Origin of the sequence: Actinotignum urematis (assembly GCF_051264595.1) — a bacterium.
Lineage (GTDB): Bacteria > Actinomycetota > Actinomycetes > Actinomycetales > Actinomycetaceae > Actinotignum > Actinotignum timonense_A.
On sequence record NZ_JBOZBG010000018.1, the window covers coordinates 1 to 44,357 of the forward strand.

Below are 44,357 nucleotides of genomic sequence, written 5' to 3' on the forward strand. Positions count from 1 at the left end.
AAAAAATATATTAGTCAGACACGCTATTAAGCATCCAAACACCATATCCACACCCCACACCAACCACCAATAACCATTGACAGGCTGGTCCGGAGAGAATCATTCACGCTCAAGAAGAGCAACCCCGTTAGCCTACCACCGTGGCCCGATTCTTTCAAACCGGGAAGCTAGTGAACTAGGCTACTCACGAGGAGTTTCCGTGCCACCTCAGACCCTTACCGGGCTCTCGGCGACGGATAACAAGCTTACAAGCCCAGCCCGCTAGACGCAAATCAAACCAGAGAGACACCCACCACACACCCGAGGGAACCGCGTCGGAGTTTTCTAGACAACTGCCACACTCTCGCGAACCGCCTGCGCCACCGCTTCGGCAGCCCGCTCGTCAAAGGCAGAAACGATGATGTAATCCGGATTCGCATCCTCCCCGACCAGATCAGCAAGCGCCTTAGCCGCGGCCAGCAGCATCGTGTCACTGACCTCGGTGGCATGAGCGTCAAGCAAACCGCGGAAGATCCCGGGGAAAGCCAGCACGTTATTGATCTGATTCGGGTAGTCCGAGCGGCCGGTTGCCACCACTGCGGCGTGCTCGCGCGCGATTTCGGGAGCGATTTCCGGGGTGGGATTAGCCAGGGCGAAAACGATGGCTTTATCAGCCATGGTGTCCAGAGCTGCGCCGTCGAGAATATTAGGGCCGGAAACGCCAATGAACACATCCGCACCGTGCAGGGCCGTACGCACGTCGCCGTCGATCTGCCGGGGATTGGTACGGCCCGCAACCCAGGCGTGACCGGGGTTGATTTCGCTGCGGAAGGGACCGAGCGTGCCGGCGCGGTCCACGGCAATAATGTCCCGTACCCCGTATTCCAGCAGTAGGCGAATAATCGCGGTGCCAGCGGCACCGATTCCGCATACCACCACGCGTGCGTCTGCGGGTTTTTTCCCAACTACGCGCAGCGCGGTGATGAGGGCGGCTAGCACCACAACTGCGGTGCCGTGCTGGTCGTCGTGGAAGACCGGGATATCAAGTTCCGCTCGCAGACGTTTTTCGATTTCGAAGCAGCGCGGGGCGGAGATGTCTTCCAGATTGATACCGGCATACGCCGGGGCGATGGCGCGCACCGCCGCGATGATTTCCTCGGTATCGGTGGTGGCCAAGGGCACCGGCCAGGCATCCACCCCGGCGAAACGCTTGAAGAGCGCGGCCTTCCCCTCCATAACGGGGAGGGAAGCCAACGGCCCGATATCCCCCAAACCGAGCACCGCGGTGCCGTCTGTCACCACGGCTACGGTATTGGATTTCACCGTGTAGCGGCGGGCCAGTTCCGGCTGGGCGTGAATCGCTTCGCAAACCCGCGCCACCCCGGGCGTATACACCCGGGCCAGGTCCTCGCGGTTCTCGATGGCGGCCGTCGCGCGGGTTTCTAATTTGCCGCCTTCGTGGGCCGCAAAAATCTCGCGTTGGGAGGGAGGTGGCACGAACTGCTGGGCCTCACCCGAAGGTGATGCCGCGTCAGATTGTCGCTCTGTCCCTGCTTGTGTTCGCGCCACCTGCGCCTCCTTCACGAGATATGCCCGGTTTCGTCCGGTTCACTACCGCGGCTTACCGGGCCCATTGACCGCCGCGCCTTTATCGGGCCGGCGCGCTACCGCGCCTTTACCAGCCCGGTTCACCACCGCCGCTTTATTCGGCCGCGGCGCGCTCCATAATGAGGGCGCGCACGGCACCAGCGTCGGCCTTACCGTGGGTAGCCTTCATGACGGCACCGATAATGGCACCGGCGGCCTGCACCTTTCCGCCGCGAATTTTTTCGACGACGTCAGGGTTGGCAGCCAGGGCTTCGTCCACGGCCTTCTCCAGGGCCCCGCTATCGGACACGATCTCCAGATTGCGCGCGGCAACAACTTCCTCCGGGCTGCCTTCCCCGGCGAGGACCCCCGCCAGCGCCTGGCGGCCCAACTTGTCATTGAGCCGCCCGCTCTGGACCAGGCCGTCCAGCTCGGCAACCGCCTCCGGGGTAATGGGGGCGTCCTCGAGCTCGACGTCGTTATCCTTGGCGTAACGGGCGATATCGCCCATCCACCATTTGCGGGCTCCGGCGGGCGTTGCCCCGGCCCGGACGGTGGCATCCACCAGATCCACCGCGCCGGCGTTGATAAGATCGCGCAATTCCTCCGGGGAAAGCTCCCATTCCTCGGTGATACGGGCGCGCTTCGCCGCCGGTAGTTCGGGCAGCCCCGCGCGCACCTCCTCCACGTACGCGGGAGTGCAGATCACCGGAACCAGATCCGGTTCGGGGAAGTAGCGGTAGTCATCCGCGTCGGACTTCACGCGCCCGGCAATGGTGCCCTGGATTTCCTCCTTGTAATGGCGCGTTTCCTGGAGAATCGTGCCACCGGCAGCCAGGATAGCGGCCTGGCGGGAAATCTCGTAGCGAATGGTGTTTTCAATACCGCGGAAAGAATTGACATTCTTCGTTTCGGTGCGGGTACCGAAAGGAGCATCCGGACTTTCCCGCAGGGATACATTGACGTCCGCGCGGATATTGCCGCGCTCCATGCGCCCCTCGGAAATGCCGAGCGCCCGCACTAGTTCGCGGATCCCGCGCACGTACGCGCCGGCGATCTCCGGAGCGTTCTTCCCCACCCCGGTAGCCGGATCGGAAACGATCTCAATGAGCGGCACCCCGGAACGGTTGTAATCCACCAGCGAGTAGCGCGCCCCCTGGAGGCGCCCATCGGCCCCACCCACGTGGGTATTCTTCCCGGCGTCTTCTTCTAGATGCGCGTGTTCAATGGGGAAACGGTAGGGAGTGCCGTCAGCCAGCTCGATATCCAGGTAGCCGCCCAGGATAATCGGCTGGGCGTTCTGGGTGATCTGGTAGGCCTTGGGCAGATCCGGGTAGAAGTAGTTCTTGCGTTCGAAACGCGAGAGCTCGTTAATGCGGGAGTTGAGGGCCAGGCCCAGCTTCACCGCGTATTCCACCGCTGCCTCATTGACCACCGGGAGCGAACCGGGAAGCCCGAGGGAGACCGGCTGCACATCGGTATTGGGTTCAGCACCGAAAGCCACAGGGGCGGCGTCGAAAATCTTGGTGTGTGTGGACAGCTCCACGTGCACTTCCAAACCGATCACCGGGTCGAAACGCGCGACGGCGTCCTCGTAATTCATAAGTTCATCCATGCTTTATTCCTCCCAATCCCGCGCGGGGCAGGCAGCGGGGACGTTGTGGCCGAGCGCGGCGTCGATGGCCGCGGCCACCCGGTACATGAGGGCGTCCGCCCGGGCCGGGCTGAGAATTTGCAAGCCCACCGGCAGCCCTTCCGAGAGCCCGGCCGGCAGCGAAATACCCGGGATTCCGGCCAGGTTGGCGGGAATGGTGGCGATGTCGTTGAGGTACATGGCCAGCGGGTCGTTCGTTTTCGAGCCGAAGGGGAAAGCCACCGTGGGCGAGGTGGGCGATACGATCACATGGCACCGGGAGAAAGCCTGCTCCAGGTCACGCTGAACCAGGGTGCGTACCCGCAGCGCCGCGCCGTAGAAGGCATCGAAGTTCCCGGCGGAGAGCACGTGGGTGCCCAGGATAATGCGGCGTTTGACTTCCTCACCGAAACCGGCCGCGCGGGTAGCCCGCATCACGGTTTCCGCGGTGACCGGCCCTTCTTCGGGTTCCACCCGCAGGCCGTAGCGCATTCCGTCGAAACGGGCCAGGTTGGAGGAAACCTCGGCGGGCATGATGAGGTAGTAGGCGGCCAGCGAATAGTGGAAACTGGGGCAGGAAAGCTCCACCGTTTCCGCGCCGAGTTCGCGCATGCGCGCCACCGCGTTTTCGAAAGCCTCGAGCACGCCGGGCGCGTAGCCCTCCCCGTGCATTTCTTCCACGAGCCCCACCTTGAGGCCCGCGAGCGGGCGCTCCGGATCGCTTCCGGCACCGTCCCAGCTCCCGGCTTCGCCGTGGCAGGCCGCCACCAGGCCGGAAGGAGTATCGGGAAGCGAGGTGGAATCGTGGGGATCGTGCCCGCTGAGCAGTTCCTGGAGCAGCGCGGCATCTTCCACGGTGCGGGTGACCGGCCCGATCTGGTCCAGCGAGGAGGCCATGGCGATCAAACCGAAGCGGGACACCGCCCCGTAGGTGGGTTTTGTTCCCACCGTTCCGGTGACCGCGGCGGGCTGGCGGATCGACCCGCCGGTATCGGAACCGAGGGCGAGCGGCACCATAAACGCACCGACGGCCGCGGCGCTACCGCCGCCCGAACCGCCCGGAATCCGGTCCAGATCCCAGGGGTTGCGCGAGGGCCCGAAAGCGGAATGCTCCGTGGAGGACCCCATCGCGAATTCGTCCATATTGGTTTTGCCCACGATAGGGAGCCGGGCTTCTTTAATTTTTACGACGACGCTCGCATCGTACGGCGGGCGCCACCCTTCCAAGATTTTCGACGCCGCGGTGGTGGGAATCCCGCGGGTGCAAATATTGTCCTTTACCGCGATAGGAATACCGGCCAGCGGGTGGAGTTCCTGGCCTTCCGCGCGGGCGGCATCCACCCCGCGGGCCACCTCCAGGGCGCCCTCCCGATCCACGTACAGGAAAGCGTTCACCTTGGGGTTGAGTGCCTCGATGCGATCCAGGCAGGCGGTGGTGAGTTCCACGGAGGTGATCTCCCCGGCGCGCAGCAGCGCGGAAAGTTCCGCGGCGGACTTGAGCAACAAGCTATTCATTTATTCCTCCCCCATAATGCGCGGGACGAGGAATTTACCTTCTTCGGCGGCCGGGGCCGCGGCGAGGACTTCCTCACGATCAAGGGTTTCCCCCGGAATATCGGGGCGTTTGACATTGGCCAGCGGGAGCGGATTGTAGGTAAAGGGAATATCCGAGCTAACAACTTCGGATACCGCCTTCACTGCATCCTCGATGACGGAAAGCTCACCGGCCATTTTTTCGGCCTCGGCATCCGTCAGGGCGATGCGGGATAGCTCCGCTAAGCGCGCTACCTCTTCCTTAGAAAATGACGACATGGCTCAAGTCTACGCGGTTGCACCGCGCGATGGCGCACCCGTGGATTAGTGAGAACCGGGGAGCGTCTACAATTGGCGCTATGACTGAGTGGACTTCGCGCCGGGTGCTGCGCACGGCGGGTATGCTCGCGGCCGCGGCGCCTTTGGCCGCCGCGGGCGCCGTCGTCGTTGTAGATGAAATGCGCAAACGCCGCACCCCACCGGTCAGTTCTTATCCGCATCTGCCCCCGCAAGAAGTGCAGGTCGGGCGCGACCACGCGATCTTGTATACGGGTGCGGCGGATGTGTATCGCGCGATGCTCGCCGATATTAATAATGCGCGGGACCATATTTATTTCGAGTGGTTTATTGTCAAAGCGGATCACGTGGGGCACCGTTTCCGCGACGCGCTTATCGCGGCGGCGCACCGCGGGGTGCAGGTCCATGTGCTGCTGGACACCTGGGGGAATCTCAATCAGCCGCCCTCGTTCCGGCACCCGCCGCGGATCGCCAATCTGCACTGGATGAATTTCCCGCTGGTGCGCACCGGAATTTTGACCGGGCGTTCGCGCGATAAAGGGCGCGATCACCGCAAAATCTTGACGGTGGACGGCCGCGTCGGCTACGTGGGTGGCTACAATATTGGCGGCCTGTACGTGACGGAATGGCGCGATACCCACCTGCGCGTGGAGGGCCCCTCGGTGTGGGAGCTGGACGTGGCTTTTGTGGATATGTGGAATGCCTACCGCAAACGCGATCATCCCACCCTGCGCCGTGCGCTCACCCACCACTGGGATTCGCGCATGCGGGCGGTCACGAATTCTCCCGCGCATAATACTTATCCTATTTCTTCGCTGTATTTGGATGCGCTGGCGCGCTCCTCGCAGCGGGCCTGGATCACCATGGGGTATTTCATTCCGGATGCGCCCATGCTCGACGCGCTCACCGACGCGGCCGAACGCGGCGTGGACGTGCGGATTCTTATCCCCCAGTACTCCAATCATATTTATACGGATTGGGTGGGGCGGCCGCATTACGAGCGGCTGCTGCGCGCCGGGGTGCGGATTTTCCTCTACCAGGACGCCATGATTCACGCGAAAACCATGACGATGGATTCCACCTGGTCTACCGTGGGGACCGCGAATATTGACCGGCTGTCCCTGCGGGGGAATTTCGAAATTAATATGTCGATTCACGATGCCGGTTTCGCGGCCGTTATGGAAAAGATTTTCGAATTCGACCTGCGGAATACCCGCGAACTCACCCTGGGGGAATGGGATCAGCGCGGCACGCTGGCGCGGGTGACCGAAAAGGTTATGGCTCCGCTGGCGCCGCTGCTGTAGCCGCGCGCGGCCGCAACGGGTACGACGCCGCAGCGCCGTCCCGCCGCGCCGCCGCTGTGCGGCGCTCGGTTTTTGCGTTGTTTAGTTTTATGCGGGGAGCTGGCCGGTGCGCAGCAGCTCGGTGAATTCTGCTTCACTCAGGCGCGGGATACCGAGTTCTTCAGCCTTGGCGGCTTTCGACCCGGCGTTCTCCCCCACCACCACCGCGGTGGTTTTCTTGGAAACCGAGCCGGCCGCTTTCCCGCCGTGCTTGAGGATCGCTTCTTTGACCGAATCGCGGGTATAGCCCTCCAGGGAGCCGGTGGCCACAATCGTCATCCCCGCGAGGGTTTGGGGAACTTGCTCAGCGTCCGCGGCGCTATCGGCGAAAACTACCCCGGCGGCTTCCCACCGCTCAATAATTTCCAGGTGCCAGGGCACCTCGAACCATTCTTTAAAGGAGCGGGCGATAATCTCCCCCACGCCGTCCACCGCGGAGAGTTCCTCCACGGAAGCGGCGCGCAGCTGCGCCAAATCCGGGAACGCCGCCGCGAGCGCGCGGGCCGCAGTGGGCCCGACGTGCCGGATGGAGAGGGCCACGAGTTTGCGCCAGAGTTCTTTGCCGCGGGCTTTTTCGAGCTCGGTGAGCATGGTGAGGAGGGCTTTGCCAGGTTCGCTTTCTTTGGTGATGACGCGCTGGCCGGCGCTGCTTCCCCACGCGGGTTTGGTCCAGGCGGCGCGCACGTAGCGGTAGTCGCCGGTGGGTTGGCCGGCGTTGCGGATTTCTTTCCATACCCAGGTGGTGGCTACGTCCGCGGCTTGTACCGCGAAAAGTCCGGCTTCGCTGTGGAGCACCGGTTCTTGGGGTTCGGGAACACCCAGGCTGCGGGCTACCGCGGGCGGGATAATCACCTCGGAGTCGAGGATAGCGCCGTCGCCGTCCACAATGCCCAGGTCGCGTGCCGCTTCGCGCGCGAGGCGCAGGGTTTTTTTGCGCCCGTCCGCGCCTTCGATTTCCAGGCGGTGGCCGCTAGCGAGGGCGATGAGTGCTTCGCGGCGCCGGGCGTCCGGGTTGGTGAGCCAGAGGGCGGTTTCCTCGCCGAGGGCTTCCACGTCCAGCGCCCCGCGCGAGCCGATATGGACCACGCGTTCGGCCAGTTGGGCGGGGCAGGATTGCGCATTGGGGCAGCGCATATCCACATCGCCTTCCTGGGCGGGGGCGAGGGTGGCCCCGCAGGAGGGGCAGGCGCGCGGCATGACCCATTCGCGTTCGGTGCCGTCACGCTCGAGGAGGACCGGGCCGACCACTTCGGGGATAACGTCCCCGGCTTTGCGCACGATCACGACGTCACCAATGCGCACGCCTTTGCGGGCTACTTCTTCGCGGTTGTGGAGGGTGGCTTGGGTGACGACCGAGCCGTCCACGAGTACGGGTTCCATAATGGCGTAGGGGGTGGCGCGCCCGGTGCGGCCCACATTGACCTGGATATCCAGGAGGGTGGTTTCCACTTCTTCGGGCGGGTATTTATAGGCGATGGCCCAGCGCGGGACACGGGAGGTGTAGCCGAGCCCGGCCTGCACCGCGCGGTCATTGACTTTGAGGACGGCACCGTCAATCCCGTGGATGAGATCGTAGCGGTGGGTGGCCAGGTCCGCCACGAAAGCCTCGATATCCTCCCAGTTGGAGACCAGTTTGGTGTAGGGGGAAATGGGCAGGCCCCAGCGCGCGAATGCTTCGTATACGCCGGCCTGGGTGGAGAGCGCTTCGGCCAGGGAGGCCGGAACTCCCGCGAGCGCCCCGATGCCGTGGGCGATAAAGGAAAGTGGGCGGGAGGCGGTGACGGCCGGGTCTTTTTGGCGCAGCGAGCCGGCCGCGGCGTTACGCGGGTTGGCGAATTCGCGGCAGGAGCGGATGATGCGGTTGGCTTCGCGCACCGCTGCGGTATCCCCGGCCTGTTCCGCGGCCGCGCGCTCGCGTTCGGCTGCTTCGCGGCGCTGGCGCTGCTCGGCGTTGAATTGCGCGAAGTCGGCGAGGGGGAAGAAAACTTCCCCGCGTACTTCCATGACCTCCGGAATATCGCTGCCGCGCAGGCGCTGCGGAATGGCGGCGATGGTGGCGATATTGCGGGTGACATCTTCCCCGGTCACGCCGTCCCCGCGGGTGGCGGCCACGGTGAGCGCGCCGTTGTCGTAGCGCAGGTTGATCGCGAGGCCGTCAATCTTTGCTTCCGCGGTGACGGCGGCACCGGATTCCCCGGATACTCCCGGAAGTGCGGCGTACCAGGCGCGCAGATCCTCGAGGGAAAAGACATCCTGGAGGGAGTAGAGGCGTTCGCGGTGGAGCACCGGCGCGAAGGGCTGAGCATCGGGCACCGGCGCACCGCCGAGCTCCGGTTCAGTACCTTCATCCACCATCGCGCCCGCAGCCAGGGTGGCTGCGCCGTCGCTCTTCACCGGTGCCCCGACGGCGCGGCTGGGCGAATCCGGTGCCGCGAGCTCCGGGTAGCGTGCTTCCAGATCGCGCAGCTCGTGAATGAGGCGGTCGTAGTGGTCATCCGTCATGAGCGGATCGGCCCCGGAATGGTAGGCGATCTGCGCGCGGGTCAGCGTGGGGGCAATCTCATTCCAACGGCGGCGGGCCTCGTCAATGCTCATGCCCCTATTGTCCCTCACCGCCCGGTTACCTCAAACCCCCAGCGCGCGGCGGGCTACCCCATAGTCGTTTAAGCCTGGAATAACAAGTGAGTAGCCCGGAAAGGATGGGCGTTGAAATATCACACCTGCGGGCTCTTTACCGCGGCTGCGCTCTTTGCAAAGATATATGGGTCTCACATACGGCTATATCCCGCAGAGGCGGGAATGCCCCGCGCTGGCGGGGAAAAGGAGGATTCATGGATTGGCGTTCGCGTGCCGCGTGCCTGACGGAAGACCCGGAGCTTTTCTTCCCGATTGGTAGTTCGGCCTCGGCCCTGGCCCAAACGGATCGGGCCAAGCGGGTATGCCAGGAATGTACCGTCCGTGACGACTGCTTGAATTACGCCCTCGAACACAACCAGGATTCAGGTGTGTGGGGTGGCACCTCCGAAGATGAACGCCGCCGGCTGCGCCGCCGCACCGCCCGCGCCCGCCGAGTGCGCGAACTTGCCTCCTAAGGCGAACCGGCCCAAGTCCTACCAGCCCACGCGCTTTGCGCGTGGGCTGCGTCGTCGTACTTAGTGGGCTGCGTCGTCGTACTTAATTCTTACGCGCGCCGGGAACGGAAACTATTTTTCATCCGTGGGCGGCAGCCCGGCCGTCACATTAATCGTGAGCGTGACGGTGGTGCCCCCGCCTTCCCGGGCCTCCCATTTAATGGTGCCGTGCAATTCGCCTTCCACCATGGTGCGCACAATCCGGGTGCCCAGGCCCTGCTTGACGCCGGTGGTGGGCACGCCCACGCCGTCGTCGCTCACCTGCACCGTGAGGACGTCACCTTCGCGGTCCGCGCTCACCACAATATGCCCGCCGTGCGGCAGGCCGTGTTCCACCGCGTTGGAGACCAGTTCGTTGAGGACAACGGCCAGGCGGGTGGCGGTATTTGCGTCCACCATTCCGAATTCGCCGCGCACCTCGGAAGAAACACGCACATCCGTGGAGGCAATATCGGTGGCCATGGTGATAAGCGGGGTGAGGACCTCGGAAAAGTCCACGATTTCGTCCACGGTTTGGGAGAGAATCTGGTGGACGAGGGCAATGGTTTCCACGCGGCGCTGCGCCTCGGAGAGCACCTCGATCACCTTTTTATCGTCGGCGCGGCGCGCCTGCATCCGTAGCAGCGCCGAAACGGTCTGCAAATTATTTTTGACGCGGTGGTTGATTTCGCGGATCGTGGTGTCTTTGCTGACCAGCTCCAATTCGCGCCGGCGCAGCTCGCTAATATCACGCGAGAGCACCACCGCGCCCACGTGCTTGCCGTCCTTCCACAGCGGCACCGCCCGCAGGGAGAGCACCGCCCCGCGCAATTCGAGTTCCGTCATCCACGGGGCACGCCCGAGCAGCACCACCGGCAGCGCATCATCCAGGCGGGTTTCCGCGTCAATACTCGAGGTGATTTGCTCGGCGAGCAGCTGGCCTTCGAAAGTGGAACGAATCCCGAGGCGGTGCAGATTAGACACCGCATTCGGGCTATTGAAAATCACCGCGCCGTCGGCATCAATATGGGTGAAGCCATCCGTGACGCGCGGGGCGCCGTGGCGGAAACCGCTCGGGGTGCCTTCCATGGGGAACAGGCCCTGGGTGACCATATCGAGGAGCTGCTCTTCAATTTCCTCGTAGGAGGAATGCCGCAGCACCGTTTCTTTGCGCGAGCGCTGGGAATACACCAGGGCGAGAACCGCGAACGGATCCTCACCGGCCCGGCGCACCGGGTAGCCTTCGTAACGCAGGCCGTGAATATAGACGGTGCCGCGCTGCCCGGTGGCGATAATCTCCCGGAATTTCTCCGAATCGGCCGGATCGAAAGTCATATTAACCACGTCATTATCGAGTGCGGTGGCGTTGGTGGCCGGGCGGCAGGCCGCCGCGATAATGAAGCGTTCATCCTGGAGCGGGGTGACCAGCACGAGGTCCGCGAAGGAAAAATCGGAGAGTAACTGCCAGTCCCCCACCAGCTGATGCAACCATTCGCGTTGCGAAGCGGAGAGCGTTTGGGACCGTTCCAAGATATGACCGAGAGATGGCATACCCCTAAGAGTAGTCGCTCGCGCGAGTACACTAGTAGTTCCGCGTTAGTTATATTCACGGCAGTGCGAGGGCCGGGCTGCGCCGGCGGTGGAGGCCGGGTGGGGCGGCGCCGCGCTGCGCCGTCGTTCTATCCACGAAGGGAAGCCCGCATGGCCGCACGCCACCACGCTTCGCCCGGCGCCCGGGCCCGCACGCGCACCGCCGCTAGCCGCACCAACGTGCGTACCCGCGCCACTTCGCACCACACCGCGCTGGCGCGCAGCCTCACCTCCCCGCAAATCGCGATGATTGCGCTATCCGGGGCGTTGGGCACGGGGCTATTTCTCGGGGCGGGTGCCACGATTTCACTGGCCGGGCCGGCCACGATTATTTCTTACGCACTGGCCGGGCTGCTGGCGCTTTCGGTGGTGTGGGCGCTGGCGGAAATGGTCAGCGCGCATCCCGTTCCCGGCGGGCACGGCACCATCGCGGGGGCTTATCTGGGGAACCTGGGGGCTTTTGTAACGCGCTGGAATCTGGCGGTCACCTACATTGTGGCGGTGGGCGCGGAAGTGACGGCCGGCGCGAAATACCTCCAGCACTGGCTGCCCCAGCTCAATAGCGCGGTGGGAACGGTGGCCTGTTCCCTGTTTATTGTGGGCCTGAATATGGCCACGGTGCGCCTGTACGGCACCGCGGAATACTGGTTCTCCATGATTAAAGTGGCGGCCATTTCGGTCTTTATTCTGCTGGGTCTCATTATTATTTTTGTGGGGCTGCCCGCGAGCGAACCGGTGGGGCTGGTCAATCTCACCGAGCACGGCGGCTTTATGCCGCTGGGCGCCGGCTCGGTTTTCATTGCCGCGTGCATGGCGGTTTTTTCTTTCGGCGGGATTGAAACGGTCTCGGTCACGGCCGCGGAATCGGGGAATCCCCGTTACGATATTCCGCGCGCCGCGCACACCATGATTTGGCGGCTGCTGCTCTTCTACGTGGGGGCGATTGCGGTGGTGGTGGCGATGCAGCCGTGGACGGTCACCGCCGAGCCGCTCCACGATATTTCCCAATCGCCTTTCGTGCACGCGCTGGACGCCGCCGCGATTCCGGCCGCCGGTCATATTATGAACGCGGTGCTGCTGGTGGCGGCGCTGAGCGCGGCGAACGGGTGCCTGTACACCTCCTCGCGCATGATTCACGCGCTGGCAACCGACCGCATGGCCCCGGCTTTTGCCGCGCGCACCACCCCGAAGGGCACCCCGCGCGGTGCGGTGACCTTGGCGATGGTGGGAATGGTGGTCGCCTGTATTTTGGCGCTCACCTCCCCGCAGGCCGGCTTCTCGTATTTGTACGGCTGCGCTACGGTCGGGACCCTGCTCACCTGGGCTTTAGTGATGGCCACTCATATTGCTTTTCGACGACGCCGCAAGCAGCTGGGACTCGAGCTCCCTCCGGCTCGCCTCTGGGGCGCCCCGGTGACGAATCTGGCCGTCATGGCCGGCTGCCTGGCTATTTTTGTGGCGCTCTTCTGGCTCATGCCGGTAGCCTGGTATGCCGGGCTGCCCTATCTGGGTATCCTTCTTCTTATCTATGTTTTTCTGGATCGGGTGCGCGGGCTACCCGCGCCGCGCGATCTGGCCGGTGAGGAAGCTGGGCGGGGTGCCGCGGCCTCGCATGGCGGCGATGCTGCGCGGGGCACCGAGGCCACGCACGGCACCGAAGCTGCGCGTGGTACCGAAGCTGCGCGTGGTACCGAAGCTGCGCGTGGTACCGAAGCTGCGCGTAATGCCGCGGCCGGGAGCGAAGGAGCTACAAGTAATGGAATCGGCGAAAACTAAACGCTGGATGTGGGCCGGGGCGAGCTCAATTGCTGCCGGCCTCCTCCCCCTTCTTCTCACCGTCATTCTCCAGCGCGGCTGGTGGGTGCCGTGGGCGCTGCTGCTGGTGATTGGCTGTATCGAAATTGCCTACGGGTTGCTGGCTCGGAAAGAGACTATGAGGTAATAACCATGGACATCCTTCCTGAAGTTACGCAACGCTCATATGAGCAAGCCCGGAGAAATCGCCTATTTCTCAAAGCTCTCGGTTCCACGCGTGAACGCAAAGGCATCTCTCAAGACCTTGTGGCCCAACGCCTCGGCGTAACACCGGAGTGGGTCTCCGAGTTAGAGTCGGGGGTCATCAACCCTACACTGCAACGGCTGCATTCCTACGCGGTAGCTATCGGCGTCGCCATCGAATACAACGTGAGAGACCTCGACGTTAAGTAACCATTCCGCACGCCACATACCCGCACCCTCCGGCTCTGCGCTGAAAAATCCGGCCGAGCTTCCCTCGCGCCGCACCCATGCGGGAAAATATAGCCATGCAGTTTTCCCATAGCTACGAGATCAGCGCCCCCGCGAGCGCCGTCGCCACCGTCCTCATGTCCGAAGAACTCGCCAATCGCCGCCTCGCCGCGCTCCACACGCAACCGTCTTCCTTCACGCCCGGCGCCGAGCGCGCGGTCATGACGGTGCAGGTCAGCGCCGACCAGCTTCCCGCGCAGGCCCGGCGTTTCCTTTCTTCCGGTCTAGCGGCCAGTATTGTATTCACCCGCAATGGGAACGACGTCGCAGCGCAGCTGGAAGCCAAACTTCCCGTCCACGCCAGCGCTGATTTCCAGGTTTCCGGCCCTGGGCCGGCCACCGTCACGGTCACCGGTGAGGTGCGGGTCTCCATTCCTTTCGTCGGCAAGAAAATTGAAGAGAAGGTGGCCCAGTACGCCGCGAAAGTGGTGGAGCGCGACGCCGCGCTTATCCACGAGATCATCGCGCAGGGCTAGGATGCTCGCCCGGCATGCTGCCCTTCCCGGGGAAGCCTTGCCGAAGCGGCCTAGCCAGGTGCTTTTTCGCAGCAAGTTTTTCTGTCGTCGTAGCCACGTAGGATGGGTTCATGATTAATCGCCAATATGAAGATCTGCTTGCCGATATCCTCGCCAATGGGACTCGCAAGGGGGACCGCACCGGCACGGGTACCCTCTCTGTCTTCGGGCGCCAGCTGCGCTACCACCTGGCTGATGGTTTCCCGCGTATCACCACTAAGTTCGTGGCCATGAAGCCTATCAAGGGGGAACTGTTGTGGTTCTTGCGTGGCTCTACCAATATTGAGTGGTTGCAGCGCAATGGCATCACCATTTGGGATGAATGGGCTGATGAACATGGTGAGCTCGGCCCGGTCTACGGCTACCAGTGGCGTAGCTGGCCCGCGCCGGATGGCCGGCATATCGATCAAATCTCCCAGCTCCTGGAAACCCTGCGCAGCAACCCGGATTCGCGGCGCATGATTGTTTCCGCGTGGAATGTGGCGGATCTGGATAAGATGGCGCTTCAGCCTTGCCATGCTTTCTTCCAGTTCTATGTGGCTGATGGCAAGCTGTCCTGCCAGCTCTACCAGCGCAGTGCGGATATGTTCCTCGGGGTGCCTTTCAATATTGCCTCGTATTCTCTTCTTACCCATATGATTGCCCAGCAGGTCGGCCTGGATGTTGGTGATTTTGTGTGGACGGGCGGGGATTGCCATATCTACCTGAATCATCTTGATCAGGTGCGCGAACAGATTTCGCGTGAGCCCTATCCCTTCCCCACTCTGGAGCTGCGCAAAGCCGATTCCCTCTTCTCCTATGAGATGGATGATATTTCGGCCACCCAGGGCTACCAGCACCACCCCAAGCTCACCGGCGCGGTCTCGGTCTAGGAGGAAGCCATGCTTATCGCACAAATCTGGGCGGAAGCCCGTGATCACGCCCTCGCGAAAGGCTTGCGGCTGCCCTGGAATGTTCCGGAAGATTCGGCTTTTTTCCGGGCGGCGGTGCGCGGGCGGCCCGTGATTATGGGGCGGAAAACCTGGATTTCTGCGGGGCGGCGGCCTATGCCGCATTCCCCCACCATCGTGGTGAGCACCCAAGAAGATTTTGAGGTTCCCGGTGCGCAGCTGGCCGCGAATCTTGAGGAAGCTTTCGCCCTAGCCCGTGCTACCGGGGCGGATGCCGCTTGGGTATGCGGGGGCGCCGGGGTCTATGCCGAAACTCGGGCCTGCTCACAGGTGCTTATCCGCACTGTTATTGATGCCGATGTGGATGCTGATATTTTCGCGCCCGCAATCACCCCGGAATGGGAGCTGCGGCTCTGCTCACCGGGAGCCGCTCATAAAGGCTGGCATACCTCGCGTACCGGGCTGCGTTACCGGTACGAAGTTTGGGCTCGCCCCGGTGTTGTTATCCCGGAGGATCTGCTTCCCGCTACCCCGGATGCGGCCTGGCAGGTGGCCTAAATGCCGCGTGCGGGCGCCGGCCGCGGGCTAGGCAGCGCGCGCATCGCGGGCATCGCGCGTGCCGGGCGGTCTCGCTCCGGCCGGGTTCAGGCCGGCGCTTCGCTCGCGTTTCGCGCACGCACCGCGCGGGCCGCTGCCGGCCTTGCCGCTGTGGCGCTCAGCTGCGCGGCTTGCACTGCTACCGGCAACGCGGGCGGGCAGTCCTCCCCCACCCCGCGGCCCATCACCGCCATCGTGCAGCTGGGCGATTCCTTTTCCTCCGGTAACGGGGCCGGCACTTACGAAGAAGATACCTGCCGGCGCTCCCCTGATAACTACTCCGCCCCGCTCGCCCGCGAACTCGGCGCCAGCTACACCAACGCCTCGTGCTCCGGGGCACGAACATCCGATATAGCCGAACAAGTTAGTGCCGTCACCCCGGCAACCTCGGTCGTGTTCCTCACCGCGGGCGGCAACGATGCCAACTTCGCCCAGATCGTCAGCTCCTGTTTCGTGCTCCGCACCCCGATGAGCTGCGAAGAAGCCATGAACACAGCCACCGCGGCCCTCCCGGCTATCGAGACCGCCACACTTGAGATCCTGCGGTCCATTGATGCCGCCTCCCACGGCCAGGCCACCGCTATCCTGGTGGGCTATCCGCGGCTCTTCGCGGAACACTCCTACCTCATCCCACCTGTCGTGGAAAGCTATGATGCCGGGGCCGCGCTCACCCAGCTCCAAGGCGCCGCGGACGCCATGCAAGAACGCGTCATCACCCAGATGCGGAAAGAAACCGGCTCCGAGCGTTTCCTCTTCGCCTCCACCCGGGCACTATTCGCCGGGCACGAACCGCACGCCCAAGCGTTTCGCGGCAGCGGCGACAGTGACGACAGTGAAGAAGCCTGGCTGGTCTCACCCTTCACTTCCACGGATATTCGGGCCTGGATGCATCCCACCGCGCGCGGCTATCGCGAAATACACGCCTACCTGCGCGAACTCCTCGCCCAAGCAGGCTTCGCCATCCCTACAATCCCCGAAAGCACACCGCGCCCCTAATTGCACCCATCGCTGTACGCCTCGCTGCACACCTAACTACCTTCCGGTTCGGTCATTGCCGCCGGATTCACCCACGTGTCAAAATCAGCCGCACTGACCTGCCCCGAAGCAAGCGCGACCTCCCGCAGCGACGCCCCGCTGGCCTGAGCGGCGCGCGCCAACGTGGCTGCGGCGTCGTACCCAATATGAGGAGCGAGTGCGGTGACGAGCATAAGATTGCGGTTCAGGTGCGCGGAGATGACGTCCTCGCGCGGGGCGATGCCGGCGGCGCAGAAACGTTCGAAGGTGCGCAGGGCGTCGCCGAGGAGGCGCAGTGCCTCGAGCACCGAAAACACCATGACCGGTTTGTAGACGTTGAGCTGGAAATTGCCTTGTGAGCCGGCGAAAGCAACCGCGGCGTCGAAACCGAAAACCGCGACGCAGACCTGGGTGAGGGCCTCCGCCTGTGTCGGATTCACCTTGCCCGGCATAATCGAGGAACCCGGCTCGTTATCGGGGATCGCGATTTCGCCGATGCCGGTGCGCGGGCCGGAGGCATACCAGCGAATATCGTTCGCGATCTTCATGGCCGCGGCGGCCAGGGTGCGCAGGCTCGCCGAAAATGCCACGAGGTCATCGTGGGCGGCCAGCGCCGCGGGCAGATCATCCGCGGGGCGGAACGGCAAGCCGGTCGCCTCCTCGAGCAGCTCGCAGACCCGCGCCGCGAAACCCGGGTGCGAATTCAGGCCGGTGCCCACCGCGGTCCCGCCCAGCGCCACCCGGTACAGGCCCCGCGCTGCTGCCCGCACCCCCGCGAGCGCGCCCTCCAGTTGCGCCGCCCAGGAACCCACCACCTGATCCCAGCGGATCGGGGTGGCGTCCTGCAGATGGGTGCGCCCCACCATCACCACATCCGGGAACCGGCTCGCACGAGCGCGGAACGTGGCCGCCAGGGCCTCCACCGCCGGGATGAGGTGGCGGTGCGCCTGGCGAGCCACCGCCACATACATCGCGGTCGGGAAGGCATCATTCGAGGACTGGCCCTTATTGACGTGGTCATTGGGGTGCACCGGGCTTTTCCCGCCGCGCTGGCCGGTGGCGATTTCATTCGCGCGCGCGGCAATCACCTCATTGACGTTCATATTCGTTTGGGTGCCCGAACCGGTCTGGAAAACCTTGAGCGGGAATTCCGCGTCGAGCACGCCTTCAGCCACCTCGCTGGCAGCGGCGGTGATAAGGAAGGCGAGCTGCGGATCAAGCACCCCGAGCTCGGCATTCGCGCGGGCGGCCGCGCCTTTGAGCAGCCCAAAGGCGTGGATGAGGGGGCCGCCCCAGGTGTAGCGTTCCCCGCCGATGGGGAAATGCTGGAGCGAGCGGGCAGTCTGCGCGCCCCAGTAGTGCGCGGCGGGCACCTCGACCGGGCCCATCGAATCCGTTTCCGTGCGGGTGAGCTGAGCTGCGGCGGGGTGCGTTGCGGCGGCGGGCTGCGTTGCGGCGGCGGTGCCGGCCGCGCCGGTGAGCTGATCCTTTGTCATGATTCCAAGGGTAGCGCCTGCGCCGCACGCACTACCTCCGCCTGCTTGCCCGCGCCGCCGCGCACGCCACCCACGCACGCCCTGCGCACGCCCCGACCACGAAGCCAAAGTGGCATCGCTCACGCTCGTGGTATTTGGCCTGGAAAGCCGGCCGCGGGCGGGCCGCGAAGGTCTGCGCGCGCTATGTTTATTAGGTAAAGTCAGGCGCGGACGAAGGAGGGTCATGGCTACGGAGCGACGGCGCGGTTCTCGGGCACTTGATACTCCCGCGCGCGGCAAACGCGCCTCGGCGCCCGCCCCCGCTCCCACCACGGAAAAAGCTGCGCTCCGGGAAGAACGCGACCGGCTGCACGCCGAATGCGAGAACCTGCGCGAAAAGCACAACAAGCTGCGCGGTGAGAATGACAAGCTACGAGGCGAAAGCACCGCGTTCCACCGCGAAGCAGAAGCGCTGCGCGCGGAAAATTCCCAGCTGAATGCCGAATATTCCCAGCTGCGCGGCGAGCATGAGGGCGCCCGCGCGGAGGCGGCCACGCTCCAGAGTCGCATTACCGAGCTGGAGGGCCTGGTGGCGGATTTGCGTCGTCGTGAAAAAGAATTGGAGGCGGGCGTGGTCTATGCCTCGGGCGTGGAGCAAAGCGCCGTGACCGCGCAGGCCCGCAGCGAGGACGCGATGCGGCGCGCGGCCCGCCTGGTTGCGCGCGTGCGCGGTTTAGAGCAGCAGTTGGAAGAAGAACGACGGCGCTACGCGGCCCTCGAGGCGGCGGGGCGGGCTCGGGAGGCGCGCTTGACCGTGGATTCGGCGCGCACGTCGGCCGCGCATGAGGAACGTTATACCAGCCAGATCAGCACCCTTGAGGTGCAGCTGCGCGAGGCGCGAGCCCAGCTGGCCGCCACCCGCACCCAGCTGGAGACCAGCGAGGATGAGCTGGCCGAGGCGCAAGCGGAACTGAGCGAGGTGCAATCCCACGCGCAAACCCAGCGCTACCTGAGCCTCGGAATGGGCGGACTCGCGGTAGCGCTGGGTATTGCTCTACTCATTATTCTTTTATGAAAATCGCGCACTTAGCGGCGCCGTGCGAAGGGGCTACGCCTCCTCGCTCGTGACCTTTCCCCACCCATCAACAGGGAAAAGCTGACGGCGGAAAGCGAAGAAAGCCAACAGCCCCGCCAGGCACGTAGCACCCACGATAATGAAGAGCAGCGTGAGGCTGTGCGCGGAATCGGCCAGATATTGGGCCTCGGCCACGCCTTCCGGGCGGGCAGCTGCCGGCATCATCGAGCCCAAAATCGCGATACCAATCGAGGGCGAAATATTCATGGCCAGGTCGTTCATACCCACCGCACGCCCCGATTCGGAGACGTCCACGGTTCCCATCACGGTATTCACCACCGGCGCGTAGGCCAGGCCCAAGCCACCGAAGAGGAACACCGCCGAAACGATAATGCCCCACAGGCCCTTATCCACCGTGAACGCCGCGAGGAAAGCACCGATAGCGGCGGATCCGCCCGCCAGCACAATGCCCATCCCACTACCAATTTTCGCCACGATTGCGCCGCTCATCACGCCCATAACCGTCGCGACAACGTAACCGGCGAGCAGCACGAAGCCCATTTGCAGGGCCGTCTTGCCGTGGAAAATGCCCCCGGCCAGGTTGAAGAGCGGTGTCATGGCGTAATTACCGAAGTAGAAGAGCAGCACCAGGGAGACCGCCATGAGGTAGCGGCGATTCTGGAAGAACTCGGGGGTGACGAAGGGGTTCTTGGCCTTGGAAATGTAGATGATGAAGAGGGCCAGGAGCACCGCGAAGGCACCCAGGTAGAGCCAGTTCATCGAGTTGAAGTACATGACCAGGGCCGTGACCGTAACACCAGCCAGCAGGAACCCGGGAACGTCGATCCGCTGGGCCTGCCCGGAAACATCCGGGAGACCTCGCCACAACGTGGGGATGAAGAGCACCGAAATGAGCGGGATCGCGAAGAGCCACACCCAGGACATGGTGATGAGCCATCCGGCTGCCAGTACCCCGATGGCCGTGGAGAACTGGTAGGCCGCGGTGAAGACACCGAAGTACAGCACCTTTTTCACTCCGGGAACGTACTTGGTGGTGACCACCAGGTAGACCGAGCCGGATACCTGGGTGCCCGCAGTTTGAATCGCGCGGGCAATAATAACCACCCAGATGGAGGATCGGGATGCCACCAGGCCCAGCACCGAGCCGATCACGATGAGCACAATGCCCACCATCATCATTTTGCGTAGGGAAACGAAATCACCGAGTGATCCGTAAATCACGCACACGATACCCAGCACGATGCCGGGAATCGAGGTGATGAGCGGGGCGTATTCGACCGCGTTGAGCTGCGTGCCGATGTCTTGGAAAACCAGGTTGAAGCCCTGGATCGTGAGAATTGAGGTAATGAAAATAATGATGAGTTGCGGCAGCGTACGCACGGCAGCCGCGGTATCAACCTGAGATCGATCACGCGCGTTCACGGTCAGATGCCTTTCAAGAGCGAGGTGATGCGAGACATGAACTCGGAGAGGAAACGCTCCACGTCCACCGCGATGGCCACATCTGCGGTCTTGACCGGATCGTTAAGCCGTTCCTCATCGCAGATCGTGCGCCCGCGCACCGGTTCGTGCAGATCAACCTTAATATTGCAGGGGAAAAGCGTGACCAGCGAAGGATCAATCGCCACGGCCACCGCCAGCGGATCGTGCAAGCCGCAGCCGCCCAGATGCGGGGCGGTGGTCTCATACGCCTTGATATAGAAATCAGTAATATCAGCCAGGGCCGTTGCCGCCGGAGTTCCCAAATCCCGCCACTGCTGGGTGTGTTCATAGGTGAGCAGTGTTTGCAAGGTGACATCCAGGCCGATCATCGTGACGTGAGCACCCGAGCGGAAGAGCAGATCAGCGGCCTCCGGATCCTGGGAAATATTCGCTTCCATCACATCATTGCAATTTCCGGGAACCGTGAGCGCCCCACCCATAATGACGATGCGGGCATTATCTTTGAACGTGGGGTCCAGTTCAATGGCGCGCGCCAGGTTGGTCATGGGTCCGGTGGCAACAATAACGACGTCGCTACCGTATTCACGCACCGCTTCCACCATGAATTCGGGGGCCGGCGTGGTTTCCGCTACCCGATTCGAGGCTGGAATCTCAATCTCCCCGATGCCGTTCTTACCGTGAATAAATTCGGAAATCTCGAGGACCTCAAAACCATCCTTTTCACGAGCGTGCGGGATACCCGGATAGACCGGAACCTCCGGATGCCCAAAAAGATCGAGGAGGTCAAGATCGTTTTTCACCCCGGTGCCCAAGAGGACATTCCCGTAGGTGCCGGTGATGCCAATTAATTCGACTTCCGGTGAGCCGAGAGCATAAGTGATTGCCAGGCAATCATCAACACCGGTGTCCAGGTCCAGAATCATTTTCATTGTGGTTCCTCCTTAGAGTCGGTCAAGGCCTTCGTGCTGACCGTCATCACCACCCGGCACCCTTGCCGGATAGCATGAGTATACGAAACAAATACAGGCTGTGGGCTCTTTAATGAAAGGGATAATGATGGTGTTTTCTGCCGCACTCACCTTCGGCGGCGAATTCACATCCCTTCCGCCCCGCTCCGCTTCGCGCGCACTCCCGGTTCCGCCCGGCGCGGTGCTGGTGCAATCGGGGCGCCAGGCTCTCGGCCTCATCGCTCAGGCCCTCGCCGCCCGCGGCATCCGCAGCTTAATCGCGCCCGGATTCCTGTGCGCCACCGCGGTTGAGCCTTTCCAGCTCGAAGGCATCCGGGTTCACTGGGTGCAGGTCGGCCCGGACCTCCTGCCAGCCCCGGCCCACCTCGCCGAACTCCTCACCGAGCCGCGGCGCTGCGCGGTGCTCGTCTCCACCACCTTCGGGGCCCGGCCCTCGCCAGAGTTACGCGCCGTGCTCGAGGGGTGGAAGCGCCGCGGTGGCGCCGTCGTCGCCGATCTCACGCACGCGCCTTTTAGTGCCGCAACCATGCACAAGGTTCCGACGCGTTATGCGGTAGCGTCCTTGCGGAAATGGTTTCCGATTCCCGACGGCGCCTGGGCGCTCGGCGCCGCGCTTCCCGCCGCGGCTGCGGAAAATCCGTTGGCGCGCGAGGCAACGCGGTGCGGATTACTGCAATTGCGCGGGGAGGAGCACGACGGCGCAGCTGAGGCCGCCATCGATGCCGCTCTCAGCCCGAGCCCGATAAGCGGGGCGGCTCGGGATATTCTTGGCCACCTGGATGTCGGGGAAGCGCTGGAGCGGCGGCGGGCCAATGCCCGGGCTTTGCGGGCGGCTTTGGTGAGTGAGGGTGTGCCTGAAACCGCGCTCTTCGGCGATGGGGCAGGAATCGGCGGGGCTATGAACGGTGGGGCCACGAGCAGCGCAGTGAACAGTAACGAATCAACGAACCATGCGCCCTACGCCCTCGCCCTCCGTCTAGGCGCACTACCGCCAAGCCGGTCCGCCGCGCATAACCCACATAACATTGCCGAGCACCTCGCCGCCCGCGGGGTTTACACCCCCGCTTTTTGGCCGCGGCTCAGCCACAGCGTGGACTGGCCGCATATCCTCGCCCTGCCCATCGACCAGCGCTACTGCCCCGGCCAGATGCCCGAGCTCGCTCGGCGGGTGGTGCAGGTGCTGCGGGCAGAATAAGCCCGAGCCCCGCCCCTAGATTCGGCGTACTGATTCGCGCATGCGTAGCGGCATATCCACCAGGTGGATATCGCGGTCCCCCGTGCCTTCTTCCCCCAGGAGCCGGGTGGCAGTTTGCCCGATCTCCCAGTAGGGAATTGCGATGGTGGTGAGGGCCGGGTGAACGTAGAGCGCGATTTCGTCGTCGTCGAACGAAGCAATCGAGAGATCATAGGGCAGATGCATGCCGCGCCCCAAACACTGCTGAATCGCCCCCAAAGAAATACGGTCGTTGAGAGCTAGAATCGCGGTGCACTCCGGGCCGTTATCCAGCAGCTCGCCCATCGCCTCGTAACCGAGATCCGGGTCCCACAGCGTACCCGGGAAAATCTTCACCGGCTTGAGGCCCGCCTCTGCAAAAGCATCCAGGATTCCGTCAAAACGATGGCCGATGGTGGCGGAAATGCGTGGCTCACGCAATTCATCATCCATGCCAATAATCGCGATTTTGCGATGCCCCGCTTCGATAAGCACATTGGCCATGCGCCGCCCCGCTTCGTATTCGGCCGGAAGCACCGCCGGGAAACTTCCTTCCCGATCCGGCACCGCGTTGCACACCACCACCGGCAGGCCACGCACAATCTCCGGAACGGTGATCATCTTCGCGCCCATTTCCGCGAAGATAAGCCCATCAACATTGCGATTGAGCATCTCGCGTACCGAGTTCTCCGCCCGGCTCACGCTATCCCCCACCTCCGCGAGGAACACGATTTTCTCCGCTTGGTCAGCGGCGTCGAGGATGCCCCTCAGCATGGCCGAGGCGTAGCGCGTGACCGTAACATCCCGGCTGATCACCCCGTAAATCCCGGTGGTATTGGTCCGCAAAGAACGCGCGGCCGGGTTGGGGCGGTAATTGAGAGCAGCCGCCGCCTCAATCACCCGATCCCGTACTTCTTGGGAGAGACGCGCGGGGCGATCATTGAGCACCAAGCTCACCGCGGTGGGTGAAACACCCGCTCGTTGTGCCACCTGAGCGATCGTCGCTCGCTTCATTCAACCTCCTCGCGCCGTTCTTCCCACCCTTGGGCCACAGTCTGAGCTAAGAGTATCCGATCACCAAGGTGACCAAGCTCACCCACGCCCCCACATTGCGCATACTCACCGGCGGTCCTATAGTTTCTGGCAAGTGCTAAATGCATTTATCACGGTGCAAAGGTGCCGCGTGATGGTTCTTAGCACGTTCCCGCTTCCCGGGCGGGGCGCCAACCAAACCCAAGGAGGGGTGATGAGTAAAAGATTCCGGAAACTCACCGCACTAACATCCGCCGCTGCACTCGCTTTCACGCTGAGCGCCTGCAGTAAGGGCGGAACCTCGTCCCAAGGCAATGTTGCGGACGGGAAACAAGAAGTCACCATGTGGACTCATAACGCCGGCAACGAAGAAGAGCTCGCCGCTATCGAGCAGATCGTTGCTGATTACAACGCACAATCCGATAAGTACCAGGTCACCATGCAGGCTTTCCCGCAGGCTTCCTACAACCAATCCGTGGTGGCGGCCGCTTCTTCCAATAGCCTGCCGTGCATTATGGATATTGACGGCCCCAATGTTCCTAACTGGGCCTGGGCCGGCTACCTTGCCCCGCTCGAAGGCATGGATGACACCCTCAATAAATTCCTCCCCACCACGGTGGGACGCTACGAGGACAAGATCTACTCGTACGGCTACTACGACGTAGCCCTCTCCATCATTACCCGCAAGTCCATCCTCGACGAATTCGGTATCCGCACCCCCACCGTGGATCAGCCCTGGACGCGTGAGGAGTTCACCGATGCCCTCGCCAAGGTGAAGGCTTCCGGGAAGTACGCGGTACCTTTCGATATCAACACCGCTGACCAGGGCGAATGGTATCCCTACGCTTACTCCCCCTACCTGCAAAGCTTCGGCGGGGATCTTATCGACCGCTCGAAGTTCGAAAGTGCGGAAGGTGCCCTCAACGGTCCCGAAGCCCTGGAATGGGCAAAGTGGATGCGTTCCCTGGTAACCGAGGGTTACACGCCGGCCAATGCCGGTTCGGATCCCACCCAGGACTTCATTAACGGAAAATCGGCTTTCTTGTGGATGGGTTCGTGGGCAGCGCAGCCCACCGAAGAGGCTTTTGGCGACGACGTCGTCTTCCTCCCACCGCCCGATTTTGGCAAGGGTCCGAAGATTGGCGGCGGCTCCTGGCAGTGGGGCATGTCGCCCTCGTGCCCAGCCCCCGAGGGAGCGCTGGATTACATGAAGTTCGCCGCCCAGGATAAGTACGTGGCTTCGGTTTCGGTGGCTACCCGTAATATCCCGGCAACCGATGCCGCCACCGCGGAAGTTCCGGCCTTCGCCGAGGGCGGGAAGTACTCCATCTTCCGGGAATTCTCCAAGAAGTACGCGGTGCTGCGCCCCGAAACTGCCGGCTATCCCTTCATCGCTACCGAATTCACCAAGGCAACCCAGGACATTCTCAACGGCGGGGATCCCGAGAAGATTCTCGACCAAACCGTGGCGAATATTGACGCCAACCAAAAAGCCAACGGCTTCTTCAAGTAACACCTGATGCGCGAGGCGCGTGAGCTACCACCGGCAGCTCACGCGCCCTGCCGAAAGGCCAGTGATATGACTTCTGCACCCCAGGCCACCGCGGAGAGTAAGCACGCGCTCCGGCCGGCGCCAGCATCTTCTCAGCGTGCTCAGCCAGCTGCTGCGCCGTCGCGAAAATACCGGCGCGAAACGTCCGCGCAAGCACGGGCCGGGTGGGGAATGCTGGCCCCCGCGGGAATCCTCATGCTGCTTTTCCTTGTGGTTCCCATCGTCCTGACTTTTATCCTTGCGTTTACCGACGCGCGCCTCATTTCCCCGCGCCCGATGCAATTCATCGGCCTGGAGAATTTCGAGCGGTTGTTTGGAACCGAGGTCTTTTGGGCCTCCCTGCGTAATACCCTGATTTTCGCCCTCGTTATTGTGCCGGGACAGTCGGGCCTGGCGCTTATTATGGCGCTGCTCGTAAACAAGAAGTTCCCGGGCTTGAATTTCTTCCGCACCGTTTTCTTCCTGCCCATGGTCACCTCCATGGTGGTGGTATCCATGCTGTGGCTCTTCATGTATCAGCCCGATGGTCTGCTCAACGCACTGCTGGCCAAAATCGGTATTTCCGGGCCGGATTGGTTGGGCGATCCCAGTTGGGCACTCTTCGCCATTATCGTGATGTCTGCCTGGCAGGCCGCCGGGATGCATATGATTATTTGGCTTTCCGGCCTGCAAACAATCCCGGGTGAACTTTATGAAGCGGCGGCTCTGGACGGGGCGTCGCCATGGCAGCAATTCAAACACGTGACCTGGCCGGGTCTGCGCCAAACCCGCACCTTTATTCTCATTACGATCACCATCGCGGCATTCTCGCTGTTCACCCAGATCAATATTATGACGAAGGGTGGGCCCCTCGATTCCACCTCAACGGTGGTCTACCAGGCGGTACGCACCGGATACGACCAGCAGCAAACCGGCTACGCCGCGGCGATTTCCCTGGTCTTCTTCGTCCTGGTTCTCGCCGTCAATCTGGTGCAACGCTATCTCACTCGCGATAAGGAGGCCCGCGCATGAGCACCGCGACGTCATCTCGCAGCATCCCCCGCGCTATTGGAATCTGGGCGCTGCGTATTGGGCTGGCCGCCATTTTCGGCCTACCGCTCCTTTTCATGGTGGTCTCCAGTTTCAAACCGGATACCCAGATTTTCTGGGATATGGGCGGCCTGGAGGCTTTCCTCCCGGTGGGCGACCTCAGCTTCGATAATTACTCCGGAGTCTTCAACCGGGTGCCTTTCTGGCGTTTCCTCCTCAACTCCGTCATTATCTCGGTGTGCATCGTGGTTTTCGGGCTCATCGTCAATTCCATGGCGGCCTTCGCGCTCTCCCGCCTGCAATTCCGGGGCCGCAAGATTTCGCTGACGCTGGTGATCGCCACCCTCATTGTTCCCTTCGAGACTCTGGCGCTGCCGCTGCTGTGGTGGGTTAATAAGCTCCCGTGGTTGGATGCGAACGGCTTCTCGCAAAGCTGGCTGGATACCTACCAGGTCCAGATTGTGCCCTTTATTGCCAATGCGCTCTCGATTTACCTCTTCTACCAGTACTTCGATTCCATTCCGCGCGAGCTGGATGAAGCGGCGCGTGTGGACGGGGCAAGCTGGTTCAAGATCTACCGTTCTATCGTCATGCCGCTCTCCGGCCCGGCTACCGCAACGGTCGCGATTCTGACTTTCCTGCCGGCGTGGAATTCCTACCTGTGGCCACTCATGACGGTGCGCTCCGAGGAGTTGCGCCCGGCGATGATCGGAATCGACTATTTCCAGCAGCTCAACGTATCCTGGGGCCAGATCATGGCGTTCTCCACGCTGATCACCGTTCCTGTCATCATGCTGTTCCTGGCTTTCCAGAAACAATTCGTCAACTCTATTGCCGCTTCCGGTATTAAGGGATAACCATGTCGCTTTCCTTTGAGTTCACCGCCGACCACGATGCCGCGTTGGCTCGAGCCCGCGCCGCGAATGCTCAGCTCGCCGCCGCCGTGAACCCGCGCTGGTACCCGCGTTTCCATATCGCGGCACCCGCCGGCTGGATCAATGACCCGAACGGCCTGGTCCACACCGGCGAGGAACTCCACGTTTTCTTCCAGCACCACCCCTATTCCACCGAGTGGGGGCCCATGCACTGGGGCCACGTGGTTTCGCGCGACGGCGCCACCTGGGAGCGCCGCCCCCTCGCCCTGGCTCCTTCCCTGGAAGCCGACCGCGACGGCGTCTTCTCCGGCTCGGCCCTCCAGGCCCCCTGCGGGCACCTCGAAGTGTTCTACACCGGGAACCGCAATGTGGCGGAGCTGCCTGCCGCCGGTAGCGATCCCGATTCTGCCGGAGAACCACCCGCCCGCTGCGGGCAGTCGCAGTGCCGGGCGATCTCACGCGACGGAGTGACCTTTGAGAAGAAAGGCGTCGTCGTACCTACCCCGGAAGACGTGCGCGATTTCCGCGACCCGAAGGTCTGGCGCCACGGCGATACCTACCGCATGGTCGTGGGCGTGCAAAGCCGCGACCGCCGCGGCGAAGTGTGGATGTACACCTCCCCCGACCTGGCCCGTTGGACTTTCGACCGCGTGCTCTACCGCCACCCGGATCCGCGGGTGTTCATGCTCGAATGCCCCGATTTCTTCCCACTGGGCGACACCTGGGTGCTAATTTTTTCACCCATGGGCATCCGCCCGGAAGGTTTCGCGCATTGCAACGTCAATAGCGCGGGCTATCTGCTGGGCAGCTGGCGGCCCGGGGAAAGTTTCGAACCCGGCGCGCCGTACCGCACCCTCAATTGGGGTCACAGTTTTTACGCGCCACAGACCTGCCTCATTGCTGGGCAGCGCACGCTTTTTGGCTGGATGGGCAGCTTCGGGCGCGCCCCGGCCTCCGCGGCCGACGGCTGGTCCGGCCAGCTCACGGTACCGATGAGCGTCCACCTCGAGTCCGGTGAACTGTGCTTACGGCCCGCCCCTACCCTCACGCGCCTGCGCGGCCGCTGTTTATGGAACGACGACGCCGCCCTTCCGGCCAGCGCGCCTACTATCCTCGCCCGGGATATTACCGCGGCGGATATTTCCGTGACTCTGCTTGCGGGTGCATGTGAACGGCTGCGCCTGCGCATTGGTTCGGATACCAGTTCGGTGAGCATTATCGTGGATCGTAATAGCGGCACCATCGGGGTGGATCGCGGCGGGGCGGTGGGTAATCTGGGTTACCGGGCTGCGCCCTGGGCTCCGGCCTACCGGCTTTGGGGCGAGCGCGCCGCCGAGATTGCGGGCGAATCTGCCGCCACGGGTGCCGCGGGCGCAACGAGCGCAGCACCGCTGGCTCCCCTTGCTGAGCTAAGTTTCCGGGTGCTTGTGGATGCCGGCTCGGTGGAAGTGATAGCCGGGAACGGCGAGCGGGTGCTCTCCTCGCTGGCCTTTGTGGAGGGCAAACGTGATATCACCCTCCTGGCTGAGGAGGGTGATATCACGGTCGCGGCCTCGGTATGGGAGATGACGGATGCCTTCCCCCAGGCGGAGCCAGTGCTAGAAATTGACGCCTTAGCGGGAAGCTAAGCGCGAGCAGCCGCGAGCGCGGCGCTGACGGTTTCGCTCAGTTCCTTCCAGGAGACGATGAACTTCTCCACGCCTTCGCGCTCAAGCTGGGCAGCCACATCGCCCATATCCACGCCCACCGCGGCCAGCTCTTCGAAGACCCGGTGGGCCTGGCCGTAGTTCTCCCGCACCGTATCCCCGGTGATCTCCGCGTGGTCCGCGGTGGCCTCCAGGGTTTTCTCCGGCATGGTATTGACGGTAGCCGGCGCCACCAGCTCGGTGACGTAGAGAGTATCGGGATAATTCGGGTTCTTTACCCCGGTGGAAGCCCACAGCGGGCGCTGGGCATGCGCGTGATCCGCCGCGAGGGTAGTGAAACGCTCGGAGGCAAATTTCTTCTCGAAGATTTCGTAGACCAGGCGAGCATTGGCTACTCCGGCCTTGCCGCGCAGCGCCAGGGCTTCCTCGGTGCCGATCTTCTCCAGGCGGGCATCCACTTCGGTATCCACGCGGGAAACGAAAAGCGAAGCCACCGAGTGGATATCGCTGAGCGCATGCCCGGAACGCTGGGCCTTTTCCAGACCGGCGAGGTAGGCATCCACCACTTCGCCGTAGCGAGCCAGGGAGAAAATGAGAGTAACGTTCACGGAGATCCCGTGGCCGATCACTTCGGTAATAGCCGGCAGGCCCTCCTTAGTGGCCGGGATTTTAATCATGGCGTTCGGGCGATCCACCCGGTCCCACAGCTGGCGGGCCTGGGCCACGGTGGCCGAGGTGTCATGCGCGAGTTCCGGGGAAACTTCGATGGAAACGCGGCCGTCTTCCCCGCCGGATTCTTCAAAAATGGGGCGGAAAATATCGCAGGCGTCCTGGACGTCCTTAATGATGATGTCGAAGATCGCTTCGTCGCCGTCCTTGCCGGCCGCGGCGGTGGCGGCCACCTGCTCGGTGTAGCTTTCCCCGTTGCGCAGGGCCGCGGCGAAAATCGTGGGATTCGTGGTCACGCCCCGCACGGTATGCGTCTCGATAAGGGAAGCAAGGTTCCCGGAAGCGATACGCTCCCGGGATAGATCGTCCAGCCAGATACTCACTCCGGCGGCGCTCAGGCTAGCGGTACTCATATTCGTGTCCTTTCTTGGTGTGCCCGGCGGGCTTCTAGTTATCCGCGGCGCTGCGGATCTCCAGGTCATGCGGGGCGGGATGGTCGAGGGTGCGACCCACCGTGCAGGCTCGCGCAATGGCCCGGTCCACGCGCTGGAGCAAGGCACCGCGCTGTTCTTCAGGCATATCGGCGAATTCCACCTCCATCGCGGTGTGGAAAGCGGCGAAGCGGTTATTTTCCCGATCCGCATCCGCGCTCACCGTGAAGGTGGCACTATAGTCCTCCCCGAGGAGCTGCTCGAAGCGGGAATCCGCGCTGAGGGCCTGGCAGCCAGCCACCGCCAGCTGCATGAGTTCCCCGGGAGTGAATTGTTCGGGACCTTTCCCGATTTCCACACTGGCGCCGCGATCATTAACGGCGGTGAAATGAAGATGCCCGATACGCCGGGCAGAGAGCTGAGCCATAGCTACCTCCTTGTTTCTTTCACTTTACGGGAAAGCTCAGCGCTGTGGTGAGCGCGCTTTCCACCAGCGGAAAAGTCCGGCCAAGAAAAGACCGATCGCTGCCAGTACGCAAGCACCCCACAGCGCCGGGGTGAAGGATCCTCCGTGGGCGCCGGCACTTGCAGCGGCCCAACGCGGGGCGACGACGGCAGCCAGCGAGAAACCGAGGAACATGAGGCCGTAGTTGGTTCCATTGTGACGCGGCCCGAAGCTGTGCATGGTCAGCGGCGCGAAAAGACTCATGGTGCCCCCGAAGGCCAGGGCTACCAGGATGGCACCGCTGAGGAAGAGTACCGTTGCCCCGCGCTCGGATAGCGCGAGAAGCGCGAGCCCGCCTGCCGCGCAGCCGAGCACCGCCACCAGGCACAGCGGGATGCCGATACGGTCGGAAAGCCAGCCCCAGGCCAGCCGCCCGGCCGCGTTCGCGACCGCGAAAAGCGAGACGGTGAGAGCCGCGGCTGCGGCGTCGAACCCAATACTCGTGGCGAGCGGGGCCATATTGGCATTGACCATGATGCCACCGAAAGCAGCTGTGACGAAAATAGCGAGGATGAGCCAGAAAGTGGGGGTGGCGAGCATCTGGAGCGGGCTCAGGCTCGCGCGCGGTCCGGCGGCTGCGGCCGTGCCCGCCGGGCGGGGTAGGTAGGCCCCGTATTCTTCGCGGAAGGGACGCACCAGGAAGATGACCGCGGCGGCGTTAATCACTGTGAAAGCAATGCCGAGAATCACCAGGGAGCTATGCACGCCGTATCCGGCAATGAGATGCTGGCCGGCCGGAGCGATGATCATGGGGCCAATTCCCATCCCTGCGGTGATAAGACCAGCTACCATACCGCGCCGGTCCGGGAAGAAACGCATGGTATTGGTGAGCGCAGCCGAGTAGAAGAGACCCTGACCGCCGCCGGTGACCAACCCGTAGCTAAGCACGAACAGCGCGAGGGTGGGGGCTAGGCCGGCCAGGATATGCCCCAGCCCGAAGCAGATACCGCCCACCGCCATCATCTGGGCCGCGTAACCGCGCCGCAAGAGCGTGCCGGAGGCAATCATAATAAAGGGCACTACCAGGGAGGCGAGCCCGAAGGCCAGCATAATATCCGGCGCTGCCCATCCGCGGCTCGCGGCAAGCGGGCGCACAAAAATAGAGAAGGCGGTGAGCGCCCCCGTGGTCATAATGGCAAGAAGTGTTCCGATAAGAACGCGGCTGCGGCGCGGCATCGTTGCCGGCGGCTGGGCCGCGGGTTCCTGAGCGGCAGGGTGAGTGCTGGTCACGTTAGTCGTAATCTCCATTTTTCCAGAGCCGCACCGGGGCTTCGCACCCGGCTTCCATGGCGGCAAATGTTTCGGGCACGTCGATAATGCGCTGGTTCTTCGAGCCGCGGAACGTGAGGTCACGAATGAACTGGGATTGGATAAAAGGCCCGTCCACCAGCACGTCCACGTGGGAAAGAAGTTCGCGTTTATCTTCGGTTTCTTCCAGGAGCTGCTCGAAGGTGTAGCCGCTCCAGCTCCAAATTGTTTTACTATTCCCGAAGCGCTCCCGGAAACGCCGCGCTAACGGCAGCAGAACCGGAGTATTGAGGAACGGTTCCCCGCCCACGAAGGACACCCCGGCCACGTAGCTTTTCGCGCAGTCCTCAAGGATGCGTTCTTCGAGTTCTTCCGTGTAGGGGGTGCCGTAACGGAAGCTTTGGGCAGCCACGTTATAGCAGCCCGGGCATTTGAAGGGGCAGCCGGATACGTAGATCGCGCAGCGCACCCCTTCCCCGTCCACCATAACGAAGGGCTTGTAATCGGCAACATAGCTGCGCGATAAGCGCCGCCCATCCCAGGCGCCGGGGCGCTTGGGTTGGTGCACCCCCGGAGCTTCCGGAGGTGTGGAGAGCAGGCGCAATTCTCGCATTCTTCCTTACCTTTTCACAGTCCCTGAGTCGCAATACTCCCCGCGCCCGGCACATTCGCCGAGTGCGGGGAGCCTTGCGAGAGTGCGCCCGCGAAAAGCTGAGACGCACGGGGCCTTAGGTGCTGGGGTACGCCGGCACGCGGCACTCAACCGCGCGGCACCGAACACCCACAGCGCTTAAGCGCAGGGACCGTCCATGTGCTTGACGCGGGAAATGATTTCCTCGTGCCGGCCGTGCACCATGGGGCGCTTGACCGGGTTACCGAGGTACCCGCAGGTGCGCTTGACAACATCGCAACGGTCGGGATCATCATTGCCGCAATTCGGGCACTTGAAACCTTCCGCCGTGGGATCGAATTCCCCGTTGAAGCCGCACTCGTAGCACTTATCAATAGGAGTATTGGTGCCCAGGTAGGCCACCTTATCGTAAGCGTAATCCCAGACCGCTTCCAGAGCCGCGGTGTTGTGGGTCAGCTTGGGGTACTCGCAGTAGTGGATGAACCCACCCTTGGTGTACTCCGCGTAGGGAGCTTCGAAGTCGATCTTCTCAAAGGGAGTGATCTTCTTACGCACATCGTAGTGGAAGGAATTCGTGTAGTAATCCTTCGCGGTGATATCCGGAACCGCACCGAAACGCTCACGATCCATGGAGCAGAAACGGTTGGTGAGGGATTCGGCCGGGGTGGAGTACACAGAGAACCAGTAGGGGTACTCCTTCTTCCACTGGTCGGCGTACTGGCTCAGGCGGCGCACGATATCCAGGGTGAATTCCTTCGCTTCCGCGTTATGCTCCCAATTCGGGCCGTAGAACGCGGTAGCCGCTTCGTACAGGCCAATGTAGCCAATGGAAAGCGTGGAACGCTGGTTGTGGAAGAACTTCGTGACGTCCTCATCGCCTTCTTCCGCGCGGATACCCAGGGCACCGTAACGGTAGAGAATGGGGGCGTTTTCCGGGGTGGCATCCTCGCAGCGCTGGGCGCGGTAGACCAGAGCTTCCTTGACCACCTGCATGCGCTCATCGAAGATCTTCCAGAAACGCTGCTTATCCCCGCGCGCCTGCAGTGCGATACGCGGCACGTTGAGGGTGACCACACCCAGGTTATTACGCCCGGCGTTCACGGCCTCACCGGTTTCCGGATCCACCCACTTGGGCAGGAAGGAACGGCAGCCCATGGGAGCCTTGTAATCACCTTCCAGCTCGGTGAGCCGGTCATAGGAGAGGACATCCGGGTACATGCGCTTCGTGGAGCATTCCAGGGCCAGCTGCTTAACGTCGTAGTTGGGATCCTCGGGGTTGAGGTTCACGCCGCGGCGCAGCCCGAAAACGAGCTTCGGGAAGATCGCGGTGTGACCATCGGCCCCGATGCCCTTAATACGAATGGTCAGGATCGCCTTCTGGATTTCCCGCTCGAAACGGTTGGTGCCCAGGCCGAAACCGAGGGTGACGAAAGGAGTCTGCCCGTTCGAGGAGTAGAGAGTGTTGATCTCATACTCCAGGGACTGCATGGCATCGTAGATGTCCTTCTTCGTCTTTTCCCAGCAGTACTCATCGCGCTTATCTTCGGCAACCCAACGCTCGGCATCCTTGAGGTGCTTGGCGTAATTGAGTTCCGCGTAGGGGGCGAGCACTTCATCGCAGCGATCCACCGAGCAGCCACCGTACTGGCTGGAGGCCACATTCGCGATGATCTGAGCGATCTGCGCGGTAGCGGTGTTAATGGAACGCGGGGATTCCACCCGGGCGTTACCGATCTGGAAGCCATCACGGAGCATGCCTTCAATATCGATGAGGCAGCAATTGGTCATGGGCTGGAAGGGGTTGTAATCCAGATCGTGGAAGTGGATATCGCCCTTAATATGCGCATTGGCCACCGCCGGGGGCAGCAGGTACTTGAGGGCGTACGCCTTGGCCACCGCACCCGCGGTCAGATCGCGCTGGGTGTTAAAAACAGTGGAGTCCTTATTGGCGTTCTCATTGACCACCGTCTTATCGCGCTGCATGAGCTTATCCAGGGAGCGCGAAATATCCATGGCCTGTTCGCGCGCGGTATCGCGATCGTGGCGGTACTCAATATAGGCGCGTGCCACCTGCGGATAGCGGGAAGCCATAAGCACGTTCTCCACTTCCGTTTGGATGGTGGGAACGTCAAGCTTGGCAGCATCAAGATGATCGATCACCGTGCGGGTGGCTTCCTCAACGAATGCGTAATCGTCGATGCCCTGGCTGTTCATTGCCAGCGCGATTGCGCGGTAGATCTTACCGGCGTCAAAGCTAACCGACCGACCGTCACGCTTGGTGACGACTACCCCCGTGGTCGTTGAGGTATCAATCAACATCTTGTGCCTCCGTAAAAATCGAACACTACATATAGTAGTCGGCCAGAATGACACCGGTGTGCTTCGTGCGCCACACGGATGCGTTTTTCTCCCCGCGCCCGCCGCGCCCGGCCCTGTAAAGGGCGACGGCGCGCCACTCTCGCCCCGCGCCCGCCAAATTTATGATGTGCAACACATTTTTTCGGCGCCGCGTTTCGCGTCCACCGGGCGAGCTTACCACTACCTATAGGGGCACCACCCGCCCACCACCCCTACATCTTGCGATAGGTGCAAAACCGGCTCCAAACCGCCATTTCCACCCCAGGCCGGCCCGCAGCCAGCTGGCGGCGTCGTCGTACTTCATCACCGCGAGCCACCATTTTAGTGGTCTATCCCACAAATAGCGTGCTAACGCGAACGTAAGTTAACCCAATACTGTTGCACGCGTTTATTATCGGATGTGGTGGCGTACGCCACCCGGGTACTCAACCGAGGATCCGCTCGAGATGCCAGCGCTGCCGTCCACGCGGACCGCGCCGGCCCATATAAATGGAGTTTCAGCTATGAGTGCACCAGCTGACACTGCTCTTCCGAGCTATAGCGAAGAAGAGGCAAAATATATTATCCGGAACCGCCACGGTGTTCCGGTCGGAACAAAACCGCATACGAAGTGGACGCTGCCGCGCATCGCGGTGTGGGTCCTCGTAACAGCCCTCGGCGTTGCGGGCTGGTACATGCTCGCCTTCTATCGCGGTGAACAAGTCAATACCGCGTGGTTCGTGGTGACGTCGGTCTGCACCTACATGATCGCCTACCGCTTCTACGCGCTCTTTATTCAAAAAACCATTATGAAGCCCGACGATTCCAACGCGACGCCGGCCGAACGCATCAATAACGGACGCGATTTCGACCCGACAAACCGCGTGGTGCTCTACGGGCATCACTTCGCCGCTATCGCCGGCGCCGGCCCGCTGGTGGGCCCGGTGCTGGCCGCCCAGATGGGCTACCTGCCCGGCACCCTGTGGATTATCTTCGGGGTGTGCGTGGCCGGTGCCGTCCAGGACATGCTCGTCCTCTTCTTCTCCATGCGTCGCGGCGGGCGCAGCCTCGGCCAGATGGCCGTGGATGAAATCGGGAAGATCGGCGGGGCCGTGGCCGCGGTCATGATCCTCGTTATGCTCATGATCGTGCTGGCCGTGCTCGCCATGATCTGCGTGAACGCGCTGGCCGATTCGCCCTGGGGCGTTTTCGCCGTCGGTATGACCATCCCCATCGCGCTGTGCATGGGCCTGTGGCTGCGTTTCGTGCAGCCCGGCAATATCACGATGGTGTCCATTGTTGGGTTCATTGCGCTGCTCGGTGCGATTATCGGGGGCCGCTACGTGGCGGAATCCGATTTCGGCCAGGCGTTCTTGCACCTGTCCCCCACCACCCTCGTGTGGTGCATGATTGTGTACGGTTTTTTCGCGGCCGTGCTGCCAGTTTGGCTGCTCCTCACCCCGCGTGACTACCTGTCCACCTTCATGAAGGTCGGCACTATCGTGGTGCTGGCGCTGGGCATTCTCATCGTGCGCCCGCTGGTGGAAATGCCGGCCGTCACCGAATTCGCTTCGAATACGGACGGCCCGGTATTCGCCGGGGAACTCTTCCCCTTCCTCTTTATTACCATCGCCTGCGGGGCGCTTTCCGGGATGCACGCAACGGTGTCCTCGGGTACCTCCCCGAAGATGATCCAGAAGGAATCCCAGGTCCGCATGATCGGCTACGGCGGCATGCTCATGGAATCCTTCGTGGCGATTATGGCGCTGGCCGCGGCCTCTTCCCTCAATATGGGTATCTACTTCGGTATGAATACCTCCGAGCACACCACCGATAAGCTGGCGGGCACGGCCATCGTGCAGATGACCGATAACCGCTCCGAGCTTTCGGCGGCCGCGGTGCAAAACCTCGCGGTCACCGATACCCACGGCAATTCGGTGGAAGCCCGCTGGGAATCCTGGGATGAGAACGGCAATGAGAAGACCTACGTGGGCGCGGAAGCCTTCGATAAGGTCGCCGAGGACGTTGGGGAAACCTCCGTCACCTCGCGTACCGGTGGTGCGCCCACCCTCGCGGTGGCCATCGCCCATATTCTGCACCAGGTAGGCGGCGGCCAGGCCATGATGGGCTTCTGGTACCACTTCGCGATTATGTTCGAGGCGCTGTTCATCCTCTCCGCCGTGGACGCCGTGACCCGCGTGGCCCGCTTCCAGCTGGGCGACGCCCTGGGCAATGTGCTGCCCAAGTTCAAGGATCCTTCCTGGCGAGTGGGCGCGTGGATTACCACGGCCGTGGTGGTGGCGGCCTGGGGTTCGCTGCTGCTCATGGGCGTGACCGACCCGCGCGGCGGTATCCAAACGCTCTACCCGCTCTTCGGCGTAGCGAACCAGCTTATCGCCGCTTTGGCCCTGATTTTGTGCACCGTGGTGGTGGTCAATAAGGGCTGGGCGAAGTGGGCCTGGATCCCGGGCATCGCCGCGACCTTCGACCTGATCGTCACCTTCGCGGCGTCCTGGCAGAAGATCTTCTCCTCCGACGCCGCCATCGGGTACTTCACCCAGAACACCAACGCGAAGGCAGCGCTCGCCAAGGCGCAGGCCGCCGGGGATACCGGAGCCATCGGCATCCAGTCCGCGATTGTGCGTAACACCTTCATCCAGGGCTGGCTCTCGGTCATCTTCCTGGCCACGGTGGCCTTCGTGCTGGTGTGCGCGATTATCAAGATCATCCGGGTTATCGCCGCGAAGAAGTACGTGAACTCCGAGGATCCCTACCAGGAGTCCAACTTCTACGCGCCCACCCAGCTCTTCCCGACCAAGTTGGAGAAGAAGGTGGTGGCGGAATACGCCGTCGTGGGCGACCCGGCTTTGATTCCCGGTTTCGATCACCGTAAGGGTGCGGGCGCGCACGGTTCCGGTTCCGGTACGACGACGCCGCCAGCAGCCAAGGCGAGCTCTGCCAGCGACTCGGATTCTTCCGGGTCCGCTCAGAGCTAGGAGATCAGGCCAATGTTCATGACCCAGCTCCGCGCCTTCGCGGCGCACGCTCGCGGCCTGTGGCGGGATTTCACCGGTGAATCGGCTTACGAGAAATACGTAGCCCGGCACGCCCGTGAACATCCCGATCATCCGCCGCTCGCCAAACGCGAGTTCTGGCGCCAGCGCGCAGCCTTCGACGAGGAGAATGTCTCCACCGGCTGCTGCTAAGCGCCGGGCTTGGCGTTCATCACCAGGCTTGGCCTTAGGCGCCGGGCTGGAAACCGGCCAACCCGCCCCTGCGCGGCCACAGTGGTGCCCGCGCAGGGGCGGCGTCGTCGTACCTGGTCCCAAGAACTAGCAGCCCAAGCGGCATAGGATAAAAGAGAGGCAAAGGAGCCTCATCATTTTATGTCGAGGTAATTATGGGACGTTGTTTTTCTGTATCCACACACAAGAACACCTCGCGTCCACGCCGGCGGGTGGCCCTGCTCGGGGCGCTCGCGCTGGCTCCCGTTGCCCTAGGTTCGTGCGCCGCCTCCGCGAGCGCGCCCGCCGGTGCGGCAACTGTGCACGGAGGTGAAGCAAATATCGTATTGCCTGATCTGTCGGGCGTGAGCGCAGTGGGCGGGGTATCCGGCCGGTTGCTCCTCCTCATCGGGGTGGGGGTCTGCGTGCTGGGGCTGTGCTTCGGGCTCATCACGTATATGAATCTGCGTAAGCTTCCGGTGCATCGGGCCATGGCCGAGGTCGCCGACCTCATTTACGAAACCTGCAAGGCCTACCTGGTCAAACAGGGGCGGTTCCTCTTGGTGCTCTGGGCTTTTATTACCGCGGTCATCGTGGTCTATTACAAGTTCCTGGTGGGCTTCACCTGGGGGAAGCTCGCGATTGTGGTGGCGTTCTCGCTGCTGGGTATGGGCGGCTCGTACGCGGTGGCGTGGTTCGGGATTCGCGTGAATACCCTGGCCAATGCGCGCACGGCTTTCGCTTCGCTGCGCGGGCGGCCCCTCCCGCTGCACCAGGTGCCGCTGCGTTCGGGGATGTCCATCGGGATGGTGCTCATTTCCCTGGAATTGCTCATGATGCTGGTCATTTTGCTGTTCCTGCCCGCGGATGTGGCGGGGGCCTGCTTTATTGGCTTCGCGATTGGGGAATCGCTGGGCGCTTCGGCGCTGCGCATCGCCGGTGGTATTTTCACGAAGATTGCCGATATTGGCTCCGACCTCATGAAGATCGTCTTCAAAATTGATGAGGACGACCCGCGTAACCCGGGCGTCATCGCCGATTGCGTGGGCGATAATGCCGGGGATTCGGTGGGCCCCTCCGCGGACGGCTTCGAAACCTACGGGGTGACCGGGGTGGCGCTGGTGACCTTCATCGTGCTCGCGGTGCATGAGCCGGCCCTGCAAGCAACCCTGCTGGTGTGGGTCTTCACGGTGCGCGTGGCCATGATTATCGCCTCGGCGCTGGCCTACGGCCTCAACGCGCGCCTGGCCGCCACCCGCTACGCCACCGCGACTACCCTCAATTTCGAAAAACCGCTGAGTTCACTCGTGTGGCTCACCTCGATTTTCTGCATTGCTTGCGTATACGGGATCTCCTGGCTCGTTTTGGGTGGGAACGACGGCGCACTGTGGCTCGCGCTCGCCACTATCGTGACCTGCGGGACTTTGGCGGGAGCGCTTATCCCCGAGCTGGTCAAGGTCTTCACCTCCACAACCTCGCGGCACGTGCGCGAAGTGGTGAAGAGCTCGCGCCAGGGCGGGGCTTCCCTCAATATCCTTTCCGGCGTGGTAGCCGGGAATTTCTCCGCCTTCTGGCTGGGCATCACCATCGTGGGGCTCATGGCCGGGGCTTTCGTGATCGCGGATGCCACGCTCGGTGAGTTCATGCTGGCGCCGGCTGTTTTCGCTTTCGGGCTGGTGGCCTTCGGGTTCCTCGGCATGGGGCCGGTGACCATCGCGGTGGATTCCTACGGCCCGGTCACGGATAACGCCCAGTCGGTCTACGAGCTTTCCTGCATCGAGGCGCTCCCCGATATCGACGCCGATATTCGCTCCGGTTTTGGTTTCGCCCCGCAATGGGACCGCGCCAAGCTCATGCTGGAGGAGAACGACGGCGCCGGCAATACCTTCAAGGCCACCGCCAAGCCGGTGCTCATCGGCACCGCGGTGGTGGGGGCGACCACGATGATCTTCTCGATTATTATCGGGCTGACCGGTGGGCTGACCAGCGGAATCGAGATGCTGTCCCTCATGCATGCCCCGTTCCTGCTCGGGATTATCAGCGGGGGCGCGGTGATCTTCTGGTTCTCCGGCGCCTCGATGCAGGCGGTGACCACGGGTGCGTACCGGGCGGTGGAGTTCATCAAAGAGTCCATCCATCTAGATAAAAATGCGGAGCGGGCTTCCCACGATGACTCGCGGCGCGTCGTCGAAATTTGTACCCAATACGCACAGCAGGGGATGCTCACCATTTTCCTGGCGGTCTTCTTCGCTACTCTTTCCTTCGCGTTTATCGAGCCGTACTTCTTTATCGGCTACCTCATTTCCATCGCTATTTTCGGCCTCTACCAGGCGATTTACATGGCGAATGCGGGTGGGGCCTGGGATAACGCGAAGAAGATCGTGGAGGTGGATCTGCACGCGAAGGGCACCGCGCTCCACGATGCCACCATCGTGGGCGATACCGTGGGTGATCCTTTCAAGGACACTTCCTCGGTGGCCCTCAACCCGACTATTAAGTTCACGACTCTCTTCGGCCTGCTCGCCGTGGAGCTGGCCGTGAGCCTCAACGCTCAGAATCTCACCGCGGTGGTCACCGGCCTGGCGGTGTGCTTCGGGGCTCTCGCGCTCGTCTTTATTTACCGCTCGTTCTACAGCATGCGCATCCAGGCATCCACCGAGGATCCGCTGCTGGACGAACCCGAACCTGAATCTTCGCGTGAATCTTCACCTGAATCTTCGCCCGTATCCGAACCGGCGCTCGAACCGCATTCCCGGTTTTACACCGGATCCGAACCCGAGAAGGGAGTCCTGGCATGAATATCGCCGTGCATTGGTCCGGCGCTCAGATCAGCCCGGAAGGAAAAATAGCCGGCCAGGATGCCGGCGCTACCCTGCTGCGCCGCCTCCTGCGTATTTTCCCGGATGCGGTGGTGCTTGACCCCAGCGGGGTTTCCGCCGAAGAGCTCGCCCCAGATACGGTGGTCATCACTATGGATGTGCATGATACCCCGGCCCTGTGGGCGCGCCTACGGGCCGCGGGCCAGGCGGCGGCCGGCCGGCCCGCCCCGCGGCTCATGAATTTTGTGTGGCTGCCGGTTTCCACCCTGGAAAGCGCGGAGGAGATCGCCCCGGTGGCGCTTTCTTGCGCGCTCTTCCCCACGTTTGCCAATTCGGAGCGCACCGCCGGTGAGATCCGCGAGATGGTGAATAAGTGGACGGTGCCCCCGCTGGCCGGGAGGCTCAAGCTCGGCTGGGTGAATCTCGGTTTCCGCCTCGACCACGTGCAAGAGCGGCGCGAACCGGAGGTCCCGGTGGTGCTCTATCCCGCGATTTACCTCTCGGCGCGCAAACGCCCCGATTTCTTCATGGATGTGCTGAGCCGGGTGCGCGAACTCATCCCGCTCACGGTGGAGATGCGCCTGCACGAAGCGCACCTGGTTTCCGAGAAAGCCATGCGGTACTCGCGCCTGCCGTGGATGCACGTGGGGCCGCTGACCGATACCCGCACCTCGTATTACCAGGCCCTCGCCCATACCACGGCCTTCCTGGCCACCGCCGCGGAGGAATCCTACGGGCTGTCCTACGTGGAAGCCCTGGGCGCCGGGGCGCTCGGGGTGTTCCCGGACGTGCCCTGGGCCCGCGCGCTACTGCCGGAAAACTATCCCTTCCTCTATCCGGATGGCGATGAGGCGGCCGCGGCGGCCATGCTCACCCGGGTCCTCACCCGCACCGCGCAGTGCCGGGCGGATCTGGACGCGGCCTGCGGCGGGAGTTTCCGCGAGTGGATCGCCGCGCATCACTCCGATGATGCGTTCGACCGCGAAATCGTGGCCGCGGTGCAGCGCTGGTTCGGGTAGCGCTGCTTCGCGTAACGATCACTAGCACATATAACGACGGCGCCCGCGGCGCGCCCCGTGTTTTATTCCTCGGTGATAGCGGGGGCGGGGCGTGCCGTGTAGGACGCCGTCGTACCAACAAGACGGTACGCGACCGTACGGTTAAAGAAATCGACGACGACGCCAATCCCCAGCGCCATGATCGCGGTGCCAATGCCGATGACGCCGCTGCTCAAATCGAAGCGGAACAGCGCGAGGGCGATGAGAACCACGATGAAGTCCTGGGCCACACGGAAGGTGCGGTAGGACTGGCCCGGGAAGCGGCGCAGGAGCACGGGGACGATGCAGTCGGCGGCACCCTGGCCGATGTCCGGGGTGATATAAAGCGAGAGCCCCAGCGCGAAAATCACCAGGCCGATGGCCAGGTGGGCGAGCATCCCTGGGATTGAATACGTGAAAACGTAGATGGAGTCGAGGATGCTGGTGAAGCTGGTGACGAGCACCCCGACCAGGGTGAAATTGAGGACGGTGCCCAGTCCGAGGACTTTGTGGTCGAAGGGGAAGATGAGCGCGATGAGGGCGATATTGACCACCGGGACCACCCAGGAGAAGGACAGGCCGGTGATGTGGCTGACGCCCTGGAGCAGGGCGGTGAAGGGGTCCACGCCGGCGTGACCTTTGAGGGCCACGGTGATGCCGATGGCGGTGAGAATCACGCCGATGAGGCAGACCAGCGAGCGGCGCAGCAAGCTGCCCGGGCGCAAGGTCCATTCGCGGGCGCAGCACAGTGACTCAAACATGACGAGCTACCTTCTCAATCTCAGGGAAGCCGCCGTGCCACACCGCGGCATCACCAGCGTAGTGCATGCGAGCGGGCAATTCCTGGGCCGTGGCGGAGGTCGCTTTTATTATGGGTAAACGGTTTTATGCATCAAGGAGGGGCTGGCAGGTCACCCTTGTGCAGGGTCGTCTGCCAGCCCCTCTCTTGCGTTACGCGATCAGTTCAGCGGTTATGCCTTGCGGCGCCGCGTCACCACGAGCCCGCCAGTGAGCAGGAGCAGTGCTGCTGTTCCAGCAAGACCAACGCTCGTTGCACCAGTGACCTGGAGGGTCTTCTTGACCTTCTTGGTCTTCGGCGCAGGCTTGCCCGGGTCGTTCGGGTTCAACGGGTCGGTGCCGTTCTTAATTTCGTCACCGTCATTGATACCGTCACCATCCGTGTCGGCCTTATTCGGGTTGGTTGCCTTGCCACCGTTCTTAGCACCGGTCACTTCGTCACCGTCAGTGAGACCATCACCATCGGTGTCAGGGTTGAGCGGGTTGGTGTTACCAGGCTTGCCGTCCTTATTGAACTTGTCATCCTGGAACGGGTTCTTGGTGCCGTTCACCTCGTCACCGTCCGTGATGCCGTCACCGTCGGTGTCCGGGTTCTTCGGGTCAGTACCAATCTTCTTCTCGTCACCATCGGTCAGGCCATCACCATCGGTATCACCCTTATTCGGGTCCGTACCGTTCTTGATTTCGTCGCCATCATTGACGCCGTCACCATCAGTATCGGCCTTGTTCGGGTTAGTCGGAGTGCCACCGTTGTTCTTGCCGGTAACTTCGTCACCATCAGTGAGACCATCACCGTCGGTATCCGGGTTGAGCGGGTCAGTGTTACCAGGCTTGCCGTCCTTATTGAACTTATCGTCCTGGAACGGGTTCTTGGTGCCATTGACCTCATCACCGTCATTGATGCCGTCGCCATCAGTATCCGGGTTCAATGGGTCAGTACCGATCTTCTTTTCCTCACCATCGGTCAGGCCGTCACCGTCAGTATCGGGGTTCTTCGGGTCGGTCTTGGTGGCCTTGGAGTCATCGACCTTCGGGGTGCCATCCTCGTTGCGAGCAGGCTTACCGTTCTCGTCGATATCCGTACCGGCTTCCTCACCATCGGTCAGGCCATCCCCATCAGTATCCGGGTTCTTCGGATCGGTGCCCAGGTCCTTTTCACGACCATCAGTCACACCATCACCGTCAGTATCCGGGTTCTTCGGGTCGGTCCCGTCCTTCTTTTCGTCCCCGTCATTCACGCCATCACCATCAGTGTCAGCGTTATTCGGGTCCGTGCCGTCCTTGATTTCGTCAGCGTCGGTGACGCCATCGCCATCGGTATCGGCCTTGTTCGGGTTGGTCGGTTTGCCACCGTTGTTCTTGCCAGTGACTTCGTCACCGTCATTGACCCCGTCACCATCCGAGTCGGGGTTGAGCGGGTCGGTGTTACCAGGCTTCCCATTCGGATCGGACTTGTCGTCCTTGAACGGGTTCTTGGTGCCGTTGACTTCGTCGCCGTCGTTGATACCGTCACCATCGGTGTCCGGGTTCTTCGGGTCGGTCTTGGTGGCCTTGGAGTCATCAACCTTCGGGGTGCCATCCTCGTTACGAGCAGGCTTGCCGTTCTCGTCAATGTCCGTACCAACTTCCTGACCGTCAGTCAGGCCGTCACCATCGGTGTCGGAATTCTTCGGGTCGGTGCCCAGGTCCTTTTCACGACCGTCAGTCACACCGTCACCGTCAGTGTCCGGGTTATTCGGGTCAGTCCCGTCCTTCTTCTCATCCCCATCCGTCACGCCGTCACCATCGGTGTCCGGGTTCTTCGGGTCAGTCCCGTCCTTCTTCTCGTCACCGTCGTTCACGCCGTCACCGTCAGTGTCCGGGTTATTCGGATCGGTGCCGTCCTTCTTCTCGTCACCGTCGTTCACGCCGTCACCGTCAGTGTCCGGGTTATTCGGATCGGTGCCGTCCTTCTT

At 62.6% G+C, this 44,357-nt stretch carries 35 protein-coding genes and 1 pseudogene; 19 read left to right on the forward strand and 17 right to left on the reverse strand.

Going from position 1 to position 44,357, the window contains the following annotated elements:
- Positions 1-324: 324 nt before the first annotated feature.
- The 4 genes from ACRQDJ_RS07640 to gatC all read right to left on the reverse strand — a co-directional run bounded on the left by ACRQDJ_RS07640 (position 325) and on the right by gatC (position 5,011).
- Positions 325-1,548 (reverse strand): NAD(P)-dependent malic enzyme, encoded by a 1,224-nt coding sequence (locus ACRQDJ_RS07640; RefSeq protein WP_284904769.1) that lies wholly within the window; start codon positions 1,546-1,548, stop codon positions 325-327.
- Between the two features lie 133 nt (positions 1,549-1,681).
- A complete protein-coding gene (gene gatB, locus ACRQDJ_RS07645; protein ID WP_284904768.1) occupies positions 1,682-3,181 on the reverse strand; it encodes an Asp-tRNA(Asn)/Glu-tRNA(Gln) amidotransferase subunit GatB in 1,500 nt (499 codons plus the stop codon).
- A gap of 3 nt (positions 3,182-3,184) precedes the next feature.
- Entirely contained in the window at positions 3,185-4,714 is a 1,530-nt protein-coding gene (gene gatA / locus ACRQDJ_RS07650; RefSeq protein WP_026429254.1) for an Asp-tRNA(Asn)/Glu-tRNA(Gln) amidotransferase subunit GatA, read from the reverse strand.
- Complete coding sequence (gene gatC / locus ACRQDJ_RS07655) at positions 4,715-5,011, reverse strand: Asp-tRNA(Asn)/Glu-tRNA(Gln) amidotransferase subunit GatC (protein WP_284897581.1); 297 nt, start codon at positions 5,009-5,011, stop codon at positions 4,715-4,717. It abuts the gene before it with no gap.
- Between the two features lie 80 nt (positions 5,012-5,091).
- Here gatC and ACRQDJ_RS07660 point away from each other — a divergent pair, with 80 nt between their 5' ends.
- Positions 5,092-6,333: a phospholipase D-like domain-containing protein gene (locus tag ACRQDJ_RS07660; RefSeq protein WP_087069777.1), complete on the forward strand. Its 1,242-nt coding sequence runs from the start codon at positions 5,092-5,094 to the stop codon at positions 6,331-6,333.
- An 87-nt stretch (positions 6,334-6,420) separates the two neighbouring features.
- Here ACRQDJ_RS07660 and ligA read toward each other — a convergent pair whose 3' ends face one another.
- Complete coding sequence (gene ligA / locus ACRQDJ_RS07665; RefSeq protein ID WP_284904767.1) at positions 6,421-8,967, reverse strand: NAD-dependent DNA ligase LigA; 2,547 nt, start codon at positions 8,965-8,967, stop codon at positions 6,421-6,423.
- Between the two features lie 236 nt (positions 8,968-9,203).
- Here ligA and ACRQDJ_RS07670 point away from each other — a divergent pair, with 236 nt between their 5' ends.
- Positions 9,204-9,464, forward strand: coding sequence for a WhiB family transcriptional regulator (locus ACRQDJ_RS07670; protein WP_016441656.1), 261 nt, complete (start codon positions 9,204-9,206; stop codon positions 9,462-9,464).
- 111 nt (positions 9,465-9,575) lie between these two features.
- Here the strand turns inward: ACRQDJ_RS07670 and ACRQDJ_RS07675 are convergent, their stop codons facing one another.
- Positions 9,576-11,033, reverse strand: a complete 1,458-nt coding sequence (locus tag ACRQDJ_RS07675; protein ID WP_101595621.1) for a sensor histidine kinase — start codon at positions 11,031-11,033, stop codon at positions 9,576-9,578.
- A gap of 150 nt (positions 11,034-11,183) precedes the next feature.
- Here ACRQDJ_RS07675 and ACRQDJ_RS07680 point away from each other — a divergent pair, with 150 nt between their 5' ends.
- The 7 genes from ACRQDJ_RS07680 (at position 11,184) to ACRQDJ_RS07710 (ending at position 16,356) form a co-directional block, all read left to right on the forward strand.
- Positions 11,184-12,848, forward strand: coding sequence for an amino acid permease (locus ACRQDJ_RS07680; RefSeq protein WP_284904766.1), 1,665 nt, complete (start codon positions 11,184-11,186; stop codon positions 12,846-12,848).
- Positions 12,829-13,014 carry a hypothetical protein gene (locus tag ACRQDJ_RS07685; RefSeq protein ID WP_284904765.1) on the forward strand — a complete coding sequence of 62 codons (186 nt, stop codon included), beginning with the start codon at positions 12,829-12,831 and terminating at the stop codon, positions 13,012-13,014. The genes ACRQDJ_RS07680 and ACRQDJ_RS07685 overlap by 20 nt, the downstream gene beginning before the upstream one ends.
- A 5-nt stretch (positions 13,015-13,019) precedes the next feature.
- A complete protein-coding gene (locus ACRQDJ_RS07690; protein ID WP_284904764.1) occupies positions 13,020-13,280 on the forward strand; it encodes a helix-turn-helix domain-containing protein in 261 nt (86 codons plus the stop codon).
- Between the two features lie 95 nt (positions 13,281-13,375).
- Positions 13,376-13,834 carry a DUF2505 domain-containing protein gene (locus tag ACRQDJ_RS07695; RefSeq protein WP_284904763.1) on the forward strand — a complete coding sequence of 153 codons (459 nt, stop codon included), beginning with the start codon at positions 13,376-13,378 and terminating at the stop codon, positions 13,832-13,834.
- A 110-nt stretch (positions 13,835-13,944) separates the two neighbouring features.
- A complete protein-coding gene (locus ACRQDJ_RS07700) occupies positions 13,945-14,745 on the forward strand; it encodes a thymidylate synthase (protein WP_087069792.1) in 801 nt (266 codons plus the stop codon).
- Positions 14,746-14,754: 9 nt separating this feature from the next.
- Positions 14,755-15,321 (forward strand): dihydrofolate reductase, encoded by a 567-nt coding sequence (locus ACRQDJ_RS07705; RefSeq protein ID WP_284904762.1) that lies wholly within the window; start codon positions 14,755-14,757, stop codon positions 15,319-15,321.
- Positions 15,322-16,356, forward strand: coding sequence for an SGNH/GDSL hydrolase family protein (locus ACRQDJ_RS07710; protein WP_284904761.1), 1,035 nt, complete (start codon positions 15,322-15,324; stop codon positions 16,354-16,356).
- Between the two features lie 32 nt (positions 16,357-16,388).
- Here ACRQDJ_RS07710 and ACRQDJ_RS07715 read toward each other — a convergent pair whose 3' ends face one another.
- Entirely contained in the window at positions 16,389-17,870 is a 1,482-nt protein-coding gene (locus tag ACRQDJ_RS07715) for a class II fumarate hydratase (RefSeq protein WP_431832362.1), read from the reverse strand.
- Between the two features lie 223 nt (positions 17,871-18,093).
- Between ACRQDJ_RS07715 and ACRQDJ_RS07720 the strand changes: the two genes are divergently transcribed.
- Positions 18,094-18,924, forward strand: coding sequence for a coiled-coil domain-containing protein (locus ACRQDJ_RS07720; protein ID WP_284904760.1), 831 nt, complete (start codon positions 18,094-18,096; stop codon positions 18,922-18,924).
- 33 nt (positions 18,925-18,957) lie between these two features.
- Here the strand turns inward: ACRQDJ_RS07720 and ACRQDJ_RS07725 are convergent, their stop codons facing one another.
- Positions 18,958-20,367 (reverse strand): MFS transporter, encoded by a 1,410-nt coding sequence (locus ACRQDJ_RS07725; RefSeq protein WP_284904759.1) that lies wholly within the window; start codon positions 20,365-20,367, stop codon positions 18,958-18,960.
- 2 nt (positions 20,368-20,369) lie between these two features.
- A complete protein-coding gene (locus ACRQDJ_RS07730) occupies positions 20,370-21,311 on the reverse strand; it encodes a nucleoside hydrolase (protein WP_284904770.1) in 942 nt (313 codons plus the stop codon).
- A gap of 130 nt (positions 21,312-21,441) precedes the next feature.
- Here ACRQDJ_RS07730 and ACRQDJ_RS07735 point away from each other — a divergent pair, with 130 nt between their 5' ends.
- Positions 21,442-22,551 (forward strand): aminotransferase-like domain-containing protein, encoded by a 1,110-nt coding sequence (locus ACRQDJ_RS07735; protein WP_284907169.1) that lies wholly within the window; start codon positions 21,442-21,444, stop codon positions 22,549-22,551.
- Between the two features lie 15 nt (positions 22,552-22,566).
- Here ACRQDJ_RS07735 and ACRQDJ_RS07740 read toward each other — a convergent pair whose 3' ends face one another.
- Positions 22,567-23,583 (reverse strand): LacI family DNA-binding transcriptional regulator, encoded by a 1,017-nt coding sequence (locus ACRQDJ_RS07740; RefSeq protein WP_284904757.1) that lies wholly within the window; start codon positions 23,581-23,583, stop codon positions 22,567-22,569.
- Positions 23,584-23,815: 232 nt separating this feature from the next.
- Between ACRQDJ_RS07740 and ACRQDJ_RS07745 the strand changes: the two genes are divergently transcribed.
- From ACRQDJ_RS07745 to ACRQDJ_RS07760, 4 genes are all read left to right on the forward strand, one after another.
- Positions 23,816-25,114: an ABC transporter substrate-binding protein gene (locus ACRQDJ_RS07745; protein ID WP_284907162.1), complete on the forward strand. Its 1,299-nt coding sequence runs from the start codon at positions 23,816-23,818 to the stop codon at positions 25,112-25,114.
- 66 nt (positions 25,115-25,180) lie between these two features.
- Complete coding sequence (locus tag ACRQDJ_RS07750; RefSeq protein WP_284904755.1) at positions 25,181-26,164, forward strand: carbohydrate ABC transporter permease; 984 nt, start codon at positions 25,181-25,183, stop codon at positions 26,162-26,164.
- Positions 26,161-27,039 carry a carbohydrate ABC transporter permease gene (locus ACRQDJ_RS07755; RefSeq protein ID WP_435717967.1) on the forward strand — a complete coding sequence of 293 codons (879 nt, stop codon included), beginning with the start codon at positions 26,161-26,163 and terminating at the stop codon, positions 27,037-27,039. The genes ACRQDJ_RS07750 and ACRQDJ_RS07755 overlap by 4 nt, the downstream gene beginning before the upstream one ends.
- A gap of 2 nt (positions 27,040-27,041) precedes the next feature.
- Positions 27,042-28,685, forward strand: a complete 1,644-nt coding sequence (locus ACRQDJ_RS07760; protein WP_284904754.1) for a glycoside hydrolase family 32 protein — start codon at positions 27,042-27,044, stop codon at positions 28,683-28,685.
- Here the strand turns inward: ACRQDJ_RS07760 and tal are convergent.
- The 5 genes from tal to nrdD form a co-directional block, all read right to left on the reverse strand.
- Positions 28,682-29,785, reverse strand: a complete 1,104-nt coding sequence (gene tal, locus ACRQDJ_RS07765) for a transaldolase (RefSeq protein WP_284904753.1) — start codon at positions 29,783-29,785, stop codon at positions 28,682-28,684. The genes ACRQDJ_RS07760 and tal overlap by 4 nt on opposite strands.
- A gap of 34 nt (positions 29,786-29,819) precedes the next feature.
- A complete protein-coding gene (locus ACRQDJ_RS07770; RefSeq protein ID WP_284904752.1) occupies positions 29,820-30,230 on the reverse strand; it encodes an OsmC family protein in 411 nt (136 codons plus the stop codon).
- Positions 30,231-30,266: 36 nt separating this feature from the next.
- Positions 30,267-31,538, reverse strand: coding sequence for an MFS transporter (locus ACRQDJ_RS07775; protein ID WP_159454962.1), 1,272 nt, complete (start codon positions 31,536-31,538; stop codon positions 30,267-30,269).
- A gap of 1 nt (position 31,539) precedes the next feature.
- Positions 31,540-32,169 carry an anaerobic ribonucleoside-triphosphate reductase activating protein gene (gene nrdG, locus ACRQDJ_RS07780; protein ID WP_087069818.1) on the reverse strand — a complete coding sequence of 210 codons (630 nt, stop codon included), beginning with the start codon at positions 32,167-32,169 and terminating at the stop codon, positions 31,540-31,542.
- 177 nt (positions 32,170-32,346) lie between these two features.
- The gene (gene nrdD, locus ACRQDJ_RS07785; protein WP_026429199.1) at positions 32,347-34,506 is read right to left on the reverse strand and encodes an anaerobic ribonucleoside-triphosphate reductase; all 2,160 of its coding nucleotides are present in this window, start codon (positions 34,504-34,506) and stop codon (positions 32,347-32,349) included.
- 542 nt (positions 34,507-35,048) lie between these two features.
- Between nrdD and ACRQDJ_RS07790 the strand changes: the two genes are divergently transcribed.
- The 4 genes from ACRQDJ_RS07790 (at position 35,049) to ACRQDJ_RS07805 (ending at position 41,586) form a co-directional block, all read left to right on the forward strand.
- Positions 35,049-37,520 carry a carbon starvation CstA family protein gene (locus ACRQDJ_RS07790; RefSeq protein WP_435717968.1) on the forward strand — a complete coding sequence of 824 codons (2,472 nt, stop codon included), beginning with the start codon at positions 35,049-35,051 and terminating at the stop codon, positions 37,518-37,520.
- A 12-nt stretch (positions 37,521-37,532) separates the two neighbouring features.
- On the forward strand, positions 37,533-37,730 hold the full coding sequence (locus tag ACRQDJ_RS07795; protein WP_051278537.1) for a YbdD/YjiX family protein: 198 nt from the start codon (positions 37,533-37,535) through the stop codon (positions 37,728-37,730).
- Between the two features lie 194 nt (positions 37,731-37,924).
- A complete protein-coding gene (locus ACRQDJ_RS07800) occupies positions 37,925-40,546 on the forward strand; it encodes a sodium-translocating pyrophosphatase (protein ID WP_435717969.1) in 2,622 nt (873 codons plus the stop codon).
- Positions 40,543-41,586, forward strand: a complete 1,044-nt coding sequence (locus ACRQDJ_RS07805; RefSeq protein WP_284904748.1) for a glycosyltransferase family protein — start codon at positions 40,543-40,545, stop codon at positions 41,584-41,586. Before ACRQDJ_RS07800 ends, ACRQDJ_RS07805 begins: the two co-directional genes overlap by 4 nt.
- Before the next feature lie 62 nt (positions 41,587-41,648).
- Here the strand turns inward: ACRQDJ_RS07805 and ACRQDJ_RS07810 are convergent, their stop codons facing one another.
- Both ACRQDJ_RS07810 and ACRQDJ_RS07815 read right to left on the reverse strand, forming a co-directional pair.
- Positions 41,649-42,365 carry a YczE/YyaS/YitT family protein gene (locus tag ACRQDJ_RS07810; RefSeq protein WP_284904747.1) on the reverse strand — a complete coding sequence of 239 codons (717 nt, stop codon included), beginning with the start codon at positions 42,363-42,365 and terminating at the stop codon, positions 41,649-41,651.
- Between the two features lie 210 nt (positions 42,366-42,575).
- A pseudogene (locus ACRQDJ_RS07815) lies at positions 42,576-44,357 on the reverse strand (hypothetical protein); the annotation flags it as partial.

Bases quoted from the DNA above. Each gene is read 5' to 3' on its own strand.
- gatB (WP_284904768.1), bottom strand. From the start codon at position 3,181: ATGGATGAACTTATGAATTACGAGGACGCCGTCGCGCGTTTCGACCCG.
- gatA (WP_026429254.1), bottom strand. From the start codon at position 4,714: ATGAATAGCTTGTTGCTCAAGTCCGCCGCGGAACTTTCCGCGCTGCTG.
- gatC (WP_284897581.1), bottom strand. From the start codon at position 5,011: ATGTCGTCATTTTCTAAGGAAGAGGTAGCGCGCTTAGCGGAGCTATCC.
- ACRQDJ_RS07660 (WP_087069777.1), top strand. From the start codon at position 5,092: ATGACTGAGTGGACTTCGCGCCGGGTGCTGCGCACGGCGGGTATGCTC.
- ligA (WP_284904767.1), bottom strand. From the start codon at position 8,967: ATGAGCATTGACGAGGCCCGCCGCCGTTGGAATGAGATTGCCCCCACG.
- ACRQDJ_RS07670 (WP_016441656.1), top strand. From the start codon at position 9,204: ATGGATTGGCGTTCGCGTGCCGCGTGCCTGACGGAAGACCCGGAGCTT.
- ACRQDJ_RS07675 (WP_101595621.1), bottom strand. From the start codon at position 11,033: ATGCCATCTCTCGGTCATATCTTGGAACGGTCCCAAACGCTCTCCGCT.
- ACRQDJ_RS07680 (WP_284904766.1), top strand. From the start codon at position 11,184: ATGGCCGCACGCCACCACGCTTCGCCCGGCGCCCGGGCCCGCACGCGC.
- ACRQDJ_RS07685 (WP_284904765.1), top strand. From the start codon at position 12,829: ATGGAATCGGCGAAAACTAAACGCTGGATGTGGGCCGGGGCGAGCTCA.
- ACRQDJ_RS07690 (WP_284904764.1), top strand. From the start codon at position 13,020: ATGGACATCCTTCCTGAAGTTACGCAACGCTCATATGAGCAAGCCCGG.
- ACRQDJ_RS07695 (WP_284904763.1), top strand. From the start codon at position 13,376: ATGCAGTTTTCCCATAGCTACGAGATCAGCGCCCCCGCGAGCGCCGTC.
- ACRQDJ_RS07700 (WP_087069792.1), top strand. From the start codon at position 13,945: ATGATTAATCGCCAATATGAAGATCTGCTTGCCGATATCCTCGCCAAT.
- ACRQDJ_RS07705 (WP_284904762.1), top strand. From the start codon at position 14,755: ATGCTTATCGCACAAATCTGGGCGGAAGCCCGTGATCACGCCCTCGCG.
- ACRQDJ_RS07710 (WP_284904761.1), top strand. From the start codon at position 15,322: ATGCCGCGTGCGGGCGCCGGCCGCGGGCTAGGCAGCGCGCGCATCGCG.
- ACRQDJ_RS07715 (WP_431832362.1), bottom strand. From the start codon at position 17,870: ATGACAAAGGATCAGCTCACCGGCGCGGCCGGCACCGCCGCCGCAACG.
- ACRQDJ_RS07720 (WP_284904760.1), top strand. From the start codon at position 18,094: ATGGCTACGGAGCGACGGCGCGGTTCTCGGGCACTTGATACTCCCGCG.
- ACRQDJ_RS07730 (WP_284904770.1), bottom strand. From the start codon at position 21,311: ATGATTCTGGACCTGGACACCGGTGTTGATGATTGCCTGGCAATCACT.
- ACRQDJ_RS07735 (WP_284907169.1), top strand. From the start codon at position 21,442: ATGATGGTGTTTTCTGCCGCACTCACCTTCGGCGGCGAATTCACATCC.
- ACRQDJ_RS07740 (WP_284904757.1), bottom strand. From the start codon at position 23,583: ATGAAGCGAGCGACGATCGCTCAGGTGGCACAACGAGCGGGTGTTTCA.
- ACRQDJ_RS07745 (WP_284907162.1), top strand. From the start codon at position 23,816: ATGAGTAAAAGATTCCGGAAACTCACCGCACTAACATCCGCCGCTGCA.
- ACRQDJ_RS07750 (WP_284904755.1), top strand. From the start codon at position 25,181: ATGACTTCTGCACCCCAGGCCACCGCGGAGAGTAAGCACGCGCTCCGG.
- ACRQDJ_RS07755 (WP_435717967.1), top strand. From the start codon at position 26,161: ATGAGCACCGCGACGTCATCTCGCAGCATCCCCCGCGCTATTGGAATC.
- ACRQDJ_RS07760 (WP_284904754.1), top strand. From the start codon at position 27,042: ATGTCGCTTTCCTTTGAGTTCACCGCCGACCACGATGCCGCGTTGGCT.
- tal (WP_284904753.1), bottom strand. From the start codon at position 29,785: ATGAGTACCGCTAGCCTGAGCGCCGCCGGAGTGAGTATCTGGCTGGAC.
- ACRQDJ_RS07770 (WP_284904752.1), bottom strand. From the start codon at position 30,230: ATGGCTCAGCTCTCTGCCCGGCGTATCGGGCATCTTCATTTCACCGCC.
- nrdG (WP_087069818.1), bottom strand. From the start codon at position 32,169: ATGCGAGAATTGCGCCTGCTCTCCACACCTCCGGAAGCTCCGGGGGTG.
- nrdD (WP_026429199.1), bottom strand. From the start codon at position 34,506: ATGTTGATTGATACCTCAACGACCACGGGGGTAGTCGTCACCAAGCGT.
- ACRQDJ_RS07790 (WP_435717968.1), top strand. From the start codon at position 35,049: ATGAGTGCACCAGCTGACACTGCTCTTCCGAGCTATAGCGAAGAAGAG.
- ACRQDJ_RS07795 (WP_051278537.1), top strand. From the start codon at position 37,533: ATGTTCATGACCCAGCTCCGCGCCTTCGCGGCGCACGCTCGCGGCCTG.
- ACRQDJ_RS07800 (WP_435717969.1), top strand. From the start codon at position 37,925: ATGGGACGTTGTTTTTCTGTATCCACACACAAGAACACCTCGCGTCCA.
- ACRQDJ_RS07805 (WP_284904748.1), top strand. From the start codon at position 40,543: ATGAATATCGCCGTGCATTGGTCCGGCGCTCAGATCAGCCCGGAAGGA.
- ACRQDJ_RS07810 (WP_284904747.1), bottom strand. From the start codon at position 42,365: ATGTTTGAGTCACTGTGCTGCGCCCGCGAATGGACCTTGCGCCCGGGC.